Source organism: Gelidibacter japonicus (assembly GCF_010725055.1).
Lineage (GTDB): Bacteria > Bacteroidota > Bacteroidia > Flavobacteriales > Flavobacteriaceae > Gelidibacter > Gelidibacter japonicus.
This window is the reverse complement of record NZ_BJKB01000009.1, coordinates 115,343-173,013: the sequence shown is the minus strand read 5'-3', so window position 1 is coordinate 173,013 and position 57,671 is coordinate 115,343. Positions and strand designations below refer to the sequence as shown.

The 57,671-nt window shown below is 37.1% G+C and carries 46 protein-coding genes; 20 read left to right on the top strand and 26 right to left on the bottom strand.

Annotated elements, in window-relative coordinates; translation table 11 throughout:
- Nucleotides 1-34: 34 nt before the first annotated feature.
- Nucleotides 35-283 carry a hypothetical protein gene (locus G6N06_RS11025; RefSeq protein WP_163516797.1) on the bottom strand — a complete coding sequence of 83 codons (249 nt, stop codon included), beginning with the start codon at nt 281-283 and terminating at the stop codon, nt 35-37.
- Between the two features lie 35 nt (nt 284-318).
- On the opposite strand from G6N06_RS11025, the gene G6N06_RS11020 reads away from it, so the two are divergent.
- The 4 genes from G6N06_RS11020 to G6N06_RS11005 all read left to right on the top strand — a co-directional run bounded on the left by G6N06_RS11020 (nt 319) and on the right by G6N06_RS11005 (nt 8,162).
- Nucleotides 319-957, top strand: coding sequence for a carboxypeptidase-like regulatory domain-containing protein (locus G6N06_RS11020; protein ID WP_163516796.1), 639 nt, complete (start codon nt 319-321; stop codon nt 955-957).
- Between the two features lie 279 nt (nt 958-1,236).
- Nucleotides 1,237-4,254: a SusC/RagA family TonB-linked outer membrane protein gene (locus G6N06_RS11015; protein ID WP_163516795.1), complete on the top strand. Its 3,018-nt coding sequence runs from the start codon at nt 1,237-1,239 to the stop codon at nt 4,252-4,254.
- 10 nt (nt 4,255-4,264) lie between these two features.
- Entirely contained in the window at nt 4,265-5,653 is a 1,389-nt protein-coding gene (locus G6N06_RS11010) for a RagB/SusD family nutrient uptake outer membrane protein (RefSeq protein ID WP_163516794.1), read from the top strand.
- Nucleotides 5,640-8,162: an alpha/beta hydrolase family protein gene (locus tag G6N06_RS11005; protein WP_163516793.1), complete on the top strand. Its 2,523-nt coding sequence runs from the start codon at nt 5,640-5,642 to the stop codon at nt 8,160-8,162. The genes G6N06_RS11010 and G6N06_RS11005 overlap by 14 nt, the downstream gene beginning before the upstream one ends.
- 35 nt (nt 8,163-8,197) lie before the next feature.
- On the opposite strand, the gene G6N06_RS11000 is transcribed toward G6N06_RS11005, so the two are convergent.
- From G6N06_RS11000 to G6N06_RS10985, 4 genes are all read right to left on the bottom strand, one after another.
- Nucleotides 8,198-8,488 carry a DUF6520 family protein gene (locus G6N06_RS11000; protein WP_163516792.1) on the bottom strand — a complete coding sequence of 97 codons (291 nt, stop codon included), beginning with the start codon at nt 8,486-8,488 and terminating at the stop codon, nt 8,198-8,200.
- 32 nt (nt 8,489-8,520) lie between these two features.
- The gene (locus tag G6N06_RS10995; RefSeq protein WP_240338044.1) at nt 8,521-10,038 is read right to left on the bottom strand and encodes a MauE/DoxX family redox-associated membrane protein; all 1,518 of its coding nucleotides are present in this window, start codon (nt 10,036-10,038) and stop codon (nt 8,521-8,523) included.
- An 89-nt stretch (nt 10,039-10,127) separates the two neighbouring features.
- A complete protein-coding gene (locus tag G6N06_RS10990; protein ID WP_163516791.1) occupies nt 10,128-11,108 on the bottom strand; it encodes an AraC family transcriptional regulator in 981 nt (326 codons plus the stop codon).
- Nucleotides 11,109-11,146: 38 nt separating this feature from the next.
- A complete protein-coding gene (locus G6N06_RS10985; RefSeq protein WP_163516790.1) occupies nt 11,147-11,512 on the bottom strand; it encodes a DUF7793 family protein in 366 nt (121 codons plus the stop codon).
- Nucleotides 11,513-11,722: 210 nt separating this feature from the next.
- On the opposite strand from G6N06_RS10985, the gene G6N06_RS10980 reads away from it, so the two are divergent.
- From G6N06_RS10980 to G6N06_RS10960, 5 genes are all read left to right on the top strand, one after another.
- Nucleotides 11,723-14,125: an aminotransferase class I/II-fold pyridoxal phosphate-dependent enzyme gene (locus tag G6N06_RS10980; RefSeq protein WP_163516789.1), complete on the top strand. Its 2,403-nt coding sequence runs from the start codon at nt 11,723-11,725 to the stop codon at nt 14,123-14,125.
- A gap of 23 nt (nt 14,126-14,148) precedes the next feature.
- The gene (locus tag G6N06_RS10975; protein ID WP_163516788.1) at nt 14,149-14,988 is read left to right on the top strand and encodes an RteC domain-containing protein; all 840 of its coding nucleotides are present in this window, start codon (nt 14,149-14,151) and stop codon (nt 14,986-14,988) included.
- A gap of 324 nt (nt 14,989-15,312) precedes the next feature.
- Complete coding sequence (locus tag G6N06_RS10970) at nt 15,313-15,597, top strand: helix-turn-helix domain-containing protein (RefSeq protein WP_163516787.1); 285 nt, start codon at nt 15,313-15,315, stop codon at nt 15,595-15,597.
- Nucleotides 15,598-15,600: 3 nt separating this feature from the next.
- Nucleotides 15,601-16,386 carry a hypothetical protein gene (locus G6N06_RS10965; protein WP_163516786.1) on the top strand — a complete coding sequence of 262 codons (786 nt, stop codon included), beginning with the start codon at nt 15,601-15,603 and terminating at the stop codon, nt 16,384-16,386.
- On the top strand, nt 16,370-17,032 hold the full coding sequence (locus tag G6N06_RS10960; RefSeq protein WP_163516785.1) for a P-loop NTPase family protein: 663 nt from the start codon (nt 16,370-16,372) through the stop codon (nt 17,030-17,032). The genes G6N06_RS10965 and G6N06_RS10960 overlap by 17 nt, the downstream gene beginning before the upstream one ends.
- Before the next feature lie 102 nt (nt 17,033-17,134).
- Here the strand turns inward: G6N06_RS10960 and G6N06_RS10955 are convergent, their stop codons facing one another.
- Nucleotides 17,135-17,767 (bottom strand): N-acetylmuramoyl-L-alanine amidase family protein, encoded by a 633-nt coding sequence (locus G6N06_RS10955; RefSeq protein WP_163516816.1) that lies wholly within the window; start codon nt 17,765-17,767, stop codon nt 17,135-17,137.
- A gap of 188 nt (nt 17,768-17,955) precedes the next feature.
- On the opposite strand from G6N06_RS10955, the gene G6N06_RS10950 reads away from it, so the two are divergent.
- The 10 genes from G6N06_RS10950 (at nt 17,956) to G6N06_RS10905 (ending at nt 26,596) form a co-directional block, all read left to right on the top strand.
- Nucleotides 17,956-18,243, top strand: a complete 288-nt coding sequence (locus tag G6N06_RS10950) for a hypothetical protein (RefSeq protein ID WP_163516784.1) — start codon at nt 17,956-17,958, stop codon at nt 18,241-18,243.
- Nucleotides 18,244-18,275: 32 nt separating this feature from the next.
- Nucleotides 18,276-18,560 carry a hypothetical protein gene (locus G6N06_RS10945; protein ID WP_163516783.1) on the top strand — a complete coding sequence of 95 codons (285 nt, stop codon included), beginning with the start codon at nt 18,276-18,278 and terminating at the stop codon, nt 18,558-18,560.
- On the top strand, nt 18,547-20,952 hold the full coding sequence (locus G6N06_RS10940; protein ID WP_163516782.1) for a TraG family conjugative transposon ATPase: 2,406 nt from the start codon (nt 18,547-18,549) through the stop codon (nt 20,950-20,952). Before G6N06_RS10945 ends, G6N06_RS10940 begins: the two co-directional genes overlap by 14 nt.
- 1 nt (nt 20,953) lies before the next feature.
- The gene (locus tag G6N06_RS10935) at nt 20,954-21,523 is read left to right on the top strand and encodes a conjugal transfer protein (RefSeq protein ID WP_163516781.1); all 570 of its coding nucleotides are present in this window, start codon (nt 20,954-20,956) and stop codon (nt 21,521-21,523) included.
- 11 nt (nt 21,524-21,534) lie between these two features.
- On the top strand, nt 21,535-22,368 hold the full coding sequence (locus tag G6N06_RS10930) for a hypothetical protein (protein WP_163516780.1): 834 nt from the start codon (nt 21,535-21,537) through the stop codon (nt 22,366-22,368).
- Nucleotides 22,369-22,379: 11 nt separating this feature from the next.
- Nucleotides 22,380-23,003 carry a conjugal transfer protein TraK gene (locus G6N06_RS10925; RefSeq protein ID WP_163516779.1) on the top strand — a complete coding sequence of 208 codons (624 nt, stop codon included), beginning with the start codon at nt 22,380-22,382 and terminating at the stop codon, nt 23,001-23,003.
- Nucleotides 22,984-23,907: a conjugative transposon protein TraM gene (traM, locus tag G6N06_RS10920; RefSeq protein ID WP_163516778.1), complete on the top strand. Its 924-nt coding sequence runs from the start codon at nt 22,984-22,986 to the stop codon at nt 23,905-23,907. Before G6N06_RS10925 ends, traM begins: the two co-directional genes overlap by 20 nt.
- Before the next feature lie 4 nt (nt 23,908-23,911).
- The gene (locus G6N06_RS10915; protein WP_163516777.1) at nt 23,912-24,769 is read left to right on the top strand and encodes a DUF4138 domain-containing protein; all 858 of its coding nucleotides are present in this window, start codon (nt 23,912-23,914) and stop codon (nt 24,767-24,769) included.
- Between the two features lie 334 nt (nt 24,770-25,103).
- Nucleotides 25,104-25,742: a type IV toxin-antitoxin system AbiEi family antitoxin domain-containing protein gene (locus G6N06_RS10910; RefSeq protein WP_163516776.1), complete on the top strand. Its 639-nt coding sequence runs from the start codon at nt 25,104-25,106 to the stop codon at nt 25,740-25,742.
- On the top strand, nt 25,739-26,596 hold the full coding sequence (locus G6N06_RS10905; RefSeq protein ID WP_163516774.1) for a nucleotidyl transferase AbiEii/AbiGii toxin family protein: 858 nt from the start codon (nt 25,739-25,741) through the stop codon (nt 26,594-26,596). Before G6N06_RS10910 ends, G6N06_RS10905 begins: the two co-directional genes overlap by 4 nt.
- 111 nt (nt 26,597-26,707) lie before the next feature.
- Here the strand turns inward: G6N06_RS10905 and G6N06_RS10900 are convergent, their stop codons facing one another.
- The 19 genes from G6N06_RS10900 to G6N06_RS10810 all read right to left on the bottom strand — a co-directional run bounded on the left by G6N06_RS10900 (nt 26,708) and on the right by G6N06_RS10810 (nt 53,263).
- Nucleotides 26,708-28,288, bottom strand: a complete 1,581-nt coding sequence (locus G6N06_RS10900; RefSeq protein WP_163516772.1) for a type IV secretory system conjugative DNA transfer family protein — start codon at nt 28,286-28,288, stop codon at nt 26,708-26,710.
- A gap of 9 nt (nt 28,289-28,297) precedes the next feature.
- The gene (gene mobB / locus G6N06_RS10895; RefSeq protein ID WP_163516770.1) at nt 28,298-29,350 is read right to left on the bottom strand and encodes a MobB family relaxase; all 1,053 of its coding nucleotides are present in this window, start codon (nt 29,348-29,350) and stop codon (nt 28,298-28,300) included.
- 32 nt (nt 29,351-29,382) lie between these two features.
- Nucleotides 29,383-29,763: a BfmA/BtgA family mobilization protein gene (locus G6N06_RS10890; RefSeq protein ID WP_163516767.1), complete on the bottom strand. Its 381-nt coding sequence runs from the start codon at nt 29,761-29,763 to the stop codon at nt 29,383-29,385.
- 507 nt (nt 29,764-30,270) lie between these two features.
- Complete coding sequence (locus G6N06_RS10885) at nt 30,271-30,696, bottom strand: DUF6876 family protein (protein WP_240338043.1); 426 nt, start codon at nt 30,694-30,696, stop codon at nt 30,271-30,273.
- 78 nt (nt 30,697-30,774) lie between these two features.
- Nucleotides 30,775-31,119 (bottom strand): single-stranded DNA-binding protein, encoded by a 345-nt coding sequence (locus tag G6N06_RS10880; RefSeq protein WP_163516814.1) that lies wholly within the window; start codon nt 31,117-31,119, stop codon nt 30,775-30,777.
- Nucleotides 31,120-31,216: 97 nt separating this feature from the next.
- On the bottom strand, nt 31,217-31,453 hold the full coding sequence (locus G6N06_RS10875) for a hypothetical protein (RefSeq protein ID WP_163516562.1): 237 nt from the start codon (nt 31,451-31,453) through the stop codon (nt 31,217-31,219).
- Between the two features lie 822 nt (nt 31,454-32,275).
- On the bottom strand, nt 32,276-33,928 hold the full coding sequence (locus tag G6N06_RS10870) for an N-acyl-D-amino-acid deacylase family protein (RefSeq protein ID WP_163516765.1): 1,653 nt from the start codon (nt 33,926-33,928) through the stop codon (nt 32,276-32,278).
- A gap of 370 nt (nt 33,929-34,298) precedes the next feature.
- Nucleotides 34,299-35,372, bottom strand: coding sequence for a serine hydrolase domain-containing protein (locus G6N06_RS10865; protein ID WP_163516763.1), 1,074 nt, complete (start codon nt 35,370-35,372; stop codon nt 34,299-34,301).
- 98 nt (nt 35,373-35,470) lie between these two features.
- On the bottom strand, nt 35,471-36,892 hold the full coding sequence (locus tag G6N06_RS10860; RefSeq protein WP_163516761.1) for a RagB/SusD family nutrient uptake outer membrane protein: 1,422 nt from the start codon (nt 36,890-36,892) through the stop codon (nt 35,471-35,473).
- Nucleotides 36,893-36,925: 33 nt separating this feature from the next.
- Nucleotides 36,926-39,925, bottom strand: coding sequence for a SusC/RagA family TonB-linked outer membrane protein (locus tag G6N06_RS10855; RefSeq protein ID WP_163516759.1), 3,000 nt, complete (start codon nt 39,923-39,925; stop codon nt 36,926-36,928).
- A 530-nt stretch (nt 39,926-40,455) separates the two neighbouring features.
- Nucleotides 40,456-41,724 (bottom strand): dicarboxylate/amino acid:cation symporter, encoded by a 1,269-nt coding sequence (locus G6N06_RS10850; protein ID WP_163516758.1) that lies wholly within the window; start codon nt 41,722-41,724, stop codon nt 40,456-40,458.
- A 282-nt stretch (nt 41,725-42,006) separates the two neighbouring features.
- Nucleotides 42,007-43,647 carry a phosphoenolpyruvate carboxykinase (ATP) gene (gene pckA, locus G6N06_RS10845; protein WP_163516756.1) on the bottom strand — a complete coding sequence of 547 codons (1,641 nt, stop codon included), beginning with the start codon at nt 43,645-43,647 and terminating at the stop codon, nt 42,007-42,009.
- Nucleotides 43,648-44,282: 635 nt separating this feature from the next.
- Nucleotides 44,283-45,380 (bottom strand): isoaspartyl peptidase/L-asparaginase family protein, encoded by a 1,098-nt coding sequence (locus tag G6N06_RS10840; RefSeq protein ID WP_163516754.1) that lies wholly within the window; start codon nt 45,378-45,380, stop codon nt 44,283-44,285.
- 141 nt (nt 45,381-45,521) lie between these two features.
- Complete coding sequence (locus G6N06_RS10835; protein WP_163516752.1) at nt 45,522-46,814, bottom strand: M20/M25/M40 family metallo-hydrolase; 1,293 nt, start codon at nt 46,812-46,814, stop codon at nt 45,522-45,524.
- A 174-nt stretch (nt 46,815-46,988) separates the two neighbouring features.
- On the bottom strand, nt 46,989-48,002 hold the full coding sequence (locus G6N06_RS10830) for a DmpA family aminopeptidase (RefSeq protein ID WP_240338042.1): 1,014 nt from the start codon (nt 48,000-48,002) through the stop codon (nt 46,989-46,991).
- Nucleotide 48,003: 1 nt separating this feature from the next.
- Nucleotides 48,004-48,759 (bottom strand): aspartate/glutamate racemase family protein, encoded by a 756-nt coding sequence (locus G6N06_RS10825; protein WP_163516750.1) that lies wholly within the window; start codon nt 48,757-48,759, stop codon nt 48,004-48,006.
- Between the two features lie 91 nt (nt 48,760-48,850).
- Complete coding sequence (locus G6N06_RS10820; RefSeq protein WP_163516749.1) at nt 48,851-50,443, bottom strand: N-acyl-D-amino-acid deacylase family protein; 1,593 nt, start codon at nt 50,441-50,443, stop codon at nt 48,851-48,853.
- A 68-nt stretch (nt 50,444-50,511) separates the two neighbouring features.
- On the bottom strand, nt 50,512-52,185 hold the full coding sequence (locus tag G6N06_RS10815) for a serine hydrolase domain-containing protein (RefSeq protein ID WP_163516747.1): 1,674 nt from the start codon (nt 52,183-52,185) through the stop codon (nt 50,512-50,514).
- 4 nt (nt 52,186-52,189) lie between these two features.
- Nucleotides 52,190-53,263: a serine hydrolase domain-containing protein gene (locus G6N06_RS10810; protein WP_163516745.1), complete on the bottom strand. Its 1,074-nt coding sequence runs from the start codon at nt 53,261-53,263 to the stop codon at nt 52,190-52,192.
- A gap of 88 nt (nt 53,264-53,351) precedes the next feature.
- Between G6N06_RS10810 and pdxR the strand changes: the two genes are divergently transcribed.
- On the top strand, nt 53,352-54,860 hold the full coding sequence (gene pdxR / locus G6N06_RS10805) for a MocR-like pyridoxine biosynthesis transcription factor PdxR (protein ID WP_262890114.1): 1,509 nt from the start codon (nt 53,352-53,354) through the stop codon (nt 54,858-54,860).
- 927 nt (nt 54,861-55,787) lie between these two features.
- On the opposite strand, the gene G6N06_RS10800 is transcribed toward pdxR, so the two are convergent.
- Nucleotides 55,788-56,972 carry a pyridoxal phosphate-dependent aminotransferase gene (locus G6N06_RS10800; protein WP_163516741.1) on the bottom strand — a complete coding sequence of 395 codons (1,185 nt, stop codon included), beginning with the start codon at nt 56,970-56,972 and terminating at the stop codon, nt 55,788-55,790.
- Between the last annotated feature and the right edge of the window lie 699 nt (nt 56,973-57,671).

The following is a 57,671-nucleotide window of genomic DNA, read 5'->3' as shown; positions in this document are numbered from 1 at the left end:
CCCAGTTTTCCACGACATCGGAGCAGGCCAAAAGTTAAAATAATTGTATCACTTTAACCAACACAAAACTATGACAAAAAATCATAAAATAGTAAGGTGGCGGCGTGTTTTTGTCTGCAGTCTCTTCTTCCTTAGCATTTCCCTGACCCTTTCCGCCCAGGTCGTCTTGGTCACTGGCAAAGTTACTGACGGAAACCTGCCCATATCTGGCGCAAGTATAATAATTAAAAATACCACTATTGGAGCTGTCCCTGACCAATGGGATAAGTATCTCCCACTGCAAAGTATTTTTTTAACCAACTCATTTAAATTTTAATTATGAAACAATTATTTATTGCCCTTTTATGGGTAGGTATAGTTATACCTTTTAATGTACAAGCACAAGAAATCGTAACTGTAACTGGAAAAATCACGGATGCCGAGACAGGTGAAATACCACAAGCACTGATCGCTATCAATGAAATAGGAAACTGGGAAGCTTTCGGGGCAAATCATCACACACTTATGGATAAAAAGGGAGGATTTTCAATTAAAATTAAAAAGGGAGGTGATATAATAGTAAATCCAGGAATTCCATATAAATCATTCGAATACAAAAACATAACAACGGACGTCTTTATAAATATAAAACTTAAAATTATTCCGGGACAAAAAAGACTTTCAACTTCTAACCCCGAAATCGAAAAAGTTGAAACACAAACATATACCATAAAAGGAAAAATAACAGATGGCCAAACTGGTAAGCCGCTACAAATGGTAACTGTCAGTGAAAGATGGGTATATAATGAAGAAGGTTTAAACCGCCATACGGTTACTGATAAAGATGGCAACTACACTTTTACAATTCACAAAGGAAACACTATAAACTTTGACGGATTGGGTTATCAATCTCAATCAGTAAATAATATAACCTCCAATTGTACTATTGATATAGTTTTTAATAAAAAAATTCCGTAAAACGGAAAATGTGCTTTCTCCTTTCGACACATCGTTTTACAATAGTATCATTCGATTAGTGAGAGCCTCACCTTGGATAGGCAACCTGCCTACATACAGGTTTTGAAGGAAAGATAAGATTGGTAGGTTGATACAGGGTCAGCATGATAGTAAAGATGTGTTGCTACAAATTCCGAATCAAGTTCAAAATAATAAAAGAAAAGCCCTTAAAGAGTTACAGCATTTTAAGGGCCCGAATAGAAAAACAAATGTTTAACCAATCATTTCATTTACAAATTTATGAAAAATTATTTTCACCAAAGGCAGTATCTCTGCATAACCTTCGGGTTACTATTATATATGATGCCTTATGGCAGTATTTATGCCCAGACCATTATTACCCTGACCGGAACGGTTAAAGACACAGAAGCCCCCTTACCTGGAGTGACTGTTTGGGAAAAAGACAGTAGCAACGGCACGATGACCGACGAAAATGGAAACTATTCGTTAGAAATCGCCAAGGGGAGAACCGTAACATTTAGCTTTATTGGATACAAAACCCAAGCCCATATAGTCAGAGAAACCATGCTAAATATCACCTTCCAATCTGACCAAACCGTATTGGAAGAAGTTGTAATTAACGCAGGATATTATAATGTTAAGGACAGAGAGCGCACCGGGAGCATTGCACGGGTTACGGCAAAGGACATAGAGTTCCAGCCGGTCATTAACCCTCTTCAAGCTATCCAAGGACGCATGGCAGGCGTAAATATTACGCAATATTCTGGTATACCAGGTGGCGGATTTGATGTTCAGATACGGGGACAAAACAGCTTACGAAATAAGAGAAATAGCCTTATTGATGGAAACAGACTTTTATTTATAGTTGATGGCATACCTTTTTTATCGGACAGAATGACCAATAGTGGTTTCTCCGCCTCTGTCTTGCCATTAGCTGACAGTAATCCTTTAAACGCTATTGACCCTAATAATATTGAAAGCATAGAAATACTTAAAGATGCAGACGCTACGGCAATCTACGGTTCTCGCGGAGCAAACGGAGTGGTTCTTATTACTACTAAAAGGAGCAAAGCAGGCAAAACCAAATTTACGCTCTCTTCCTCTACAGCATTTAGTAAAGTAGCGTCTAAAATGAAGCTCATGAATACCGAACAGTATAATCAAATGAGAGATGAGGCCTTCGCTAAAGACGGAATTGTCGCATACTTACCCTATTTTCACGATTTAAACGGAAATTGGGACAGAAACCGCTATACCGATTGGCAAGAGGAATTGATTGGCGGAACCGCTATAAGTAAAAATATTCAGCTAGGCATCAATGGTGGAAACGAGCGAACTCATTTTTATATCAGCACTGGACATAGCGAAGAAACTACTGTATTTCCTACAGATAATAGTTATAAAAGAAATAATGTTTTACTTAATCTTAATCATACAAGCAGTAATGAAAAATTAAAAATAAGGACCTCTCTTCTTTATTCCGATCAGCAAAACAATCTCATACAAAAGGACTTGACTGCTACCGCCCTCACCTTGATTCCAAATGCTCCAGCTCTGTACCATAAAAACAAAACACTCAACTGGCAGGACGATACTTTTGAGAATCCTATGGCATATAATGAAGCTCTATACCAAAACAAAAATAGAGCATTGGTTCTTAATGCCAATATCAACTATCAGATTTTTCCTAATACTTATCTCAGGCTCAATGCTGGATTGAACAATAATTCTTTTAACGAAATAACTCTTACTCCTCATACCGTTTACAATCCTAAATTAAATTATACCAGTGCTAATTCTTCTTCCGAAAATGCCTCCTATAATACTGATTCTTATTTAGTAGAACCTCAGCTCAATTGGTTAAAAAAATATGGACCACATTCTTTTAATGCACTTGTTGGAGGAACTTTTCAAATCAAAAATCATAACAGCTTAGCTCTATCTGGAACAAATTTTAGTTCTGATGCCCTAATAACTAATATAGCTGCTGCAAAAACTAAAAGCATAAATCAAATTGGCAATTCTCAGTATAAATATGCGGCTTTGTTTGCCCGTCTAAACTATATTTATGACTATAGATATATCCTGAACCTGACAGGAAGAAGGGATGGATCCAGTCGTTTTGGTACTGCCAATCGCTTTGGAAATTTTGGAGCAGTCGGAGCTGCGTGGCTAATTACCGAAGAAAACTTTCTGAAAAATAATTCGTGGTTGAGTTTTGGAAAACTAAGAGCAAGCTATGGAACCTCTGGGAGCGATAATATAGGTGATTACCAATATTTAGACACATACACAGTTTCGTCAGCCAGGTATGATGAAATTGCAGGAATGATGCCTTCTCGTCTGTATAACCCCAACTTTAGCTGGGAAAAAACCACAAAATTAGAGATCGCGGCTGATCTGGGATTGTTTGATGACCGTATTAAAACCAGTATTGCATGGTATAAAAATCGCTCATCCAACCAATTAGTAGGCTATCCTTTACCAAGTACAACAGGTTTTAATTCCGTTCAGGCTAATCTGAATGCAACGGTCGAGAATTCCGGTTGGGAGTTTACACTAAACACTATTAACATGCAAAACAGAGATTGGAACTGGACAACCAATTTCAACATCTCGTTTCCCTCGAACAAATTAGTGTCATTCCCTAATTTGGAAGGTTCAACTTATGCTAGCCAGTTCGTTGTAGGTAAATCCACCAATATCCGAAAAGTATATCATTACCAAGGAATTGATCCTGAAACAGGACTATATCGGTTCACAGATTACAACAATGACGGAAAATTTACGTCTTCCGAAGACAAACAAATGCTAAAAGAAGTTGGCACAAAGTACTACGGTGGATTACAAAATACCATAAATTATAAAAACATTAGTCTGGATTTTTTGTTTCAGTTTGACCAACAACAAAATTATAATTACGATTACAACCTAACATTACCAGGAACTTTAGGTAATCAACCTGTTGAGGTCCTAGATCACTGGTCTGCTTCCAATCAAAATGCAAAATACAGTTTTTACAGTATAGGAACAGACTACGTGTTATATAACCTCACTCAAATGATATCGGAGAGTGACCGAGCAATAAGCGATGCTTCTTATATACGACTGAAAAACATTTCTCTTTCTTGTACTCTTAAAGTTCCCCAGTCAAAAATGGAATCACTGCGACTCTATTTTCAGGGGCAAAACTTATTGACAATCACCAATTATTATGGATTGGATCCTGAATTTGGGATAATGGGCTATCTGCCCCCTTTAAAAACGTATGCTTTTGGCATTCAATTAACTTTTTAATTTCTGCATCATGAAAAATAAAATTACTTCAACTATTATAAAATTTTGTTTGGTAATGCTGATTTTGCTCAGCATACAATCTTGTGAATCCTTTATTGAAATTGATTTACCAGACAATCAAATCAATACAGAAGATGTATTTAAAGACATTAATACAGCAAAAGCAGCATTGGCTAATTTATACTCAAACGTTAGAAATAATTCTCCATTTTCCGGAAACAGTAATGGAATAGGCTTATTATTAGGACTATATACGGACGAACTCGAAAGTGTAGTAGACGCAGGCAGTAACACCGAAATATTTTTTGTTTATAACAACACCCTGCTTCCAAGCAATAAAAATACTGTAAACTTATGGAACAATTCCTACAAGCATATATATTCAATCAATGCATTTATTGAAGGTTTGACTACTTCAAACTATATCGATGATAATAAAAATATTCATTTTTTGGCAGAAGCCTACGTTTTACGTGCATTATATTATCAATACCTCACACAAATATTTGGCAATATTCCATACACGACAACAACAGACTATAGATATAATACAACAATAACTAAAACTAAAGTTGAAGACATCTTAATTTATATCGAACAGGATTTAAAAACTGCTTTGGAAATACTTCCGCTAGAATACCGGAGTCCCGAACGCATCTATCCAAATAAATCAGTAGCAGAATTGTTACTTGCCAAAAATTATTTACTTCAAAAACAATATGCACAGGCAGAATTTTTTGCTCGTAAAGTACTTGAGAACACCTCATATACATTGGAAACAGATTTAAATAAAGTATTTAAAAAGACCGCAAAAAGTACAATATGGCAATTAGGATTAAATGCTTCAGGAAACAGCACTTTGGAAGCCGCCACATATATTTTCAACAATTATCCTAACAACCAAATTATAAACAACACTTTAATAAACCATTTCAACCCCACTGATAAGAGAAGAGAAGCTTGGGTTAAAGAAGTTACACAGAACGATGAACATTGGTTTCATCCTTTTAAGTATAAAAATAATGAAAATAATACAGATGAATACTCTATTGTGTTTAGAATCGAAGACGCCTATTTTATATTAATAGAAGCACTTGCAAACCAAAATCGCACAATAGAAGCCACCAAATATTTAAATACCATAAGACAGAGAGCAGGTTTAATAGAGCTGCACGATACGCTTTCTCAAAGTGCACTTGTTGATGAAATGCTTAATGAAAGCCAAAAGGAGTTTTTTTGCGAACACGGACATCGTTTTTTCGATTTAAAGCGCAACAATAGGCTACATACACTTAAAACTATAAAACTCAACTGGAAAGACAAACACAACCTATTTCCTATACCTGAAAATGAGATATTACTAAATCCAAAACTGTTACCTCAAAATGAAGGATATTAGAAATATTTATATCGCGATTGGATTGATTTGGACAATTATCCCTGGAATCTGTGCTCAAACGGATAGGGACAGCCTTTCTGTTTCTTCAGAATGGCATACTTTGAAAAATTATAAACTTTCAGCTAATGGACAATGGAGTGCGATCATCAAGTCCTATGAAAATAATAATGACACTATTGAAGTAGTGCATACAGTAACTAAAGAAAAAATAACCTTAACAGATAAAGGAAACATTGAATTTGCTGATAATCAACTCATATATAAATCAAAAGAAAATATCTTAGAAATAATAGAGTTGCCAAGTAAAAAATCATTTACGATTGATAATATATCAAAGTTTAGTGTTTTGCAAAACCATTGTGCCATAGTCTATATCAAAGACAATAAGAGTTTTCATGTCGGAAACATTAAGAATCCAGCAAATAAAACACTGTTTAATACCAAAAACATTACTGATTACTACATTAGTGATGATGAAAACTTTGCTTTACTCATAAGTAAAAATGAGTCTACAAATGTTTATCTCCTTGATATAAAAAAACTAAAATTGTCATTTGTAACTAAATTAAGTAATGATATTGAAAAAATTATCTGGAACAATGCTCAAACCAAAGCATTATTACAAACGTTGGATAAGAAAATCCTATTGGTTGATTTACTCCAATCATCGACAAAAGCAATCGCATTCCCTAAAGGTAATGATAAAATAATTTCGATTCAATCCGATTTTACTGTGGATGATAACATCTTCTTTAATTATACGTTAGAAACAAATGACAATAATGACCATAAAGAATATTTAGATATATGGAATGGTAATGACAGAAATTTAGAACAGAAAAAATTCGGTGATAAAGGAAATAAAAGATTTAGAAAGTGTTTAATTTACTATACCAATTCTGATAAGTGTGTAACAATAAATATAAAAAAAGAACAATCTCCTATATTTATTAGGAACTCAGAAAACTTAATACTATTTGATATTTTCAAACACAAGGACTACTCTTTGAATCACCCCAAAACAGATATTTATTTATACAATATTAAAAGTCAAAATTCTCATTTAATTGCTGATGCTGTTGAAAACACTGCAATTAACTTTTCATATTCGCCAAATAGTGAATTCATCGCATTTAACAAAAACAGTCAGTGGTATATATATGACATCAATGACAAGAAGAGTCATCAAATCAACATTAATAATCAGAGTGAACTCTTTTGGAATAACCACGAAAAAGCAGTTTACATTATCGGAGACAACAACTTGTGGAAAGTTGACTTAACAACTTATAAAACAATAAATATCACAAATTTTAAAAAAGACAATCTCAAGATAGATATTTTAAATTATCATGCCCTTGATCAAAAAATTAATATGCTATATGTCGGAATCCCAAAAGTTATTGATACTAATGCTCCCTTATTATTACACAATATTGAAATCAGAAATAATTCGAACTCAATCTATTCAGTAAATAAAAAGCTTCAATTAAACTTAATAACGAGTTCAGAAAACAAGCTGTCCAGTTTTCAATGGACAGAAGATTGCAGCGTATTTACTTTTTCCGAAGAAAACTTTAATATTCCTAAAAGTGTAATAGGATGGAAAAATAGAAAGGAAACGACATTATTAAAAGGTGATTTATCTGATAAATTATACCAGTGGCGCAAACAAAAAATCGTTACTTTTAAAAATAAAGAAGGTATCATCCTGAAAGGATTGTTATACTATCCAAAAGACTTCTCTCCTCTAAAGAAATATCCTATGGTTGTACACATTTATCAAAGCCAGAATCATCTGGCCAATACTTTTTTTATACCGGATTTTACAAACTATATGGGATTAAATATTCCATTATTAAATGAACTTGGGTATTTTGTTTTTTTGCCCGACATTATTATTTCGGATGAAGGCCCTGGGTTTGCGGCATTAGATTGTGTAACACAGAGCATAGAAGAAGCAACAAAAGAAGAACTGTCGATTGATAATCAAAGATTAGGCTTAATAGGGCAGTCTTTTGGTGGATACGAAACTAATTTCATCATTACGCAAACCAATTTATTTGCAGCTGCCGTAAGCGGCGCAGCCATTAACGATATTATATGGGACTATTATTCTTACAATTACAACTTTGCGAATCCACCTTTTTGGCGGTATGAATCTCATGGACAGGTTGAAATGAGAGGTTCATTAAAAGATGAAAAAGAGAAATACTTACAAAATTCTCCTATCCTTTTTGCGCACCAGATAAAAACTCCCTTACTATCCTGGACGGGTTTAAAAGATTATAACGTACATTGGGAGCATACAAGGCATTTTTTTATTGCCTTAAAAAAATACCAAATTCCTCATATAGCTTTATTTTATAAAGAAGAAGGACATTCTATGACTACCGCAAAAACACAAAGAGACCTTACCCTAAAAGTGATCGATTGGTTTGATTATTTTCTTAAAGATAAAAAAGATATCAAATGGATTAATCAAGGTACAGATTATGCAAATTATTAAAAAATGAATGCCCTAAAAAGGGCATTCATAGTTAATCATTGTATTCTATACAATCTTTTAGTACAAACGGTTTGACCGTTATTTTCTTCCATGCCAAATAATTCATGTGATATATTGGTAACAGGATCTTTCCATGTACAAACAGGTCCCAGTATATCGGTACACTCAGCTCTCTTTATACAGGTTACGCCTTCAGTGTCTAATGGCTGATAACCATCTTCAACGGCAAAGTTACTGTTTTTCATCGCATTGGTAGCAAATGCGGCTCCGATAGCAAGTGCAAATACTCCGATTCGCAATCCTGCATTTTTTAAAAACTTTTTCATTTCTCAATAATTTTAAATTAGTAAATATGCCTCTACTCTGTCACAAGTTTTCGGCTATCTTCAGATAAATCATACTTATTCCTTATCGCGCCGGCTAACCGATAACGAACAAGTTCAGTGTCAAACAAACCATACAGATAATGGTCTGTAACAAGCAAATCCGAAAGCTTGTGTTCCCCGCGGTGGTGCACGTAAAAGCTACCGATATAAGCTTGCTTCTCAAAGTCGTAAACATCTACAATCACTGCCTGTTTCCACATGCTTTTGGATTCTAATTTTCCAATGCTATTAGAGATATTAAACAGGAGGTTGCGATGAATCACAACATTTTTATTTATAGTCTGTGGCGGCACACTCATTTTGTACTCACCGTTTTTTAACTTGGTGACTTTTATTTGGGCAACACTTGTGGTATCAATGGTATTTCCTCGATGAAGCAGATCCATGTTGGCATCTGCAACAATATACTGATTGCGGTAAAAGTAAGTGTAAACCATCTTTTTTTGTTGCGGACTGTAGCTCAATATACCATCAGTATCAAATACGCCATCTACCTGTTTTTCCAGCAATTCGTGATATAATCCAACTTCTCCTTTTACAGGAGAATTGAGCAATCCCAAAACGTTTTCTTTGTTAACCGCACTTTGTCCTCTAAAACCGATTCTAATGCTGTCAATCGGTTGAAAGTCTGAAAAATAGGCTTGACCAAAACTAAGAGTTACTGCTTTCCATTGGTTTAGTTTTCCTCTGAAAACTACGGGTACATAACCATCTGCCAGATAGAAATAAGGATATAAAATTTTTAGCCTAATCGACCGAAAAGGGAGATTTTTTTGGTCAATTGACAAAGCGTAATCCGTTCTTTGTTCCATTGTGGAGTCCACCATCGCAATTCGCAAAGGCGCTGTGTGATTGCCTAGATAAACTGTTTGTCCATGAGCGCCCGCAAAGTAAAATGAGTTCACGCCTAAACCTAAGACCTTGTCTTCCAGTACCCCGTGAGGCAAAAACCTCCGAACAAACGGATTTTCCTTTTTGATAATATACTCAGAATTTAAAAATAAAGTGATTACCATTCCTAAACTCAAAACCAAGACTAATGGACCTATGATGATAAGCATCCGCTTTTTTGAAATATCCGTAAAGAAGAGTGCTAAAATGGTAAGTCCACAAACAATGATGTTAAACCAAAGATGTTGTGTCCAACCCATTTTTTCGAGAATACCGCCACAGGAACAAGGCACAAAATCGCTATAATTAAGGATAATATAAATATAAGCTGTAAACATTACCATTAAAGAAAAAGCAATATAGAGTCCCAAATGCCTTGTTTTGTCAAACATTAATAAACTAGCGGTCAGTAATTCAATTAATATTACTCCCCATGAAACCCAAGCTGCAAATGCACTTAAAAGTGGACTCTGCCCCAACTGTATCTCGAATGTTTCAAAATCTAACAGCTTACTCACCGCCGCATACACAAATAACAGAACGATCAGTAAACTGACCATTCGCGGTATTTTTCGTAATATGTATTTAGGAACTCCCATAGCATTTGATTTGATATGGTAAAGTTCCAAACTTAAATTATACGAAAACGTGAAAGTATTTGCCTAATCGGGATTAATTTCCAATAACCCTATAATTTACCCCTGGAGATGGTGTTCTTTCTCAATTCTTTTGGGGTGTATCCAAACCTTTGCTTAAATAATCTTGAAAAATGGGATTGGCTCTTAAACCCCACCTTGTTCGCGATAGTTTTAAAGGGGAGGTCTGTATACTGTATCATTACCTGTGCTTTACGGAGTCGCTCTTGTATGATGAATTTATGGATTGTGGTGCCATAGAGCTCTTTAAAACCGTACTTCAACTTGAACTCATTCGTTCCCAACTGAAGGGCAAAATCCTTCTGTGATGGAAAATCGGTTTGGGGATTGTTGAAAATGATATTATGTGCAGCTCTAATCTTTTGGATGTCCCCATAGGTCAACACCATTTTATTTTTTTTGGATAGTAAACTTGTATCATTTAACACCCGTTGGTATTTTCCGTTAATGACCTTTTTCTTTAATTCCGATTTCAACTTTTTCTGATAATAGGAATGTTGAACCACGGTGATCAATAGTTTCCTGCTTTCATTTGCCCTATCCTTAAAGGTGGTAAAATGCACAACTTTGGGAACCTCAAAATTATTTTTGCGCTTAAAGACCAAATGGACAGAACCTTCAAGCTTTGGTTTCCTGGTTTTACTTATCCATTTATTTTTCCACAGGGTCTTGGAATCATCTGTCAGAAAGTCTTCGAACAACTTCCCAACGATATTATCCACTGGTAGAGAGAGCATTTTGCCTGCTTGACCGTTGACCATTTCAACGACTCCATTCTCATCCAATATGAAACTCATCTTTATAATATCCATGATGGTTGTATTGGCATTAGCAAAACCCTGATGGACCATGTTAGCCTCAATTTCTTCAGCTAACATATTCAACCCCACAATGATTGATTCAAGGTCATCATCCTTTGAAGAACGCTCTATCTGATAATGAAAATTACCTGAGGCCATTTCCAAAATCATATTATGAATGTTCCTTACCCGTTGTTTTTCAAATTCTCCCATAATTAACTATTTACTTTTTAGATGTTTATGCCCAATTATCACTTATATTTTTTCAAAAAAATCAAAGCCTCACTTATCGTTTCAAAGACCATGGTAGGTATTGGTGGCTTACTCGTGCGTAAATAAAACTTTGAAAACATGTCTGAAACAGGCGCCTCCACTATAAATGCCACGGCTTTAACAAACGACGAACCTTCTATTGACAAATAGATACGCGCTGTTTTGTTGATCCCTCTTACTTTACGTATATCGCACAGTACAGGAATGCTTTGTCCTTCCTGTACAACGAATCTGTCCTCAACAATGCTGATGGCCGCCGCTAAATCCAATTTGACGTCTTTATATTCAACATACAGGATACCCTCCTTTATAACATACGTCGCATATTCATTTTCAGCAAACATGATCTCAACAATTTGAAAACTAGTTTCTTAAATATAAAGTTAAAAAATTTAATTAAGGAAGGTTTGACCAAAACGGAGTAGGAATTGTCATATAGGGATTAATCTTAGCCTAAAACGGATTAAAATTTGACTAAAACGGATTATGGCGCTCTTCGACCCTCCAATATCACACAAAAGACACTAAATTCTATGCCTAATAAATTCAATAACATGGCAAAGATTAAACAAAACAACTTTTTGGACACAGTAAATGACGTTTTTACGGACGCTATTGATGAAGGGGTACTTCATTTATATGCAGACGGGGAAACATTTACAGGCAGAACTATTGGTGTCAACAATAGAAAACTATTTCATTTTGGAACTACAGGATATTTAGGTTTGGAACAGGACTCTCGATTAAAAGAAGCGGCCATAAGCGCCATTCGGAGATATGGCACTCAATACCCTCTATCAAAGTCCTACATTTCCAATCCCCTTTATAGACAATTGGAGGAAAAGGTATCTGAGATGTACGGAAATCCAGTAGTCATCACAAAAAATAGTACGTTAGGTCATTTGGGAGTCATCCCCAGCGCAGTAAAAGATGAAGACGCTATTATTTTGGACCATCAAGTACATTGGAGCGTACAGAGCGCTGCTAAGGTACTGAAAACAAGAAGTGTCCCTATTGACATGGTTCGCCATAATGACTTGAACATGTTAGAGGATAAAATAAAAGCATATTCCAATAGCAGAAAGAAAATTTGGTATATGGCAGACGGGATCTATTCTATGTATGGTGACTATGCACCCGTTAAAGAATTAAAAGCGTTGAGTCTAAAATATCCCCAGTTGCATCTCTATTTTGATGATGTGCATGGGATGAGTTGGATTGGAAAAAATGGTACAGGCTATGTCATGAGTGAAATTAACGAACTTTCTGAAAATATGCTATTGTTTGGCACCTTGAGCAAGACGTTTGGAGCAAGTGGATCTGTTCTCGTCTGTTCCAATAAAAAAATGTATAATGAAATAAAAACCTTTGGAGGCCCTCTCACCTTCTCCGCTCAACTTGAACCTGCCTCTGTTGCTGCTGCAACGGCTTCAGCGGAAATCCATTTAACTCCTGAGATCTACGAACTCCAAAATGACTTAAAAAAAAGAATACAATATTTTAATGAACTCGTCCATCAAACAGATTTACCACTGATAGATAAAAACAATTCGCCAGTATTTTTTATAGGCACGGGAACCCCTACGACTGGATATAATTTTGTCAATCGCTTGATGAAGGAGGGGTTTTATGTCAACCTTGGACTTTTCCCAGCTGTACCGGTTAAAAACACTGGAGTTCGAATTACTATATCCCGTCATAATCAAATGCAGGAAATTAAAGCATTGGTTGATGCCATGCAATATCATTTGCCAAAAGCCCTTGAAGAAACACATACTGATTTGAACCGTGTCTATCAAGCATTCAAACTAGAATCAAAGTTCAAACCAGAAAATTTGACACATGAAAATCTAACCATACGTTTAGAAAATTCCATTTCAAATATAGATAAGCTGACATGGAACACCTCAGTCGGAAAAAATGGCATTCAAGATTGGGACGGAATGAACTTTCTTGAGGATACATTTAGTGACAATGAATTGAAAGAAAATAATTGGTCTTTTTGGTATTTACTTATCCATGATCAAAAAAACCAGCTTGTATTGGCAGTCCTAATATCCTCATCTTTGTGGAAAGACGATATGCTCGCAAATACAATCGCATCGAAAACTATTGAGGAAAAACGTCTAACGGACCCTTACTATATGACTTCAAAGGTTCTTAGTTTAGGATGTCTTTTCACTGAGGGAAATCATCTTTATTTAGATAACAAGCATCCCCTGAAGAACGATGCCTTAAATAAACTGATGGCAACCCTGGAACAACTAGAGAAGGATTCAAATTCGAAAATGGTTACACTGCGTGATTTTAATGAGGACGACAGATTACATAGCTATTTTCAAGGTCAAGGCTACTTTAGGGTTCAGATGCCAAACTCATGTAGCATCAGTTTAAGACGCAATGATTCTATTGAACACTACATATCTGAACTTTCATCGCGGAGCAGAAAACATTTTAGAAAAGACATATTGGCTCATGAATCTTCATTGGAAATATCCGTAATATCTGAACTGGATAAAGCTCAAATAATTCAGGTAAAGAAACTCTATGATAACGTCCGAAAAAACAATTTGGGCCTGAACACTTTTTCATATCCCGCAAAGTTGTTTGAAAACATGTCCAAGAATCCAAATTGGGAGTTTATAATCATTAAAGCCGCCATAAACAGTAAAGATATTATTGGGGTCATGTTCTGTTATAAGAATAAAAACCACATTTACGTCCCTTCTTTGGTAGGCCTTGATTATGACAATCTCCTCACTTACCATATCTACCGACAATTACTTTATCAAACTATCAAAAGGGCAATCAATTTAAATTTTGAACACATTGATTTGGGAATGACCGCAGCATTTGAAAAAAGAAAACTTGGTGCCATTGTGGAAGAAAAACATGCCTACATCCAGACATCTGATAATTACACGTTAGAACTTATGGGTTTATTAGAATGTAAATAAGCAAGGACATCAGTTTGCAGGACATGAAATACCAAGAATTAATATCGGAATACCAGATGCACTTAGATGCCTTGGAGTCCCGCACGGAAGATATTTTATATAAAGCAGAGCATGGCATTTCAAGAACTGAAAAATTCATTAAGCTATTACGTAAAAAGGTACTGGAATTGGGGTTTACTAATACAGAAGAAGAAATTTCTTTTTTTAAACATGTTAAACCCCAAATTTTTAGCAAACTCATCTATTTTGTAAAACTGTTTAATATTGAAAGCAAACGCCCCAGGAGCAGCTCCAAATTCCAGATCAAATATCTCAATGCCCACATCAATAAACTGCAGGTCTATTTTAATGACAATTTGGATTTCTACCATTATTACCGCAGAGGGGCCACAACACTTGATGAGGAATATTTCATTCGGGGCAAGGCCGATCTTCGGTCGCCCACTGAGTCGTACCATTTTTTCATAGATGATCAGTTTACTACTTCTCAGGACACTACCGTTGCGATGATCATGGCCTATGATATGCTCATCGTGTATTTACAACAGGAAATTGAAAAATTAGAAACAACTAACAATGTTTACCAAAATGCAATGAAAAATTCATCTTCAAAACTTTTTTGGACTGGAAACAAAACGGAACTGATTGAGTTGATCTACGCTCTGCATAGCAGTGGGGCAATTAACAGCGGCACCGCTGACATTAAGGAACTGGCATCCGTGTTTGAGCAATCGTTTAACGTTGACCTTGGCAATTACTACCACACTTTCATGGAAATCAGAGCGAGAAAATCAAGCAAAACCAAATTCATGGACAAACTGACCGATTCCCTAAACAAAAGGATTGATGATTCCGATGAATGATCCATAGTTCATCCCAACTTGGATGTTTCCATTCCATACCTTTCTCCATATACTTTAGTGTAATTTGAAGACAAAACTATTGTCTTTTCAATCTTTCCCGTATCAAAACAACTCAAATTCTATTACAGTAAAAATCTCCCACCTCTGGATGGACTATTGATGCTTTGACAATAAAAACTATCAAATTTGCATAACGAAAGTCAAATCGAAGATTCACGAACTCATATTTATTGAAATATTTAAGGTCGTGAGCTAAATCAGGTCAGGGGCTATCAATTTTGTTGACATCAATGTGATAGTCCCTTTCTCTAAAACCCTTTTATTATGCCAACAAGTATTATTACCACAGACGATCTTCGGGAATTCAAAATGGAATTGCTCGATGATATTAAAAAATTGCTATCCAAACAAGCCACCGGAAAGCTGAAAAAATACCTCAAATCTTCTGAGGTTATGGATTTGCTTCAGGTAAGTCCAGGAACATTACAAAATCTTCGCATCAATGGCACGCTCCCCTATACAAAAGTAGGTGGCATTATCTACTACGATGCCCAAGAAATACAAAATGTAATGACCGCCAACCGTGTACAACACGGTTCAAACTCGTAGAAGATGAATTACATAAAGCTTCTCAATGCGGCATTTGAAAAATTCTTTTTGGATGACCACCTGAAGCCCACCCATATCAGTCTGTACATGGCACTGTTTCAAGAATGGAACTGCAACCGATTTGCAGAAGTCTTCAGTGTGAACCGAAGAGATCTGATGACAGCGTCAAAAATAGGCTCAAAATCCTCATATCACCGGTGCCTTAGAGATCTCGATGATTGGAAATACCTCTCCTATTATCCGTCCAATAGTCCCTACAAGGGCAGTAAAATAAAGATGTCAATTTTCTGGACCGAGGATGAATCTTTGCAGGATCAAAACAGTTCCAATACAGGACAAGTTGATGATTGGCATCGTCCCGAAAATGAACCTCTTTCGGGACAGTGCAGTCCCCTATTGGAACAGATTGCGGAACGATACCGTCCCAAGACTGAACCTGGTTTGGGACGGTATGGTCCCACCAGCGGACTTACAATGGGATCTACTATAAACAGTAATAAACAAGTAAACATTAATAAACAACCAAAGGGCTGGCAGGTTGTTATTGATTTTTTTGTTGAAAAAGGTTGTCATGCTGATGAAGGAAAAAAATTCTTCGAGCATTACCTAAACCGGAACTGGAAAACAAGTGACGGCAACACCATTCGGGATTGGCGCGCTCTTGCCAAGCATTGGATGGACAGGGCCGAGTTATTCAAAAAAGAAAGCAAGGCAAACACAAAGCCACCGTCCCAATTTAAGGACAACTTAAAAACCACTAAATACAAAGATTATGGACAACCCCTCTAAAATTATTGAAGATGATGTGGAATACTGCATCGGCACCTTTGATGGCAAAATGGTGGTCTATGATTTTGATCTCATACTGACCTACCTGGATGCCAAGGGAAAATCACTGTTTGGCAACCACTTTAAAATTTACAACGAAGATCTTGCCGTCATCCGAAAGCTGTGCCATTATTTCATCAAGGACAGAGACTATTGCCAAAAGAACGACATTGATCCTAACAAGGGCATTCTCCTTTCCGGACCTGTAGGTTGCGGAAAGACCACCCTGATGAAACTCCTACGCTATATCGTACCGATACAACGGCCTTACGAAGTCATTCCTTCCCGTAATGTCACTTTTAGCTTTAATCATCTTGGCTTCAAAACGATTGAAGATTATGGGAACAGCAAGTCCTATTGTTTTGATGATCTGGGCGTAGAGCCCATGGGCCGATTCTATGGAAAAGACCTCAATGTGATGGGCGAGGTCTTATTGTCCAGATATGAACTTTTTCTGGACACCAAACAGAAAATTAAAACCCACGCTACTACCAATCTTGGTGCTAATGAGCTGGAAGAACACTATGGCCATCGGGTGCGGAGCAGAATGCGGGAATTGTTTAATTTGATTGCGTTTGATGAAAGGGCTATAGATAAGAGAAAATGACTTATTTATGCCATGATTTGTAGATGGATACTAACTCCATCACAAATTGCACCACTATTTCCCTTAAACGTTTGGTAAGCAAAAAATAAATCGCTTTCATCATCAATATTTCATTATTGTCATCAAAATTACTTGTGCAATGGCAATCGAGCTTCGATTGTTAGACAGATAGGCATGCTCATCTAAATTACTCAAAAATCCCAATTCCAAAAGTACCACAGGACGCTGACCATTAGTCTCCCGTAACACCTGAAAATCCGCAAACTTCACACCCCTACTCTCAAATCCCAATTTTTCCTTGAACGTCGCTTGCCATTCAAAAGCCAACCAGATGGCATCTCTCGCATATTGTGAAGTCTCCTTGGGCACATACACTTCAATTCCCCTGGCCTCCGAATTATTGGCATGGTTACAATGCAAGGAAACAAACAGGTCTGCTTTTAAAGAGTTGGCTAATTTTGTCCGATCCGATAACGAAATAAGCGTATCACTAGATCTCGTCAAGTAGATCTCCAGTGGATGTTCCAAATGGTTATTTAATCTCAAAATCTCCATAGCCATATTAAGCACGACATCTTTTTCCTTTATACCATTTATTCCGATGGCACCGGAGTCTTTTCCACCGTGTCCAACATCTATAATTATTATTTTTTGAGTTGCCGATTCCTGTCCAAAAATGAAACACATTTTTAGAAGCAAAAAGATAAAACTGACGTTTTTGAGCACTTTTTTCATTTTCATTTTTCAGGTTATCAACAAGCAGTATACAAAATCCCATAAAATTTGATACCAAATAACAGCAAAGGAATTCAAACAATATCAAATAATATTTTATTCACAATTATTTGATTTACAGTGTTTTAAATGCAAATTTATGTAAATTTCAATAGCAAAAACAACACGAAACCTTAAAACTTTCTGTTATGAAAAAATCAATCTATGTCACAGGATTTCTCTCGCTCATCTCCACAACGCTTTTTGCACAAATTGGCGGCATTGAAGATTCCGTAAATGATGTATCCAATACCATCAGAACCGTATTCCCCATCATTTTGGGCGTCATTTTTCTCGTAGGCTTTCTTTTCAATGCCGGGCACTTCTTTGGAGAGAACGCAGATTTAAAGAAAGGCATCACTCGCGTTTTGGTCTTTGTCTTGATCGCGGGTGCCGTAGTCGGCATATTTACCTATCTCATTGGCATCGTCGTCTAAGTGGTTAAGAGGCTTTTCATAAAATATGCGTTATGAAGAAATTCGAGGTCTATAGGAACATCAGGAAACAGGCAGTCATTTTCGGACTGCCTATTTCGCTATTTGCACTCATGATGGTGGCCATATTGGCTTCACTATTGATCATTATATTTTCATTCAGCTTTGGAATCATTATCGGGGTTTTCATTTTGAATGCCGCGCTCTACGTAGCACTGATTCGAATTACGAACCATCCTCAACTCTTTCAGATGACCAGGGTCTTCCCCAAAATTATCAGCAACAAACAAAATACAGGCTTCAACTATGGACAAGATTGATCTTTCGGCATATCATCCCATTGCAGATATCCAGGACCATATCATATTGGCCACCAATGGCAATGTCATCCTTTGCTATGAAGGGGACTTACCTGAAATCTACTCCCTTTCTGAAAAAGACTTTGAAGATATCCATGGGGTATGGTTTCAGGCCCTAAAGTCACTACCTGTTGGGACGGTGGTCCACAAGCAGGATGTTTATCTCAAAACATACTATACATCCGAGCAACTTCCAAACAACACGTTTTTGGCAAAGGCAACCCACAACCATTTTAAAGGTCGTGAGCATATTGATCATCGATGCTATTTGTTTTTCATTTTGACCAAGAACAAAGCATTAAACAACGCTAAATACATCAATCCATTTCGAAAAGTGTCCAAGGGCATTGTAGGTGAACTGGATGACACCATCAAAAGTTTCAGCAATTCGGTCAGTGATTCCATTTCATTCATCAACAACAGTAGAAAAATGGACTTTAGGCCCCTTATGGAAAATGACATTCTAAAACTTACAAGCAACTATTTTAACGGGTTCAATGAAGGTTTTGACACGGATATTCAACTCGATAAAAAAAGTGTTACTATTGGCGACAACCAATTTAACGCCCTAGCCATCAATAGCGAACTGTGCTTTGGCGAAAGTGTACAGAGCAGCAAGACCAATGATAAATTCACTTCTGACGATTTTGTGTTTCATCAAGGGTTTATTGATGGTTTAGGGCTTACGCTCAATGAAAACCATATTGTCAATCAAATCATCTATTTGGATGACAAACAAAAGTGGCGCAAACTGCTGGATAAAAAAATAGAGGAGCTGAACAAAAGCTCCGGTTTTGGTTCACAGAACAAGGTCGTACTCGGAAAAATCCAACACATTCTCGACCAGATTAATACCGATGACAGTTCACGGATCATTCGAGGCCATCTCAATATTGTCTATTGGGCCAAAACGGCTAAAGAGCTCGACAAGATTACCTCCAAGATAAAGACCGAGTTCAAGGAACTGGATATCCTCCCCTATTATCCGCGAGGTGAAGCACGCAAGAATTACATTCTCAACAGTTACTGTTGCTTCTCTTCCAATTTCTCCAATTCCGATCTCTATGTGACCGACCTGAAGCATGCCCTTTGCCTGCTCATAAACCATACGAACTACAAATCGGATGACACTGGAATTATCTTCAACGACCGCGAACATAATATTCCGGTTTTAAAGGATGTATGGGACGAACGCAAAAAACGCATCAAGGCAAGGAACTTCGCCATTTTTGCACCCACCGGAGAGGGTAAATCCTTTTTGGCCAATAATATCCTGCGCCAATATTTTGAAAGTAGTGTCCGGTTGGTCATTATCGATCTGGGTGGTTCCTATACAAAGTTTGCCAAGTTATATCCTGAACAATACACGGTGCTGCGCTACGAGAGTGGAAAAAACTTAGGCATCAATCCGTTCTACATCAGCCATCAAAATGACCTCACACCGGAACGATTAGAAGATTTATCCATGTTTCTTTTTGAGTTGTTTGCCTCAGATTTGAAAGTAACTAAAGCACAATCGGTTTCGGTCAAAAAGATATTGCGCCATTACTACAACAGCACATCAGAAAACCACTCTTTGGATGGTTTTTACAGCTTTATAGAAAGGAATCAGAAAGACCTTCTGAGCACCTTAAAAATCCATCCCGACTACTTCAATGTCACGAGCTTCTTGCACGTAATGTCAGAGTATGTCGGCGATGGTCTATATAGTTTTCTGTTCGAGGTCAGCGAAGACCAGACCTATAAAATTGAGGATAAAAGATTGATCGTCTTTGAACTGGATGAAGTAAGGGACAACAAGGAAATCCTGTCCGTAATGTTGAAGCTGATTAAGTCCGCCATTCAACGAACGATTTGGAAAAACAAGGCTGAAAAAGGCATTATCCTTTTTGATGAATTTGCCAAGCAGCTGAAGTTCGATAATGTCCTTGAAAGTGTAGAATTCTACTATCAAGCCATCCGTAAACAAAATGGTGCCATTGGCATTATTCTGCAATCCATCAACCAACTTCCGAGCAACGCTACTTCTGCCAGCATTTTGGAAAACACACAGGTCATTTACAGTCTAAACAATGAGAAAGGCTACGCCGAGCTGGTCAAAAGGCTCAACCTATCCAGTCACGACCTGAACCAATTGAAATCCATCAAGAACAATTTCTCGGGACCACGAAAGTATACGGAGATGTTCATCAAGATCGGGAAGGAAAGCAACATTTTCAGACTTGAAGTTCCAAAGGAGGTATATGCAGCCTATTTAACGGATGGACAGGAAAATGAAGAGATAATGAGTCTCTATGAGCATCATCGCGATATGAAAAAAGCAATCATTGAATTCACCTCTAAATCAAAATAAAATGAAAATTAAATTTCTCATCACAGGAATCGTCTTGGTATTAAGCATTAAAACCCATGCACAAGGCATGCCCGTTTACGACAATACCAACTTTATAAGTCTGACAAAATCACTCGTGGAATCGGCCAAACAGACCTCACAGCTTTTAAAGACCGTTGAATTTCTAAAACAGCAAAAGGAAAATCTCGAGACCGTCAACAATGTGGTCCGACAGATGAATGCCGTCAGGGAGATTGGGCGGAACAACCAACGGTTGATCCAGGTCATGCAGAATGATTTAAGGGCCATTCTCAATTCTCCCTATATAAAGCCAGATGAAATGACACGCATCTCCGAATCGTTCAATGCCATTGTCCAAAATTCATTGGAGACCATGGACTTCATTGATCAGATCCTTTCGAGTGATTATCTCAAAATGAGCGATGCCGAACGTGCCAACATACTGAAACAAAAAGAGGAAGAATCCAAAGAAATGGTTTCGAATATAAGCATTAGAACTCGGCGCTACAAAGACATCATTTCCTTTAGAAAAATGCAGGACAAAATCAATAATCGAAACACCACATATTAAATAAGATCAGTATGATTATTTTAGGAATCGGACTGGAATATATCGATACGATTTTCCAGACCATACAGAACAGCAGTTTTTCACAATATACCATTGCGGGTATGAAGACGCTCGCCGTACTGTTTTTTCTGGTCAATATTCTAAAAAAATACAATGAAGGTATTGTGGACAAGGATGGGTACACTTGGGGATTGAGCCCAAGTGAACTCGCCAAGAATTTTGCCGTGGTCCTATTAGTCATCTTTTCGACTCAGGTATTGGGGTTCTTTGATGCCATTCTCGTGGCGATCGAATCACAATATCGCGGGACCGCTCCTGCCCTGCTGCCTCTGCATTTGCAGGACATTGACATAGAAGCGGATATCAATCTCATGGATGCGATGAAAAGTGCCATGACATTACTCTATGAGGCCTTGGTAACCCCGCTGTATGGATTCAAGATTTTAGCCTTTATCCTGAGTGTCATTCTTTGGATTCTTGACCTGTTCATCTATCCCCTTTTTCTGGCGGAACGCTTCTTTCTATTGGGGATCATGCAGGCATTTTTTCCGTTGGTCATCAGTTTGGCGGTATTCGAGAAATTCAGATCGCTTGCCTATTCATTCTTCAAACTATACGCTGCGGTTTATATGTTGGTACCTGCATTCTTTTTGGTCAACATCTTTATCAACGCCATCTACACCGAAATAAACACCAATTTTTGGACAACCCTGTTCGGTACCGATTTCGGACAGGGATTCTTCGCGCCGGTGGTACAGTTAGGTTCTGTAGGTTTTATCGTGTTCCTAAAATTCAGACTATATGCGCGGGCCACCTCCTTCACTCTCAGATTATTCAACAATTAAAGTAGCATGTCATGAAAACACCTTATCAGAACATTTACAACCTCCTCAAATTGAATAGACTTATTGTTTTGGCAGTTGTTGTTTGTGCTTTTACGGCAAGTACATTCTCCGTTTGGATCGCCTTTACAACCCATAAAAATGCCCTCAACCATGCTTTCGCCATCAACACCGACGGCAGTGTTATTCCCCTAAAGCTCGTAACCCAAAAAGAGAACTTCATGGTAGAGGCCCTGGCACATTTGGAATTGTTCCATACCTATTTTTATAATATCGATGCGAGCAATTATGAGCGTCATCTACAAAAAGCACTGTGGTTGGGCGATAGTTCTGTGGACAATGTATACCGACAAAAAAAAGCCGATGGGGTGTACAATCGTTTACTGCAATATTCCTTGGTTCAAAAAGTGAAAAGCATCGATTCGAGAATTACCGAGTCCAACGGTAACCATAGATTTACGACCACCACCATTTTTGAAATCAACAGAGGGTCGATTACCGATTCCTATGAACTTGTGTCTACCGGCAGTTTGATTCTAGTTGATCGGAATTTCCCGAACAATCCGCACGGATTATTGATCACCGATTATTTTGAAAACACCTTAAAAAAAATCTCCAATGAAAATAGAAAAAAATAAAATGGTCTTCGCGACCGTAATGGCCGTGATTGTCTTATTCCTAGTGGCCTATACCCTGATGGTTATGGACGATGGCAAAAGTGAAAGTGAACATTTAAAGCAGACGTTGGTACCTCCCCTGGAAGAAACCCAGAAACAGTATAAATCCAAATTGGATGCCCTCAACGATCTGAAGGACGTTCGGGAATCCAATGCCCCAAGTATCTATGATGAAAAACTGATGGACTCCTTGGGCCATTATGATCGAGATTTACCCGAACGTGAAAAAGAGCGGATTGTGGATAGCATCTATTCCGCAGGGAAAATCAACTATTCTGAACGGTCCTATCAGGTTCTTGGAGAAAGAAAGCCAGAAACCAAAAAAGTACAAGAAATAGATTCTACAGAAATAAAAAGAGAACAGAAGATTGAAGCCAAGGAACTGGGCCTGGAACATCAATTGTTCTTTGCTGCGTCACCCAAACCTGATAACAATTCAGTGATTGGTACTACCGATGAAACCATCCATGTCGTTGTCGATGGCGATCAGGTCGTGAAAACCAATAGCCGATTGCGAATGCGGCTGACAAAAGCCGCGGTGATCAATAACCGGAAACTGCCAAAAAACACTCTGGTTTTTGGGTTCATTAGTTTCCAACCCAATCGCGCAATGATCAACATCGAAAATATCCAGCACCAACCCACCAAGCTCAAAGCCTACGATCTTCAGGATGGCAACGAGGGCATTTATATCGAAAATAATTTTCGTGCTGAAGCCACCGATGAAGTTGTGGACGACATTATCGGCGACATCAATATTCCAAGTATCCCCCAAGTTGGTGGCATCAGCAAAGTACTCAAACGCCATAACCGCAGTGTGAAAGTAACCGTGCTGAACAATTACCAACTTATTTTAAAACCTTAATCTTATGAAAACACATTCTTTAATTCCAATCATTTTTATGGCGTGCAGTTCAGTATCACTCTACTGTACAGCGCAAGCTAAAGACCAAAACATTACGGTCATGGACACGATTTATGCCAATGACACCATGAATGTCGCCCTCTTCTTCCCAGAACCCATTCGACAGGGCATTACCGGATCAGAAAATTTTGTTTTTACCTATAACCGAGAGAAGGAGCAATATTTTGGATTGCTGCAAGCGACTCCCGGAAAGGACAGCAATCTTCTGGTCATCAATAGAAACGGTTCAGTATTCTCATATATTGTTAGATATAAATCGGAGCTATCAAAATTGAATTATTTCATTCCAATGTCGAGCAGTATCGGAAACGAAAAACCAGTTACCAAAGACTCCATTCCAGCAACATCCAAAGAAATCAACAAGGAAAACAAGGAGTACTACCGCCAGGAACTAAGTTCCCATCTTCTTGAGCGGAAACCGCGCAGAGGCAAGACCAAAAAACGACGGCAGAACATTGTTTTAGGCGTGGAAGAAATTGTTTACAATCGAAATGAACTTTACTTTGTGATCAAGATCGATAACAAGTCAACACTCGATTACGATTTAAATTTCCTCACGTTATCTATAGAGACAAGACATAAAGGAAAACGGAAATCTGTACAACGCCTCCATAAAGAGGCTGTTTTCACAAAGAATTTACCCTCCAAAATTGTAAAAGGTGAATCGGTGCGGCTCGTATATGTGTTGCCAAAATTCTCACTCTCAAGGGACCGTAGAGCTATTTTAGAACTGAACGAAAAAGATGGTGAACGAAATATTGAGCTAAAAATATCTCACAGATATATCAATAATCCTAATTAGAATACCTTCAAATAGCCCAAATAGAGGTCGATTAAAGAAATGCCCAACTGGAGAACTTTTTTGCAAGAACACAAAAGTTTTTCATCCGATTTTTTTTATCTTCTCATAGTCACATCACTATATTCGGATCGCTTTTAATTATCCTAGCTTGTACAAAAATGATCTTATATTAAATCAACGAAGTAGATCTAACCAAACAACGACACCATTCCTGTAATTATATCAGTATTTAATCGGAAATAATCCGATCAAATACTCTCTAATTTACATATTGTTGCTATATTTGTATTAGTTAATCGGAAATTATCCGATTATCATTCATAAAAATCACATCATGGAGTTTAGAAAGAGAATAAAGAAATATGCAGAAACACCTATATCCAGGCACCTGATTTTGGATTTATTAAAAGATTATAAGCGTCCAAATGATAAAATCAGTGAGTTGCTTAAAAGTAAAAAGCTTATTTCTATCAGAAGAGGACTATATATAACAGGACCTAAATTGGACTTACCAACACCAGAGCCGTTTCTGATAGCCAATCACCTTAGGGGACCGAGTTACGTCTCCTTAGAATCCGCATTGTCCTATTGGAACATGATACCGGAAAGGGCCTATGAAATAAGTTCAGTAACTCTACAAACTTCAAAGATATATAAAACTGCTGTTGGACGATTTAGTTACCAACAATCAAAGGCTCCCTATTATTCCTATGGGATTAAAAACATAGAATATTCACCTAAACAAACCGTGTTAATTGCCTCCCCTGAAAAGGCATTGTGTGACAAAATAGTTCTAACACCCAAAATTCATCTTAGAAGCATCAAACAAACACGGGAATTTTTATCGGAAGATCTTCGAATGGACAATGATATATTAAGCACATTAAATACAAAAATCATGGACTTATGGATTGAGAGCGCCCCTAAAAAAAGTAGTCTAAAAATGCTTATTAAAACACTGATGGAATTATGATAAAAGAATGGATAGAGGAATATAACCCTCAGAATGAGGAAGAGATTTTATCTGCATTACGAGAAATAATGCAAGAAATTACTTTAGCAGGCTTATCAAGAACTGATTTTTTTGAGAAGGCAGCTTTTTATGGAGGAACCGCTCTCCGGATTTTCTATAGATTGGATAGATATTCAGAAGATCTGGATTTCTCATTACTTAAGCCCAATCCTAATTTTTCTATTGAGCCATATTTCAATGCCATTATAGATGAATTTAAGTCATTGGGCCTGACCATTAGTATCAAGGAAAAGAAAAAAACAAAACAAACGGCTATTGATTCTGCGTTTCTAAAAGCCGAAACCATATGGCAGGAAATTGTACTAGAAGACATCATCAAGGAAACTGGGGTGCGCTCCAACAAGACCTTAAAGATAAAAATAGAAGTTGATCGACAGCCTCCACTAGATTTCCAAACCGAAGAAAAGTTATTGCTCCGTCCATTTTCTTTTTACGTAAAATGCTTTACGAAACCTAGTTTATTTGCAGGAAAACTGCATGCTCTTCTATTTAGAAAGTGGCTAAATAGAGTTAAAGGAAGGGATTGGTATGATTTAGAATGGTATATCAAAAAGGGAATTCCTTTGGACCTAAATCATTTCTTAACGAGAGCGAAAGACACCAATGACTGGCCTGACGATACCATTTCCAAAGAACAGATCATCCAGCTATTGGACACCAAAATCGATTCTGTTTCATTCAGCAGGATCAAAGAGGACGTCGTTAAGTTTATCCCAAATGACGATGTTTTAAATATTTGGAGCCCGAAATATTTCAAGGATTTAATTCAAAAAATTAAATTTGAGACCACTTGATCCTAGTAAAAGGTCTATGTTTTAAGAATTCTTAGATATAAAACAAAAATATTTTCCCAACAACGTACAGGGTTAAGAACAAGACACCTCAAGCTGTACACTGTGATCATGCTATTCAAAAATTGACCTGGCTTCCTTATAAATCCTTTCAAAATTAGCTGCCAAATCCGCATCAGAAAATCCAATTGCTGATTCCGGCAATTGCCTCTTAATTGGCCGCAATTTAAACTGGACTCTTTTATCCTTACCATCCGCATACGTAATAAATTCACCTTGTTTCAATCTAAAGAAGACATCAGCCCTAATTTTAGGGATCTCTTTTTCACCTGTAGTGATGCGCGTATCAAAATCAAGACTGTAACCGCGGCTTACACTTTTGGTAGGGTCCTTAATGATCTCAAAGAAACGCTCATAATATTTGGCCGTATCTGGGTCGTTGACCTTTCCAAAGAACTGATAGGAAAGGTTGCTCAAAATCGCCTTGCTTGCCTTATCACCATACATCATGTCATTTTGAATCTTGTCCTGCATCACATAAATCGTAGAAATATTGTAACTCCGTAATGTTGCGGGAATGCGGTGCATATTCAATAAGCGAATGGTCGGTGCCTCCTCCATCAATAAAAATGAAGGTTCTTTGTTTCGAACACTCATTTGTTTAGTAATGGTATGGATGATCATAGCAATGACCGGTGAATACGACGTTTCAAATTTAGGATTGTTCACAATCGAAACCACAGAAGGATTTTCCGGACTATTGATATTGAGCGGCACCTCATCCGCTGATAAGGCCATGAAGATGCGCTGGGTACTGATTCGCTTCAACGCATTGGCCAAGGTGCTTTTTACGCCCGCCGTCTGCCGTTCCGAGTCCCTTCCGCTGATAAAGGCATCGGCCATGGCCCTTGAGGTGGCATTCGTCTCCAAAAACCTGATCAAGCTGTCCGTATCCAGATACTGGTAAACAGCAATCACATGCGGAAGCGTACACAACTCAGGATAGGTAGTTTTCAGTTTCCAGATCAGGCCACCGATCAAGCCTTCCGCAGCATCGTTAAAGAACTTGGTCGTTCCAGATGTAGCCGATTCCCGCTGTTCCAAAAGGTTCTCGACCAAGACCCTGGACACCTCATTGACACTCTCCTCGTTCTCCAAATAGCGGGGTGCGATGGGATTGACCCTATGGATGATCCTGTCGAAGGAAATTACCTTAAAGGGTACCGTACCTGTTCTGAAAAGCAGATAGGCCATTTCGGTCAATTCGAAATCCTTATAATCGTGGATGATGCCACAAAAGCCCTCTTTTCTAAAATGCTTCAAGAAGCCATAGACCACACTTTCGGTCTTTCCACTTCCCGCAGAGCCGATAACCGATGCCCCACGCTTGATGTTATCGAGTTTGAGGTTTCCTTTGGTGGTCTCAAAATTGACCTGGTACCTAAGGTCTCCCGTTTTGGATTCTTCCGTTTCATGTAAGAACACGTACATAACCACATTGATCAAGAGCAGAGGGCACACATAATAGAGCGCGATGATAACCCATGAAATCTCCGTAATGGAATAAACGACTAGAATACCAATCAAGAGCATATTAATGATGAATGCGCGCCTGGCGATCCGAAACAATCCATAGAAAACCGCACTGGCCAAACCAATTATTAAAAGCGTAGCTAAGAGATTTTCTGGTTGCATGCTTCCAAGTTATATTCCGATCGAACTTGATTTGATGGCCACTTCGGCGCCACGTCTTAACCTATTGAATAGCTTCAGGGCCAATTGGGTCTGGGTAATTGGAAGATTTGGCATCATGGGAACACCCGAATCCCCCATCATCCTGAATGCCAAGGCCCTTTCATTGGTAGGCAATTTCATAAGCGCTGCAAAATAGAGTTTTGGATTCTTGATGAAATCCTTTCGGGCCCTATAGGTCTCCGCAAAGTTTCTTTTATAACCGAATGTCCGATCGAACGTTTTCTCGGCATGTCCAAAGAATTTATCACGGTCAAAGCCACGCTTGACTGTCTTGCCGTGCATTTCAACCTCCGAAGCTTTGTGTTTGCTCCCGGGGGAAAGGCTGAAGCTATTTGACGCGTCTTTCCGGCTGACGATGATATGGATATGGCTTTGGTTTCCCGCTTTCGGCATCCCTTGCACGATTCGTTTACCATCCTGCTGATGCGGCGCCTCCTTTTCCAGTTTTTCAATTTCCAATCTCTTCTTTTCGACATCCCCTTCTGCCCTACCTTCACGTATATTTCGAATTTCCGTTTTTAACTGAAGGATCTTTGAGGCAAAAGGTTGGTTTTCCTTGATCTGTATATCTGTGCCTTTAAAGGTTCTTTGGTGTTCGATCTTTGCAAAGTATTTTATGTCATTGATGGTTATGGAGCGATCATTGATTTCCCGGTTAAAAGAGGCCACATAATCCTTCATCAGTTCACGGGTATATGTTTTTAGGTCACCGCTACAATTTTGCAATTGGCTCAGTTCATATTTGGAAGGACTTACCGTAATGGAATAAAATTTCGGTTCGTTCCTTTTTAATTTTGCCGTATTCCCATCAATCGCCTTAACGACTTCCTCCGCAGAAATTCCATCGTCATATTGATTGAAAAAATATTCGACACCTTTTGCTTGTTTGGTCTGGCCCGCTTCTTCCACACCCTGGTTTTCCTTCTCCAGATATTCTACAAAATCGGCAGCGCTTTGGGAGTAATTGCCTCCAAGCTTTTGGGGAGTGATTGTGATATACATGGTTCAACAGATTAAACTTTACTATTTTCATTTCATTTTTCCATAGGATCCAACTCGTCGCCAGTCGGGTGAACCTGTCTTCTTTCTTCCATAATTTTTTTTTCCAAAATCAGAGCTTTCTTAGGAGCCTCCTCAGTCTGGAAGAGCGATGCCAACATTGCAGCCGTCGGTTTGGTCTGGCTTTTTTCGACGTCCCTTAAAATAGCGATGACAGCATTGATCCGTTTCTTAATGGACGCTTCGATGGTCCTTCCCGTAGGGCCCAGTTTCTCTTTTGGAGAAATCTCGTTGTACAAGAAAAAGTCCAACATCGTGGCCATTGCCTCGGTGTGTGAGCTAAAGTGGGTTCTTGAGAATTCCTGAAAACGTTTGGCCGTTTCCTTTTTAAATCTAATTCCAATAAATGTGTCCATAAGTCGCCGTTTGTCGCAAATTCTTCCCTAAAAATGGGCGTTTAAAGGCCGTTTGTCGCAAATGACTAAAAGCTAAATACGCACAAAACCTTTAACTCATTGATTGTCAGGGTTTTGATGCCTAAAAGGAATTTTTAACATCGCGCAGCGTGTTACCCTCTTGCTATTCCTTTTCGTCCCGCGCAAGCGGGACAAAATTTCATACAATCTGGCTCATCACCGATAAATCGGGCGCCAATTGCCATTTAGGGAAATGAATTTCCGGTCTGTTATTTTTTGATATTACGGTTACCGGCGAAAGTAAACATAGGATAACCGCTTGAAACATCTGCATGTTGATTTGCAGCCCAATAAAGATACATTTTTTTATCGGTTTTTAAAATGGATTGCATAAAAAAGCACCCCTAAATTGGAGGTGCTTAAATAATGGATTTGAAATAAAATAACAATTGAGGTCGGTTTTGCGAATCTACAATTAGATCTCTAATATCTTGGTGATCCAAAACTTTAGTATTCGTTAGGCAACATAAGTGTCCCATGCACAAAGAACAGCCGTAGGTCATCGAGAGGAAAATCGGTTGCCCGGTAGCCCTGTCTTTCCAGAACAATATCGTTGCCATCGCTATACACTATTTCAGCTTCGTAACCTTCTACTTCCTGTTGTTCCTTGGACAATCTTTTAAAATCGATCGTTATAAATTCGCTTTTGGATCTTAGGCTTTTTGCAATTACCGAAGTATCGGTAATCAGCCAAAAGCACGCTGCCATATCGGCAAGATATTTTATGCCGTCCGTAAAATGCGTTCCCAATAACGGAATTTTATACAACATTTCCGTACCGTGAAAGTGTTGCAGTCCTTCTTTGATTTCGTCAATTTGTGTTTTACCCATTGGTTCATATTTGTTTTGGTGTTCGTGAATCTTCGATTTCATAATTTCCTAATTTAATTAATGAATACAATAAAAAAGGGGGCACCCTTCGAGAGAGACACCCTCTTTAACTTTTAATGATTAACTATCATTTTTACTTCCCAACAAAAGAATCTCCTTTGCTTCCACCTCCGTGGCAAAACGTTGACTGCCATCGTCCGTGGTATAGGTTCGAGTTGTGAGTTTACCGGTAACACCAACCATTTTTCCCTTATCGACATATTTTTCTATAAGGTCGGCAGTCTTACCCCAGGCCACGATCGTATGCCAATCTGTAGTTTGTGTTTTCTCACCTTTGTCATCCTTGTAATACTCGTTGGTGGCCAATGAAAATCGGGCTACTTTTTTTCCGCTTTCAAGAATTGCCATGATCGGTTCCTGACCAACATTTCCAATTAACTGTACATGATTTTTTAAAGTGCTCATAATAAAAGAATTATAGACCCGTCTGTTGACAGGTAGGTTAATAAAAATACCGTCTGAACCCTTCAGACCGTTTGTCTTAATATGTTTTTGAAATGATTTACTTATTATATCTTGAGCGTTTTCCTTCCTGCCTGCCGGCAGGCTGGTTGTTTTGTTTTGGTGCCGCTTTTCTTTTGATGTTTTTGTACGATTTCATAAGATTCATTTTAGATTTACTTCCCATAGCGCCCTCGCTGTTACCTTTTTTTGTTGCCAATACATTTTCAACATTTGGAATTGTAGAGGACTTATAAAAAAGTGCGAGGCACGAGCCTGGTTTATGCAGTCCGGTCAAGTTCCAAATGTTGGTATTTTGCCATCAAAAAAAAGAGAGGGACAGTGAGGGTGCGGATGTGAATCTAAAAGAGGTTTGGGAAGTGCCAAAACATGAAAAGCGGCACCAAATGAAAATTGGAAGTCCGATCTGGCGGACGCTATCCACAATTTCGGATGGGGAATGAAGTGTCCCGATCCTGCGCAGCGGACCGGGTTAGCGAAATGGAAAGTAGAAATTGGGGATAGGGTCCAAGATGTTAAGGGAAGCGCATTGCCCGTAATGGAGCTTTTGCGGAATGGAGTGGGAATGGGCTGAGCGATTATGACGTTAGATTACGGTTATGGAGCGGGATTGAAATGGTACAACAAGGCAAAAATTAAAATGGATGTAACCGTTATTTCCTTCGAGTAGAGTTTATTTCCGGGGTTTTTGTTACTATAAATATACAATAAAACCCTTGTAAATACAAGGGTTTTAAGGCTTTCTGAAAGTGCCTTTTAAGATTATCCATAAATTAATAGTTAGACCACAAGGCTTTCATGTGCCTTTATCCTGCCTTTATCCTGCCTTTATCCTGCCACTATCCTAATAGCACGTATGGAGCTATAATTGAAATAAATAAAAAAAGATCCATTCAAGATTTTGATAATATAAGCTAGTTAGAATTTATATTCGCATAATTTTAAAAAATGCCGCATTCAAGGACAGATTATTTAATTCGTTTATTTATTTTTATCACTTGTCCTGATAATTTAAGACATCTAGAGCGTTCTCTTTCTATAGTTTTAATTTTCAGATAGTCATCGACCGTATACATCATAGCCAACAACGATACTAATCTTATTCAACATATCCAGGGCCATGAACAACACGCCCCGGCATTTTTCCAGTATGCTCCCCATTTTTAAGAACTTCTGTACCGTTTACTATGACATGAACCATTCCGCTGGAGTATTGATGTGGGTCAGTAAATGTTGCATTGTCCTGAATCCTATCAAAATCGAAAATAGCAATATCCGCAAAATAGCCTTCTTGTAATTTGCCACGTTTTTTAATCCTCAGATTCGAGGCAGGTAAAGATGTTAATTTACGAACGGCCTCCTCCAAGGAAATCACATTTTCCTCTCTAACATACTTAGCAAAAACTCTTGCGAAGTTTCCGTAAGATCTTGGATGTGTACTACGTTTTATCCGATCACCTTCGGCAGCATACGATCCTCCATCAGATCCAAAGCTTACCCAGGGTAATGCTATTTGTTTTCTTACGTTTTCTTCATTCATTACAAAATATATAACCTGCACTCGACTACCGTCTTGAATAACTAAGTCTATTGCAGTCTCTTCCGGAGAGGACTTTCTCATGTCAGCCACTTCTTGTAGGGTTTTTCCAGACAGATATTTTAAACTGTCATTTTTAAATCCCACTAAAATCATGTTATCGGCAGAACCCGCGCCCTGCATTAAACTTTCCCAATCAAGAGCAGGTTCTCTCATGGCCTTCAATACTTCTTTACGTATTTTGGGATCTTGCAAACGTTTTGACCATTTCTTATAGCCTCCTTCTTGAACCCATGGTGGCATTGCGGCACTCAATCCCGTTGAAGCTGCAACATAGGTGTACATATTAGATGTTATAGATAACCCGGCATTTCGAGCAGAATCCACTTTCTTTATAAAAACCTCAAGCTTAGACCAATTGTCTTTTCCGCTTTGCTTTAAATGATGCACCTCCGCTCTAATACCAGCCTCATTTGCAATACGCATTAATTCATCTGTACTTTGTAAGAAATTTACTCCTTCGCTTCTCATGTGAGAGATATACAGACCGTCATACTCAGCTGCAACTTTACTTATTTCTATGAGCTCTTCAGTGGAAGAATAAAACGCTGGAGCATAGATGAGAGCAGATCCTATTCCTACCGCACCCTCTTCCATAGCTTGTTTAACCATAGCTTTCATAGAGTCTAACTCTTGTCCTGTAGCAGGTCGATCATCGTAGCCAACGGTGTTTTTACGTAGCGTTGTAGCCCCTATGAAAGAAGCGATATTAGTTGATACCCCTTTCTTAGCTAGAGCATCCATCTTCTGTTTTAATGTTGTTAGAGTTACTTGCCCAGTTTCCGGATCTTTATTTATTATGGGGCCCATTGAAGTACCTTCTCCAAAAACCTCAAGCGTCACGCCTTGCTTTATATCACTCATAGATCTGCCATCGGTCTCTAATGAAGAGGCTGCCCAGCTTAGCATATTAATAAATCCAGGAGCAACCACCAAGCCATTGGCATCAATTTCTACTTTCGCACTTTCGTCCTTGAGGTTACCTATAGCAACAATGGTATCTGCGTTTATGGCCACATCACCAACAAAAGAAGCTTCCCCACTCCCATTGACTATCCTACCATTTTTAATAAGAATATCATATTCAGGTTCGTTTTTACAACTGAAAGTCAGAATTGTGCACATAAAGATTAAAATGATATGATTTGCTTTCATACTATTGGTTTTGTGTTAAATATTAGTGTAATTATAATCCTTTTTAATTAAGGTTTGACAGACAGAATGAATTATAATATTTTTGATATTAAACGTCTAACTACTTTAACTATTGGGATGATCTCTTTAATAATATAACAGCGTTGAACTGACAGGCCCAACGCTGTTTTAGACTAACTCAAAAAAATATGGAGTCCTCAAAATAAAAAACCTACTGGATAGTCTAAATCAAGACCAACCGATTTATTAAATCCTACCTTTATTGATGGGCCGTATCCATTTGTGATAAGGTCATCCTTATATTTTTAGAATAGTATTCGATTGGTTAATGAATAATACTAATTTATGACAAAGTGGCTCATATTGAATATTATCGATGAAACGACCAAAACGTTTGATTCTCTAGTAGAAGTTTCGCAACTTTTTCTCTAAAAACTCCCCCGTTGATACTATTTGTAAGAACCACTAGACTTTCTTTCGTTTTAGGATAAGCAATAAATATTGCTAAATATCTTCCTGAATTACTTCCCGTATGAATTATCTGTTTGCCTAATTCGTTTTCTTGTAAAAGCACTCCCAACCCAAAAGATAAATGTTTGTTAGCTTCAATTGCAGTCGGGTTGTTTTTAGCCTTCATTTTGCTCGAGGTAGTAAGCATTAATTTAAGTGTTTTGGTATCCAAGCCCTTACCTTCAAGCAATCCTTTTTGAACGAACTTTGTATAGTCTGAAGCAGTGGTCAATAAAGTATATGCGGCATTTTCTCTAATAAACTTTCTTTTTTCTGATGGCTCTAAACCATCGGTGCCGTCATGACCATAGGCATATAATACATCCTTCTCATCATCGTACAAAAGACTGCTCTCTTTCATATCAAAAGGTATAAAGACCTCGTTTTTTACAATGTCTTCAAAAGACTTTCCGGTTAAGTGTTCCAATACCTGTTGTAGATAAAAAAATCCTTCGCCGGAATATTGATAGTCGGTTCCGGGTTTAAAACCGACTTTTAAAGGTTTGTTTCTTGCCCAATTGGGCAACCCGCTAGTGTGATTTAATACCATCCTAGCTGTTATTTCATTTAGATATGGGTCGTCCTTTAGTCTATCGTAAGTCCAATAATCTGATAAAGGCACGTCAAGTTCGAAAACACCTTGATCGAAGAGTCTTAACATTGCGAAAGCAGCAACAACTTTAGTCATGGACGCCGCTTGAAAAAGTGTTTCGGCAGTAACCATATCTCCCGAATTATATTTTTTTTCGCCTAAATTATAAGACGTAGACTTACCATTTTTAACGTGTACAATTTGGGTTCCAGGAACATTTTCCTCTTGCATTAACGTCCTTATCTTCTCTTCGGTAATTTCTTGCGCCTTTATCTCCAAAGTTGAAGATAACGCAAGAAAAATAATCAGACTTAATATACTATATGTTTTAAACGTTGTCATTTCAGTTATTTTAATCTTTCAAAAAGTTTTAGTAGATAAGAGAAGTCCCTTTCCTTCATAAAAACCTTAGTTACTAAATCTTCTTACCTATAAAGGAATTAATATCCCGGATTTTGAGTAACGTTAGGGTTAACATCTATCTCGGCTTGACCAATGGCCAACACAAACCTATCGCTGGGATAAGATACATCACATACACTTGATGTACAATCTGTTCTATGAACCCCTTTTTTATTACGTGTTAAATCATAAAGCCTATGTCCTTCAAAGGCCAACTCAACTCTTCTTTCCTTCAATATTTCATCTATGAGCTGCGAGCCAGTAGCTGTCACATCTGGAGCACTCGGCAATGCTCTTTGACGAATTTTATTTAAATCTTGTTGCGCCGCCATTTCAGCTCCAGGAATATGTGCATTGGCTTCAGCTCTATTTAGATAAACCTCAGACAATCTTATCACAGGAATATTATTCAATCCAAGTTTGCTATCGTATTTATTTACTCTTTTTGAGGCGTAATCGCCTGCAAGACCGGCGTCAGTGATATAGAGAGAATTTCTGACATCATTGGGAGGAAGCAGATTAAGAACATCTTTACTAGGTAAATAATCGCCATATCCAGTAGCCAGATACATACCCCCTAATGCATCCGTTCCCCTATTGTCAGTCTCATGCATATCAATCTCAAAAATGGTTTCTGAACTATGATCAGTATTGAATATAGCCTGGTAGTTTTCATTAGGTACTAAAGAAAATAGATTGCTATCAATTACTTGATCAGCGGCATCTACTGCATTAACCCAGTCTTCTTTGTAAAGATATACTCTCGACAATAATCCATATACTCCACTTTGAGTAAGAAAAAAAGAATTTTTCTTTTTATCTACCAGCTCTAATGCCGTTTGTAAATCAGATATTATTTGGTCATATACTTCTTTAACACTATTTCGAGCAGGTTTGGTAAAAGGATCAATTGATGTAACGATTGGAATACCCATATGAGATGCATCATTAGTATAAGTATAATGTTGTGCATAGAGACGTACCAAATCAAAGTGTGCTAATGCGCGTACAGCATAAGCCTGCCCTTTTATATTATCGAACTCGTCCTGTACAGATGGAGGAAGAGTCGTTTCACTCAAAATAATGCGATTACTCCGATCAATAACCGAATAGATGCGTGACCAGATATTATTTGCTAAATTATTATTATCAGTCGAGGATCCAGCGTAGGCCGCCCAATCAGAAGCTCTATTTGCGCTGGCGTTCTGCTTTACATCATCGCTCATAATGTCCGATACAAGAACAAAATATCGACCATAATAATTTGAACTTGATAAACCATCGTACATACCTACATTGGCAGCTTGAAAATCGCCAATTGATTGTAATGCCATATCTGTATCAATTGATTGATGGGGCTGTAAATCAAGAAAATCATTTGAACACGATGATGCGAAAATGCTAAGCATTACTACCGCAATACTCTTTCTTAAATTATCTAAATTTTTATATTTTATCATGACTGTTATTTTAAACATAATTACTATTTATTTTTAAAAACCAATATTTAAACCAACTGTAACTGTTTTTGCCATTGGAATAAAAGCATCAACCATACCATTAGTACCAGATTCTGGATCTAAACGCAAGTCTTTATTTCTTACCCAGGTTAATAAATTAGACCCCTTAAGATAGATTTTCATCGAAACTATGTTAATTTTTTCTGCAACTGAGTTATTCAAATCATATGAAAAGGTTACATCTCTTAACCTAACATAGGTTGCATCATATAAAGCTCTTGTCGAGTTTTTTGAATTACTTAAGGAGGTATTACCCCAAACCCACTTCGGATTTAATGCTTCTTGCCCAGGTGTAGTCCAGCGATTATCAAAATTCCATTGTGTCGTCGATCTCGGTGTATATCGGCCATCACTATCCATAACAAAAGCTGGATAATCATATAAATACTTGTTCCAAACAAAAGAGAATTGCCCGCTCAATTCAAAGTTTTTATAACGAACAGAAGTATTGAGTCCACCAAAGAAATCTGGTAATGCAGATTTTCCAACATATACTCTTTCCGCCTCGTTATAATCGGATGTTTTTACACTTTTCGTTTCGTCAGTATACCATAACCCTTGTCCCGTTTGAGGATCTACACCTGCCCATTGGGTCAAATAATAATCGTAAAAATTACGGCCTTCTTCCTTTCTGAAAAGATTCTCAGTAATTGGCTCATCGAGTTTGGTTATTTTATTATTAACAAATGACACGTTGGCCCCTAATTGCCAATTGAAGTCTTCAGAATCAATGATTCCAATATTCACATCTAACTCGAAACCAGTGTTCTGCATATCCCCAACATTTTGGAGGTTCGCTGAAAAGCCAGTAGTTCTTGAAAGAGGTCGTTCTAATAATAAGTCTTCGTTTTTTCTAATGAAATAAGTCATATTTGAAGTGATACGATTATTTAAAAACGCTAAACTCAGACCTATATCCATAGAATGTTGATTTTCCCAAGTAAGTAATGAGTTACCTACGTTTGATGGCGCGGAACCAGGCATAGTTGCATAATCATTACCAAAACCATAGAGGCTTAATGAATCATAATTGCCAATACCTGCATTTCCAGTTACCCCGTAAGAAGCTCTAAGTTTTAAATTGTTCAACCAAGTCAGATCAGTCATAAATTTTTCTTGAGTTAAGACCCACGATGCTCCCACTGACCAAAAATTTCCCCACCTGTTATCACTTCCAAATCTAGAGGACCCGTCGCGCCTGTAGCTAAGTGTGGCATAGTATTTTCTATCAAAATTATATGACAATCTTGAAAACATAGAAAGGAAACTATATTCCGACTTGGCACTCGTCGCCAAGGTCGGATTAGCCGCATTAGCTAAAGTTCGTAGATTTGGGTTAGGATATCCTTCTGCCCTAGCTCTTAGACTTCTTCTTTCGGATTTTTGAGCTTCATAACCTAAAAGCACATCGATTTGATGTCTGTCTTGGAACAACTTATTATAATTTAAGGTTTGGGTTCCGATCCAGCTAATATTTTCTATGGTTGCTTCATCAGCTCTACCCCCTACTCTACGACCATCTCCATATCTCCCATTATCGAATTCGAATTCATGAATGTTTAACAAATCAAAACTCCAAGCTGTTTTGAAATTTAAATTTTGAGTTATTTTATAATCAGCAGAAATGTTATCAATTATACGGGTTTGCTTCATCCATCTTTCATCTTCTGTATATTTACCTACAGGGTTTGCTCCGCCCATCATAAACCCAACATGACCATTGTAAAACTGTCCTTCCTCATTATAAATTGGAACTGCGGCGGGTACTAGATAAGCACCATACATTGGACTGTCAAATGAAGTACCTTCTGTTGCTCCGTGAGCAGTTGTTCTACCAACCGAAATATTATTTGTAATTGTTAATTTATCAGTCACTTTTGCAGTTAGATTTAAGCGTGATGATAACCGTTCAAAATCAGATCCAAGCATTATACCTTCTTGATCAAAATAAGAAGCTGAAGCAAAATAAGTGATTTTATCTCCCCCACCGCTAGCATCAATATTGTATTGCTTGGTGACTCCATTTCTCATAATAGCATCTAACCAATTAGTGTCTGCCGGGTCAGGATAATAATTGTCATATAAGTTTTGAGCATATTCAACGGTTTTCCCGTCGTTAACATACCCCTCAATAAATAAGGTGTGATAATCCTTTTCGTTTATGGGTTCATTCAGATTGTTGTATGCAGGACTGGAAAATCCAACCTGCGTACTAAAGTTTATCTTCATTTTTCCAGACCTACCGCTCTTAGTAGTAATTATTATCACACCATTCGCTCCACGAGATCCATAAATTGCAGTTGCCGAGGCATCTTTTAAAACTGAGACACTTTCAATATCATTAGGATTTATTGTGGACATGACATTAGAAGCATGTCCATCGTTTCCAAAATCGGTTTCTGATTGTGAGCCTGTGATCACTGGAATTCCATCAATAACATATAAAGGCGAACTATCCGCATTAAATGAACCAATACCACGTATTCTAATATCCACATTCGATCCTGGTTGACCTCCTGAGGAACTCATCTGAAGACCCGCAACATTTCCTTGGAGGGAATTTTCGAGCGAAGTAGATGTTGCCATTTCAAACTTATCACCGCTCAAAACTTCGACAGAACCAGTTAGTGACTCTTTACTGACAGAACCGTAACCAATTACTACTATTTCATCTAACTCAGAAAGATCTTCTTTCAAAACAACATTAATTTCAGTTTGATTTTTAACAGCAACCTCTTGAGTAACCATTCCTATGTAAGAGAAAACCAAAATATCTCCAACATTAGCAGTTATTGAATAATTGCCATCGAAATCTGAGGTCACACCTGTCGACGAATTTTTAATCATGATTGTGGCTGCCGGTAGAGGACCAATTCCGTCGGCAGCGCTAACGTTACCTTTAATGATCCTTTGTGGAAACACAAAACTGCTCACCAGCATAGTTAAAATACAAAAAATAATTTTTCTTTTCATAATGACTCGGTTAATTTTAGTTTCTATTGAAGTGAATTTATATATTATGTCTGTCAATAAATTATATTGAGCGAATTAATGACAGAGTTTAAAAGATTAAAGTAAGGATAAATATTTTAATAGTTAATATACCAATAGTTTTTTGTTTAGTGTACCAATGCTTATCAAGTATATTTTTTAAAAACCAAATAAAGAGCTTAATTTTTAAAATTAATTATAATAGCATTATGCTAAAATGTAATGTGAATCCACAACTTAAACTATTTTAAGTTATATAAATATTTAATAAATTGAATTTCAAAACACAGCCCAATTTAAAACTCAAAGCAGCTATTTCGAATATTAGTAAATATTATCTAACCCTCGTTAATGCAACTAACCTGTTAAGATATAAACTTATCTTCCTAAGCTTTTAGAAAATAACAAAAGAACATAACAATAGAAATGTAAAGAGTTTTAGAAGGTTAAGGATCTAACTGAGCTATTTTCAATTTTATTTTTACAGCCCGAATCAATAGACATTCTGAATTCTAAGACTTCTTTAGCTTATTCATTAATTTTCCAACGATCATAGCAACGGCAGAATCTCCTGTAACATTTACAACCGTTCTACACATATCCAACGGACGATCAACAGCAAATATCAATGCTAATCCAGCCTCAGGTATACCAGCTTGGTTCAAAACGATAACCAACATCACCATTCCTGCTCCTGGCACCGCTGCACTTCCTATTGATGCCAATGTGGCTGTAGCTATGATACCCAATTGTGCCGCTAAATCAAGGTTCATTCCAAAGGCTTGCGCAATGAAAACTGCCGCTATGGCTTGGTATAGGCTTGTGCCATCCATATTAATTGTAGCTCCAATCGGTAAAACAAAACTACTGACCTCCTCTTCAACCCCTAAATTATCTTCCACACACTCCATGGTAACAGGAAGAGTTGCTGCACTGGAACTAGTAGAAAATGCCAATAATTGTGCAGGTGATATACCTGAAATAAAGAATGAAGGACTGCGTTTAGTAAAAATCCAAACGAATAAAATATACACGCCTATCATTAAGAGGAGGCCAATAACGACACAAAAGCTGTACCAAGCCAGTGCCTTGAATAAATCTAAACTTGGGGACTCCGCAATTAATGCTGCTAAAAGAGCAAAAACCCCATAAGGTGCAGCCAACATGATTAAATCTATAAGCTTTAAGATAACCTCGTTAAAAGAATCAAAAAAATTCTTTACGGGGGCTGCCGTTTTCTCTGGAATTAAGATCAGACCTATGCCGAAGAAAATGGCAAAGAATATGACTTGCAACATATTGCCATTGCTACTTGCCGCATTAAATATATTGCTAGGAACCAAATCTTCCAATGCTTGCAAAGGTCCATCCTCCTTTTGTCTTTTGGCCTGCTGAATCTTGGAGTCGGTATCTGCTTTATAATTCTCCACCATTTCATTACGTGTTTCTTGACTTATAGAAGCACCCGGTTTTACAAAATTTACTATAGTAAGTCCTATAGAAACAGCTATTACAGTTGTTACTATATAAATTCCGATAGTCCTTCCGCCCATTTTGGAAAGTTTAGAAATATCCTTGAGGTCGGAAACTCCCTTAATCAAGGAGGCTAAAATTAAAGGAACAGCGATAAGTTTTAGTACATTAATAAAAATATTACCAAAAGGTTTAATCCAGTCAGAAACTACTTTAGGTCCCCCATCAAATTGTATCATCGCAATGGCAAAAAGCACTCCGCTGACCATTCCTATTAAAATTCGCCAATGTAATTTCATTTTACTCATTCCACATTTTATTTATAATGCTAATTTGTATTACAATTAAAAAATTAAAGTTTATATCTTTTTCAAGATAATTTGCACCCGTAAGAGGACTTTACCTGTGACCATCTTAGCTCACAACTTATTATCTTTATAAGATTAATTGGATATGACGGCATTACAAAGTGCAGCAAAGTAACTTGGATAGCTTTTCTAAAAAAATAATGAATTACCCACTTAATAGGTTCTGACCTTCAAATGGAATCGTTTTACCATTTAAAATTGCCAGAAGGGGCAATAATAGACCTATGATTTTTCGCTAAATTTTGTTTCAATATGAAAACTGAAGGGTCCGCCCTGTCTTATTTCTTCATTGGCATGAGCTTCAAATTTTTCAAAGTTCTCACGAAATGCTTCGGTCAACTTAAATGCCATTTTATAGTAGGCATCATCATCTTTCCATGTTGCCTTAGCACTAAGAACCTCATCAGGCACCCCTGGACATTTTTTGGGCTGGGCCACACCGAATACTGAATGGGTGCTATAATTATCAGAATTAGATGCCCCCAAATCACCATTGATGGCTGCCCGAATCATCGCTCGTGTATATTCTAATTTCATTCTCTCTCCGACACCGTAAGGACCACCAGTCCAACCTGTATTCACAAGCCAAACATTGACATCCGAGTCTTTAATCCTCTTACATAACATCTCTGCATATTTTGTAGGGTGTAGTGGCATAAATGGTGCCCCAAAACAAGCTGAAAACGATGGTACGGGCTCTTCAACACCTGCTTCAGTGCCCGCTACCTTTGCCGTGTACCCAGAAATAAAATGATAGGCTGCTTGACCAGGAGACAGTTTAGAAATGGGAGGAATGACTCCAAACGCATCAGCTGTTAAAAAGAAAACGTTTTTAGGGTTTTTGCCAATGGAAGGTTCCATATGATTGTCTATATGAAAAATGGGATAACTTACGCGCGTATTTTGGGTAATGGATGAATCACTAAAATCAACGTTGTTGTTCTTATCTAATATTACATTTTCCAAAAGCGCTCCTTTTTTAATCGCACCATAAATCTCAGGTTCATTATCTTCACAAAGGTCAATCACCTTAGCATAGCAGCCACCTTCAAAATTAAACACAGTATTTTCAGTGGTCCATCCATGTTCGTCATCACCAATGAGTTTGCGTCGAGCATCTGCTGACAAAGTCGTCTTACCAGTTCCTGAAAGACCAAAAAATATTGCAGTATCCCCAGCTTCTCCTACATTAGCAGAACAATGCATTGGTAAAGTTTTTTTGTAGACGGGAAGAATAAAATTAAGAGCGGAAAAAACGCTCTTTTTTATTTCCCCCGTGTAACCAGTTCCACCGATCAATACGATCTTTTTTGTAAAGTTAAGAATGGCAAAATTATGCTGTCGGGTCCCGTCCAGCTGGGGATCTGCCATAAAACCTGGTGCATTGATGATGGTCCATTCCGGATTAAAATTTACCAGCTCAGCTTCCGTAGGTCGAAGAAACATATTATGCGCAAATAGATTAGACCACGGAAATTCTGTTATCACTCGTAAATTAATCCGATAATCTTGATCTGCACAGACGTAAGAGTCTCGAACGTATAATTCTTTTTCATTGAGATAAGCAATCTCTTTATCATAAAGTCTATCAAACTTAACCGGCTCAAATGGCAGATTTATATCTCCCCACCAAACTTCGTGGCTGGTGATATCATCCTTTACTATATATCTATCTTGAGGTGCTCTTCCCGTAAATTCTCCGGTATTAATAGCTAAAGCACCAGAAACTGCTTCTTTGCCCATACCTTTTTTTAAGGTGATACTGTGTAGTTCGTCTGAAGTTAATTGATAGTGAGTAAGTACATTATCAATTCCATAATTAGTTAATAAAATTTTTTTCAACATCTGCTTTGATAAACTCATTATATATTTATTTTTAGTAACACAAAAAAATTATTTATTCGATAAAACATCTCTCATTATAAGCCATAGACAGGATAGATCCTGATTTGAATGATCAAAAAAGAATGGTATGTTTTGACATAACGCCTGTTAAGAAACATCCATCTATTAGAATTTTGTTTCCAAGAGCATCGCCATAAAGTCCTTGCAATTCAAACATAATTTGAGATGATAACAAGAGAAGTTCATTCATCCACCTGCTGCATTTTTGAAATGAAGAGGTGGGAGGGAATTCAAATCATTGAAGCTCAAGAGAATAGCGATTCCAAGACATGTAAGAAAGGAACGTTTTTCTAAGAATATTTGTCAACCTTCAAGGTTCTCACTATTGTTTCTCTGGGCATATATTTCGGATTCCAATCTCACAATCTTTTATTCACTAGCATCCTTCCTCAATTCAATTACCGATCACAATTGATTTATCCATCCTTGCCACAGAAGGAATAAAAATTAATTTGCGACGATTTACAGTTTCCAACTTCTGTGTCACAGCTAATCTATGTCACTGGGAGTGGCCGAAGAATGTTATATGGACTCATGAGTTAATTTTCGTTCACATTTGCAATCAAATTCCCAATTAAATCGAGGTCATCCTATTAGTTTCCATACATGCCAACATAAAGACCATTCTTCTTGTTCATGGAAGCTCTATACATGCCTTTTGTATTGAATTCCATGGACATATTCCCCTCATTATCTATGGCTATTACACCACCGGACCCTCCCATAGCGGCCAATTTATTTTGAACCACCTCATCGGTCGCCGCCTTTAAACTCAGTCCCTTATACTCCATTAAAGCTGAAATATCATAAGCTACTACGCCTCTGATAAAAAACTCTCCCCAACCAGTGGAGGATACTGCACAGGTTTTATTATTGGCATAGGTTCCAGCCCCAATAATTGGAGAATCTCCAATACGCCCCCATTTTTTATTGTTTCTTCCTCCTGTAGATGTACCGGCAGCCAAGTTTCCATTTTTATCTAAAGCAACACAGCCTACAGTACCAAACTTCTCATCAATGCTTGGAGGAGTATAAGTAGCCGCCTGTGGATTATCACCACCTGAGGCTTTTTCACGTTCCAAAATACGTTCGATCGCTTTCAATCTTCTTTCAGTTTGAAAATAGGATGGCGACACTAGTTCAAAACCTTGCTCAACCGCGAAAGTCTCGGCTCCTTTTCCAGCCAACATGACATGTTCTGATTTTTGCATCACAGCACTTGCTAAGGTAATTGGATTTTTAATGGTTGTAACGGAGGCTATAGCTCCTGAGTTTAATGTTTTACCATCCATAATTGAAGCATCTAACTCGTTCCTTTTATCATTGGTAAAAACAGCTCCCTTTCCAGCGTTGAACAATGGGGAATCCTCCAGTATGTTTATAGTTTTTTCTATCGCTTCTAAGCTACTCCCTCCTTTTTCAAGAATATCGTAACCCGTTTTTATTGCCTCACTTAATTTGGCGGTGTATTCTGCCTCAAGCTCCGGACTCATCTTACCTTTCTCCATACTACCAGATCCGCCGTGCAAAACAATACCGAAGTTTTGAGAGGGTGTGTTCAAATTCGCATCAGATGCACTATTTTGGAGATCATTGGTAGCATTGGGCGAGTTATCTTTACATCCAGTAGCTATAGTCAATATAAGAAATAAGATAAATAATTGTTCAATAATGTTATATTTTATGTTCATTTTAAAGAATATTTAATAGTTTTTACTGTTATCTACTTCTCGGGTTTTTCTCCCATTTTAAAAGTACTTTATCTATTTAATTTGAAAGCTCTCATAAACTTTAGGTTTAAATCAAAGGCTACTTTAAATTTTTCTTCTCCATCAATTGGCGAATTCAGCCTCTGACAACGTAATTAAAAATGCAAGTTTTATGGCTTCAGCTCCATTTTCATTAATAAACCATTCATCTAAAGAATGGGCGCCACCACCTTTACCTCCTCTTCCGATACATATCGCAGGAATATTTAAAGCTATTGGAATACTCGCATTTGTCGACCCAATTGTAAGTCTCGGTTTGGCTCCAAAAAATTCAGTTGCTGCCATCGCCCGTTGAATTAAGGGTGTACTCGGTGAGATTTCTCCTGAAGGTCTATCCCCGATTTTTTTAAATTCTATCGTAACTTTATCTTTGATGTCCGTAGCATTATAATCATTCACTGCTTTATTAATGGATGTTTTAAAAAGCAGTTCTATGCTGTCAAGCCGTTGAGCAGAAACAGAGCGCATATCAACTTCCATCCAGGATTCAAAAGGAATGGAGTTTACAGAAGTACCGCCACCAATAACACCAATGTTAAAACTTGTCCTTGCTCCTTTTTTGGTAAACTCAGAAGCTACTGCACTAAATTCATCAATTGCTTTTCCCAAAGCATGATGTGGGTTTGCCAAACCAAAACTACCCCAAGAGTGTCCTCCTTTACTTGTTAGAATAACTTTATATCTCTTAGAGCCTAATGCAGCATTATTGATTCGACCTAGACTTCCGCCATCTATGGATATCCAAGAGTCTATTTTCAGATCTGATTCGTTAAAAAGATATTTCATTCCTCGCAGATCTCCCAATCCTTCTTCCCCCACAGAACCCACAAAAAGAATATCGTTATTAGTGACAATTTCTGCCTTATTAAAAGCTTTCAATACTGCAATTACCATGGACAAACCTCTCGTATCGTCACCAATTCCAGGCGCTTTTAAGGTGTCACCCACTTTTCTGACATTTACATCCGTACCTTCAGGAAAAACAACATCCAGATGTGCATCTAAGCCTATTAGTTTCTTTCCTGTCTTCCCTTTTCTCAATGCCAATACATTCCCAATCTCATCAATCCAAACTTTATCAGCTCCAGCAGCCTCAATCATCTTTTTAAAAACCAAGGCTCTTTCTGCTTCTTTAAAGGGAGGTGCTATAACTTCAGTAAGCTCAATCATATCCTCTATAGTTTGATCATCAATGGCATCAATTATCTCAAAAGCACGTTTTACTTTTTTCTTATTCGCAATTTTCTTCAATTCTTTGGTATAAATTGGTGCGATATCATTTTTTCTGTCTTGCGCATAGCCTTGTAAATAAACAAACAGGCAAAGCATTGATAAAATAAATTTTGAATTTTTCATTTCTCCTATTTTTGTGGGTTATTGGATCCTTGATTGATATTAAGCTTATTCATCAAGACGTGCTTTATTTTTAGTCAATATTTCTAATGTTTCTTTAATTGGAAGAGCTTCCATTTTCCTCCCTTTTTGACCTACCATATCTTCCGCCATAAACAATGAATTATAAATAGCTTCTTATGTGGCTTCTAATGTTGCTAAAAATAAAGGAGACATAAAATCATTTAGAACTCGAGACGTCTTGTGTGTTATCGATTTAGATTTGCGAAGAACTCTGCTCTCCTTATAAGTGCTAAAAGCAATACTATAATCTCCACTCCCATTGGAGGAAAATGAGCCGACGGTTCCAAAAGTTAAAAAAGAGCGATTCGCCAAGCGTTGCAAATTTCTACTCGAAAGTGGTGCATCCGTCGCAATAATGATCATGCATGACCCATCAACCACATAGGGAACGTCATTTGCCATGTAATAATTATTCAGTTCTTTGCCAACTGGAGCACCGTTAATCCTTAATATTCCACCAAAATTGGTCTGCACCAAAACGCCAACTGTATATCCTCCTTTATTCTTGGGCAGAATACGTGAAGAAGTTCCTATACCACCTTTGAAGCCGAATGCTCTTGTTCCGGTGCCCGCACCAACGTTTCCTTCCAACACTTCTTTATAGGAGGCATTATTTATTGCCTCCAACACATCGGCGATACTTACGTGTTGACCTCTAATATCATTTAACCATCCATCATTTGTTTCTCCTACTACCGGGTTGACAGACCTTATTCCTGAATTTTCTGGAACACTTAATGTATAATCAATAAGGGCATTTGATACTGTAAAGGCACTTAGTGTGTTTGTCAATGCAATTGGGGTTTCAATCTTTCCCAACTCTTCTATTTGAGTGGTTCCTACGGATTTCCCAAAGCCGTTACCAACAAAGATTCCAGCAGGCACTTTTTTCTGAAATATATTTTCTTGATGAGGAAGTATCACTGTTACGCCAGTAAGAATGGAATCCCCAATGTTCAAAGTTTTATGCCCCACAGAAACCCCAACCACATCGGTTATAGCATTATATTTTCCAGGAGTCAAAATCCCGGGTTTAATACCTAGTTCACGAGCCCTGTATCGCTCTTGTGCCACACTTTGGAGAGACAGACCAAAGATTAAAGTCAAAATCAATATTCTTTTTGTCATCTCATTTAAAGGGTTTTAATTTTTCAGGATTGAGGTATTGGATTAATCGTCTTGCCAAAACGTTTGTAGGATTTATAACGGTCAGACCTTTGATATTTTCTGTTGTAATAACTAGCGGTATTTCAGAACAGCCCAAAATAACTGCCTCAGCACCTTTATCTTTAAGATAACTAATGGCAAAATCCAAGTTTTCCTTTACTTTTTGGTGAAAAGGGTTAGTATTCATCTTTATCCCGTAATTAGGGTCATAAATGGCAGGGTGCACAAATTTCTCTTGTATCTCCAAACTTGGTTCAATAGCGATAAATCCATTATTCTCTAATTCTTTGGAATAAATTCCATATTTGTACGTTCCAGTTGTTGAAAGTACTCCTATTTTAGAAAAATGAGAATATTGAACCTTTATAAAGTCAATGGTTTCATAAATCATATTAAGTATTTTAATTTGACTTCTTCCCTTTTTAAGCTCGTTCAAAATCAAAGAGAAAATCTCATCCGAATGAGCAGTATTACAAGGAATCCCTGCAACCACCGCTCCTAAAGCCTCTAGTCTTAGAATAATCTTTGCGATACTATAACCAGGGTTTTTTGTAACTTCTCCCAAAAGAAATTCAGTTCTATCCTCAATACTTGAAGGTAATGACAATAATATGACACTGAGATAATCTTGATCCTTTTCGGCCAAGGTGTTACTATAAATTTTATTTAATAGGTCTATTCCCGCATAAGGCCCTATCCCTCCAACAATTCCAATCATAATATATTTTTTAACCTCAAAAAAGGTGTTCTTATTACAAGTAAGCTTCGTGATTGAATTCTAATTATTTTTTCTTATGAAAAATATTCTTCTACTCTTTACTGTAAGCCGCACCTCGAAGTACTTTCCCTGCTCTATTTGAAGTAAACTCACCTTTATCTATAGTTAAAACCCCATTTACCATGACGTATTCAATTCCTACTGAATATTGGTGCGGATTTAAAAATGTAGATTTATCCATAATTGTTTCAGGATTAAAAACTACTATATCTGCATAATTTCCAACCTTTAATCGTCCTCGTTTCGCTAGGTTTAATCTGTCGGCAGGCATAGAAGTCATTTTTTTGATTGCAGTAGGCAAATCTATAACTTTCAAGTCTCTAACATATCGTCCCAAAACTCTCGGAAAAGTGCCATACCAGCGTGGATGAGGCCAGGCTTCTCCTGGAGCAGTTAGACGTCCGTCAGACCCAATCATTGTTTGCGGATGTTTTAAAATTCGTTTCAAATCTTCTTCATTCATCGCATGAAAAATGGCCGACGCACCTCCGTTAACCTGTGCTGTTAAAACTAACTTTGCGCCATTACTCGGGGTAGGTTCCAAACCTTCTCTTTCAGCCCAAAACTTTAAGGTTTTACCTAATAAGGTTGTGTCCCACTCCACTTTTGCAAATTGCACCCGCTCAATATCTCCACCACCTCGGTCATTCAAAATATTATACTCGATGCCTTTTAATATGCTGTCTTTCAGCTTTTTATTACCGACTCTTTTAAGGAACTCGTTTTGTCCACCCGCACGACACCAAGCTGGAATCAATATAGAGATACTGGTATAGCTGGCGTCATAAGGATATTGGTCCAACATTACATCGATGCCATTTTCTCGAGCAGCATCAACCAACGCTAGTGTTTTAACGCTAGAACCCCACATGGGTTTTCCAACCACTTTATGATGGGTTAATACAATGGGAATATTTGCTTCCTTTCCAATTTTGATAGCCTCTTCCACCCCTTCGATCAAACCCAAGCCCTCCTCCCGTAAATGAGAAGTATAAATTCCACCATATTTACTTGCAGACTTAGACAAAGCAATTACCTCATCTACATTCGAAAATGCTCCAGGCAAGTATTTTAATCCAGTTGAAATTCCAAATGCGCCATCTTTCATAGCCTCTTCCACCATAGCTTTCATTTTGCCGAGCTCCTGTTGGGTAGGTGCACGATTGTCCATTCCCATAACATTTTTTCTAACAGTGTTATGTCCTACCAAATAAGCGACGTTAATTCCCAAATCTTCCTTCGAAATTGAATCTAAATATTTATCAAACGGCCAAAACCCACCACCATCAGGACCCCCAAGTGCTGTAGTTATTCCTTGGGTTATATTACTTTTTGCATCTGGATGTTTAAAAATTGGATCTAAATGGGCATGCATATCTATAAAACCAGGAGTAATCACAAGATCTTTAGCATCAATTATTTTATGAGAATTGCTTCCATTTATTTGGCCTATGTAAGCGATAGTATCTGCATTAATTCCTATGTCAGCTTGAATCGAAGGTGATCCGTCACCAATATTAACTAACCCTCCTTTGATAACAAGATCAAAACTTTGTCTTTTCCCCGAATTACATGAAATGAAACCTACTCCTATAAAAGTGATAATCAAATATTTTATTTTCATTCTTATCATTATGTTTATAAATTTAATTGTTATTTGGCCAGTAGAATAATATTTTTCTAAATAAATATTTAATTTAATTTTTTAAACCAAGCATGTTTTACTCGACCATTGCTGACTTTTAATCCAATAATAAGATTCTTGTCATTTCTCTGTATTTCAAGGAAACTAAAAGGATATTGCCCTTTAAGGACGTCTTCCTTAATCCATTCAACATAAGCATCCCCATGACGTGATTGATGGCTAAATAAACTACCCTCCTTATAATAGATATCATAAAAAGTCTCCAATTCATCACTGTAATATTTTCCTACAAATTCCTTTAACTCTTCTACAGTTGGTGTAATTTTGTTATACTTCTCAAATCTAATCGTATCCTTCAGCGGTTCTATAATTTGTACACTAGCGATTTCCTTACCGATTTTTTTAAACCTATATGAAATATTGGGCGATGTTTCATTTCTATAAACATTAGCATTTATAAAAATTAAACTCTCTTCTACTTTATTGTCTCGTACAACCTTTAGAGAATCATTCTTCATTTTTATATTTAAATTCGATAAATCTCTTGAGGACCAATAATTACCCTGAATAAGGTCAACATTCTCTTTTGTCCAATCTCTTTTTATCGGTATTGTTTGTAATGATTCTGGAGTAGACATACTCCTTTCCTGAAATGGCATAATTATTTCAGAAATAGCATCTCCAATTTTCTTTGGATTGGAGTTAGAGAAATTAGTTAAGATGGCAACACTCAGTTCAGATTTGGGATAAGTTGCTGAAAACGCTCTAAATCCACCAATAGAACCTCCGTGTTGTATCCTTTCATGATTTTGAAAACTATCAATGTTTACACCAAAAGCATAATTATTTGGTAAACCGTTGTTTAGAAAATCCACGGTTTGCATCATTTTAAAAGCATTTTCCCATCCAATTTGTGGTTTGCTGAAATTTGAAAGCCATTTGAGTAGGTCAACCGCTGTTGTATGAACATTTCCAGAGCCTACATATCCCCAATACTCAACGGCTTTTTCAAACGTGTCTTCATTTCTATAATAAGAAGTAGCATTGTTTAATACGACTCTATTGTATTTATCTTCCACATAGGTATCCACCATTCCCAGTGGGTCAAAAATGTTTTTTTTCATCCAAATAGAAAATTTTTCACCGGTAAGGCTCTCTATAATCTGAGACATCAACATATAACCAGTATTACAATACAAATACTCATCGTTTGGCTTAAAATTTAAATCATTTTGTTTTTCCATAAAACGATATAAATCTTCATTAGTCCTCAAATCATTCTTACGCCACCCTGCTAATTCCAGCATTGCATGCAGACTCCTCAAGCCACTGGTATGGTGCAACATTTGTCGGAGAGTAACAGGAAATTCAAATTCCGGCATATTTGGAAGATAAGTGTTAATATTTTCATCAATATCTATTTTTCCTTCAAGGCACAATAGGACAATCCCCATTGCCGTAAATTGTTTCGACACAGATGCCACGTTAAATAGGGTTGTGGAATTATTTGGAATCTGATATTCTAAACTAGCGAGGCCGTATGCTTTTAAATAAACTATTTGCTCATTTTGCATTATTCCTATTGATCCTCCAGGATGATTTGGCGCTTGCCAATCCTCAAAAAGCTTATCAATTTGAGCTATTTGATCTCGACTCAATTGACCCCAACAATTTGTACAAGTGTATAAGACAAGAAAAGTAGTAAATAAAAATATTCTCATCTTATCAATTTTTCACAGGTCCGATATAATAGCTTGGTACCCTGTTCACAATATCTATGCGAACTTGTCGTGAGTTTCTTCTTCTATAATCTGATTTGGTCTTAAAGGCAACAACGACATCGATTGCCGGAAAAACAGTGATGTTCTGACCCATTGCCCCTTTAGCGGAATACGCATCTTTGTAGCGACTGTCTTTTACATTTTGATATAACCACCACATATATCCATAGCCGTAATCCACGCCAGAATCCCTGTAAACAGGTACATTTGAATTTAACTCCTTATAACTGGTTCTTTCTTTCAACATTTCATCAACCCAACTTTCAGATATTATTTGTTTGCCATTCCACTTTCCTTTGTTTAACATTAACAGTCCCACTCTTGCCATATCCCTTGTAGAGAACCAAATTGGATATGCCAAATATTTCGAAATGGTGGTATCTCCCTGTTTTTTCTGCAGATCCCTGCTCCAATCTTGCATATTCAGTGGTTTTGCGAGTTGAGACTCTACTTCATCATATATATTTTTGCCAGTTTCAGTCTCAAAAATATATCCTGCCACGTTAAAATCCCAATTACTATACAACCAATAGCTGCCATGTTTAACGCTACCTCTTTTGGGCGCATACTGCTGCATCCCTCCAGGATAGCCTTCTTTGTGATAAACACCTGATCGCGCAGATATAATTTCCTGAACTGTGGCCTTTTTTTCTTCTGGTAAGAGACCATCAACATCATCAAGACCCAATTGTTCAATCGTCTTGTTAAGATCTATTGATCCATTCTCTACATATTTACCATAAAGCATAGCTAAAACACTTTTCCTACAAGATGCTATGTAGCTATTCTCTGTAATATCTCCGTACTGGAAAATGATTTCACCTTTGTGCACAACAACCAATCCAGTTACTTTTGTACTATCTATAATGTAATCCCTATATGTTTTGAGACCTTCTGAGTCCCAATTTTCATTTTTTGAATCATTATTGATTTTCCATGACGTCTCAGGAAAAGTCTGACAGTACATCGCGGTCGACACCATTAAATTTAAAACTATCAAAACAACTTTTAATTTCATGTCTCTTAATATTTAAGCTTCCAAACAAAGTAATCTAATATTTAACTATATTTGATGTTCCAATATTTATTTTTAACGTGTACCACTTATGCATTATAATTTTAAAAATCTTTTATTTAAAGGTAGTTTTTTACAAAAAGAAGGAAACGAGAGTGTCTATTACAAGCTTTTTGATTCATTAAAAAGTGTTATATTGGCTAAAGAAATACCGGATAATTTTAAACTACCACCTTCTCGAGTCTTAGCCAGTGATTTAAATTTGTCTCGAGGCACGGTGATTAAAGCCTATGAGTTATTATTAATTGAAAAACTTATCGTATCCAGACAGGGCTCGGGGTACTTTACAAACAAAATAGAGAACACCTCCAAAGTTCCTAATAAAGAGCTAGCTACAAAAAAACATCCTGGGATTTATCCGAAAATTTCAAAACTTGGAAAATCATTTATACAAAACTCAGAATATTATGTTGGGGAAAATTATTTAGGAACAGTTTGTTTTAGACCTGGCTTACCACCTTTGGATATTTTTCCCGCCGCAGTTTGGCAGAAACTCTCTAATCAATACTGGAAGTCTATAAAATACTCTGAGTTATCTTATTCGGATTCACTAGGCATCAAATTCCTAAGAAAAAATATTTCAAATTATTTAAAAATATATAGGAATATTGACTGTGACCCAGATCAAATTGTTGTTACTTCAGGCTCTCTACACTCTTTATCTTTGGTTGCTACAGCAATTTTAAATCCAAGGAACTCTGTTATTCTTGAAAATCCAACATACAAAAAAGCATATAATCTATTTAAAAGCCTTAAGGCGGAAATTCATATGGCTGACCTCAATGACGATGAGTTTAACATCGCTACTTTGGAGGATATTGAGACTAAATTACTGTATGTAATTCCGTCAAACCAATACCCTTCTGGGAAAAGAATGTCACTGAAAAGACGGCAAGAACTATTGGATTATGCTACAAGCAAGAACATTTTAATTGTAGAAGATGACTATGACCATGAGTTTAGCAATTGGGAAGAACCAATTTCATCGATGTTTAGTTTAGACATTAACGATAGCGTAGTTTATTTAGGCACCTTTAACAAGCTTTTACATCCATCTTTGAGATTGGGCTATATGATTATTCCAAAATTCATGATAAGTCCAATAACCGCGATCAGCAAACAAACCTTTAGATTTATTTCCCCAAATCTTCAGAGCATCATGGCCATGTTCATATCTCAGGATTACCTGAACAAGCACTTAAGACAAGTCATGAAAGTCTCCAACCTTCGAAAAGATGCTTTCATTGAACATTTTGAATCCCTATTTAAGGGTGAAATTGACTTGGAAATTAACAATTCAGGGTTACATATTATAGGAATTTTAAAAGATCATGTTAAAGATTTTCAACTCTGTAATTATCTTTTAGAAAACGATATCCATGTACATCCTTTAAGCAGTTATTATATCGAAGACAAGTCAAGAAATGGTCTGGTTATGGGGTATTGTTCCGTGAATAAAACTCTAATAAGGAAAAATCTAAACAGAATGCATAAACTTTATTTAAATTATTTGAAAGAGACTACGGCTATTGAAAGTTAAAAAATCAATTGCCTTTTTAAACAACAGATCTTTAGTATCAAATATACTCAATATAGATGATGAAACTCAAATTCTCCTACTTGAGACCTACGAAATAATGAACAGAATAACTTAAGCGACTCATTTAAATATGACGACTCTTAGAATTAAAGTTTGGTTTGTTTACTCATTTTTTAGAATCTTTGACTATGTGGCATTTCGAATAAAACCCTTTAAAATAGAGCCTATTTTAACAAGAGACAATAATTTCTACAACTCCTTCTTTCTTCATTTTTAGCAAGATTAATTTCAACTTTCATTATTGAATGAAATGTCTTCTCTTTTATAATTACAATACTTTATCTTTAAATAAAGTGAAAGATTCATCCTTAATCTTTTTGATTCAATAAAACTTAATTGTATTAGGATTCAACATTAACAGCCGAATACAGTTTGTCTTTTATTTAAAATTTAACGTTCGATTAATAAAAATGAAAGGAAGACTTTAGGACTGCCCATTACACCTTTTCTATCACATATTTCCTTCTGGAACCTTTCCAGTATCTTTGAAGGCCAGAGATTGGAAATAAAGATTGTTGGCATATTGATAAGTCCTAATGTAAGCTTAAGTGTAAAATGCTGAACCTGCTCAAGTTCTAACACCACAGTTTAATGGTAAGCATCGATCTTTTGGTATTTACTTACTTCTAAACATATCACTACAGTAGGTATCGATAGATGAGCGGTTACGCTTCAGTTTTTTCGTACATCCATTACTTGTTTGATGTTTTATTTTACTTAAAAGACTCCATAAAATATATTTCGTTTTGGAAAAACATACAAGATTTTAGGACTTTTTTTATTCTGAAATATGGATTGGTAATGAGTTGAAAATAAACTAATTAATTGCAGTTTGACTCCTTCAATTTATTACAAAACATATAATATTTATCTAATTGCAGTTGCTATACGTGCCATTGCTTCAATAATCTGTTCTTGCGAGGCCGCATACGATAGCCGAATACAATTAGGATTTCCAAAAGCATCGCCATCCACAGTAGCAACAAGTGCTTCTTCAAGTAAATATAATGAAAAATCAGAGGCGTTATTGATAGTTTTCCCTCTCAATGTCTTTCCAAAATAATAAGACACATTTGGAAATACATAAAACGCTCCTTCGGGGATGTTGGTTTTAAAGCCTTCAATATCTCTAAGGAGATCAAGAACCAAATCACGACGAATTTTAAATTCATCAATCATGAACTGGACCCTAGTAGGGGATTCATTCAGTGCTGTAATAACAGCACGCTGTGCGATGGAATTGGCACCACTCGTTATTTGTCCTTGCATTTTATTGCATGCTCTGGCAATTTTTTCAGGGCCACCAATGTAACCAATACGCCATCCGGTCATCGCGAAAGCCTTTGAAACACCATTAACTGTAATTACACGGTCGTACATGTCTTCGAATTGTGCCATGCTTGCATGGCCACCAGTAAAATTAATGTGTTCGTAAATTTCGTCTGAAACTACAATAATTCTGGGATATTTTTGTAATACATCTGCTAAGGCGCGCAATTCTTCTTTACTATAAACAGAGCCACTTGGGTTGCACGGAGAACTATACCAAAGCATTTTTGTTTTTGGCGTGATAGCTGCTTCCAGCTGTTCTGGGGTCATCTTAAAATCAGTAGCAATGGTAGTTGGCACTTCCACGGGAACTCCGTCGTTGAGCTTCACCAAATCGACGTAACTTACCCAATAAGGACATGGTATGATAACCTCATCACCTTTATTGATTAATACCGCAGCAAGATTGGCAAGTGACTGCTTGGCACCCGTAGATACAACAATTTGATTATGGTTAAAGGTCAATCCATTGTCGCGCTTAAATTTTGTGACAATGGCATCTTTTAGTTCGATATAACCATCTACTGGGGCATAGGAACTGTAGTTGTCATTGATGGCTTGTATGGCAGCATCTTTGATATATTCTGGCGTTTTAAAGTCTGGTTCTCCCAGACTTAATCCAATAATATCTTTTCCTTCGGCGCGTAATTCCCTGGCTTTTGCGGCCATAGCTAAAGTAACAGAGGTAGATATGTTTAAAATTCTCTTTGAAAGTAAGTCCATATTATAAATTTAATGTAAAGTTTAATCCATAATTTAATTTCGTTCCATTTCGTTTAAATAACTAAAATGGTATAGATTTTTCTTAATTATCATTGTAGATGATTTGGAAAGTCAAATCATATTGATGGATCCAATAATTTCCAAAACTGTATCTGCTTAATAGTATCAGAAAAACAATTAGTATTCCAAAATTTATAAACATGAATCCTCAATAATCTTTGTTTTACTCTCCACCATTACCAACTAAATCACACTCAGTCTTTATGGTACAGTCTGTCCGATCCACTAAGTGAAAGGAACTTTACCTTGCCAATAGTTTCTTAAGCAAAGGAAAGGTTTATCTTACCATCAATAATATACCAATAATTTTTTTTGGCATATACCATTTTTTTAATAACATCTAAATTTGAGTCGAACTCTCTCCTTACCTTAAAATGAAAAATCCGTTAGAGTTAACAATAGATGAGAACAACATATTAGACATGAACTGACTACCTTAGCAATCATGAGAGTGCTAAAATAAAACAGTCACATTCGAAGGTAATAAGTAAAGTAATTTAGAATCTAAATTCGACACCTTGTTCAGTCAAAGTAATAACATATATTCTATTCACTACTTATTCAAAAGAATCTTAAAATAGTTAACGACAATGATCAATTATTATTAAATTTAAGGCAATCACCTTATTGTCTTATATG

Excerpts from the sequence above, each read along its gene's own strand:
- G6N06_RS11020 (WP_163516796.1), top strand. The coding sequence starts at position 319 with ATGAAACAATTATTTATTGCCCTTTTATGGGTAGGTATAGTTATACCT.
- G6N06_RS11015 (WP_163516795.1), top strand. The coding sequence starts at position 1,237 with ATGAAAAATTATTTTCACCAAAGGCAGTATCTCTGCATAACCTTCGGG.
- G6N06_RS11010 (WP_163516794.1), top strand. The coding sequence starts at position 4,265 with ATGAAAAATAAAATTACTTCAACTATTATAAAATTTTGTTTGGTAATG.
- G6N06_RS11005 (WP_163516793.1), top strand. The coding sequence starts at position 5,640 with ATGAAGGATATTAGAAATATTTATATCGCGATTGGATTGATTTGGACA.
- G6N06_RS11000 (WP_163516792.1), bottom strand. The coding sequence starts at position 8,488 with ATGAAAAAGTTTTTAAAAAATGCAGGATTGCGAATCGGAGTATTTGCA.
- G6N06_RS10995 (WP_240338044.1), bottom strand. The coding sequence starts at position 10,038 with ATGGGAGTTCCTAAATACATATTACGAAAAATACCGCGAATGGTCAGT.
- G6N06_RS10990 (WP_163516791.1), bottom strand. The coding sequence starts at position 11,108 with ATGGGAGAATTTGAAAAACAACGGGTAAGGAACATTCATAATATGATT.
- G6N06_RS10985 (WP_163516790.1), bottom strand. The coding sequence starts at position 11,512 with ATGTTTGCTGAAAATGAATATGCGACGTATGTTATAAAGGAGGGTATC.
- G6N06_RS10980 (WP_163516789.1), top strand. The coding sequence starts at position 11,723 with ATGGCAAAGATTAAACAAAACAACTTTTTGGACACAGTAAATGACGTT.
- G6N06_RS10975 (WP_163516788.1), top strand. The coding sequence starts at position 14,149 with ATGAAATACCAAGAATTAATATCGGAATACCAGATGCACTTAGATGCC.
- G6N06_RS10970 (WP_163516787.1), top strand. The coding sequence starts at position 15,313 with ATGCCAACAAGTATTATTACCACAGACGATCTTCGGGAATTCAAAATG.
- G6N06_RS10965 (WP_163516786.1), top strand. The coding sequence starts at position 15,601 with ATGAATTACATAAAGCTTCTCAATGCGGCATTTGAAAAATTCTTTTTG.
- G6N06_RS10960 (WP_163516785.1), top strand. The coding sequence starts at position 16,370 with ATGGACAACCCCTCTAAAATTATTGAAGATGATGTGGAATACTGCATC.
- G6N06_RS10955 (WP_163516816.1), bottom strand. The coding sequence starts at position 17,767 with ATGAAAAAAGTGCTCAAAAACGTCAGTTTTATCTTTTTGCTTCTAAAA.
- G6N06_RS10950 (WP_163516784.1), top strand. The coding sequence starts at position 17,956 with ATGAAAAAATCAATCTATGTCACAGGATTTCTCTCGCTCATCTCCACA.
- G6N06_RS10945 (WP_163516783.1), top strand. The coding sequence starts at position 18,276 with ATGAAGAAATTCGAGGTCTATAGGAACATCAGGAAACAGGCAGTCATT.
- G6N06_RS10940 (WP_163516782.1), top strand. The coding sequence starts at position 18,547 with ATGGACAAGATTGATCTTTCGGCATATCATCCCATTGCAGATATCCAG.
- G6N06_RS10935 (WP_163516781.1), top strand. The coding sequence starts at position 20,954 with ATGAAAATTAAATTTCTCATCACAGGAATCGTCTTGGTATTAAGCATT.
- G6N06_RS10930 (WP_163516780.1), top strand. The coding sequence starts at position 21,535 with ATGATTATTTTAGGAATCGGACTGGAATATATCGATACGATTTTCCAG.
- G6N06_RS10925 (WP_163516779.1), top strand. The coding sequence starts at position 22,380 with ATGAAAACACCTTATCAGAACATTTACAACCTCCTCAAATTGAATAGA.
- traM (WP_163516778.1), top strand. The coding sequence starts at position 22,984 with ATGAAAATAGAAAAAAATAAAATGGTCTTCGCGACCGTAATGGCCGTG.
- G6N06_RS10915 (WP_163516777.1), top strand. The coding sequence starts at position 23,912 with ATGAAAACACATTCTTTAATTCCAATCATTTTTATGGCGTGCAGTTCA.
- G6N06_RS10910 (WP_163516776.1), top strand. The coding sequence starts at position 25,104 with ATGGAGTTTAGAAAGAGAATAAAGAAATATGCAGAAACACCTATATCC.
- G6N06_RS10905 (WP_163516774.1), top strand. The coding sequence starts at position 25,739 with ATGATAAAAGAATGGATAGAGGAATATAACCCTCAGAATGAGGAAGAG.
- G6N06_RS10900 (WP_163516772.1), bottom strand. The coding sequence starts at position 28,288 with ATGCAACCAGAAAATCTCTTAGCTACGCTTTTAATAATTGGTTTGGCC.
- mobB (WP_163516770.1), bottom strand. The coding sequence starts at position 29,350 with ATGTATATCACAATCACTCCCCAAAAGCTTGGAGGCAATTACTCCCAA.
- G6N06_RS10890 (WP_163516767.1), bottom strand. The coding sequence starts at position 29,763 with ATGGACACATTTATTGGAATTAGATTTAAAAAGGAAACGGCCAAACGT.
- G6N06_RS10885 (WP_240338043.1), bottom strand. The coding sequence starts at position 30,696 with ATGAAATCGAAGATTCACGAACACCAAAACAAATATGAACCAATGGGT.
- G6N06_RS10880 (WP_163516814.1), bottom strand. The coding sequence starts at position 31,119 with ATGAGCACTTTAAAAAATCATGTACAGTTAATTGGAAATGTTGGTCAG.
- G6N06_RS10870 (WP_163516765.1), bottom strand. The coding sequence starts at position 33,928 with ATGAAAGCAAATCATATCATTTTAATCTTTATGTGCACAATTCTGACT.
- G6N06_RS10865 (WP_163516763.1), bottom strand. The coding sequence starts at position 35,372 with ATGACAACGTTTAAAACATATAGTATATTAAGTCTGATTATTTTTCTT.
- G6N06_RS10860 (WP_163516761.1), bottom strand. The coding sequence starts at position 36,892 with ATGATAAAATATAAAAATTTAGATAATTTAAGAAAGAGTATTGCGGTA.
- G6N06_RS10855 (WP_163516759.1), bottom strand. The coding sequence starts at position 39,925 with ATGAAAAGAAAAATTATTTTTTGTATTTTAACTATGCTGGTGAGCAGT.
- G6N06_RS10850 (WP_163516758.1), bottom strand. The coding sequence starts at position 41,724 with ATGAGTAAAATGAAATTACATTGGCGAATTTTAATAGGAATGGTCAGC.
- pckA (WP_163516756.1), bottom strand. The coding sequence starts at position 43,647 with ATGAGTTTATCAAAGCAGATGTTGAAAAAAATTTTATTAACTAATTAT.
- G6N06_RS10840 (WP_163516754.1), bottom strand. The coding sequence starts at position 45,380 with ATGAACATAAAATATAACATTATTGAACAATTATTTATCTTATTTCTT.
- G6N06_RS10835 (WP_163516752.1), bottom strand. The coding sequence starts at position 46,814 with ATGAAAAATTCAAAATTTATTTTATCAATGCTTTGCCTGTTTGTTTAT.
- G6N06_RS10830 (WP_240338042.1), bottom strand. The coding sequence starts at position 48,002 with ATGACAAAAAGAATATTGATTTTGACTTTAATCTTTGGTCTGTCTCTC.
- G6N06_RS10825 (WP_163516750.1), bottom strand. The coding sequence starts at position 48,759 with ATGATTGGAATTGTTGGAGGGATAGGGCCTTATGCGGGAATAGACCTA.
- G6N06_RS10820 (WP_163516749.1), bottom strand. The coding sequence starts at position 50,443 with ATGAAAATAAAATATTTGATTATCACTTTTATAGGAGTAGGTTTCATT.
- G6N06_RS10815 (WP_163516747.1), bottom strand. The coding sequence starts at position 52,185 with ATGAGAATATTTTTATTTACTACTTTTCTTGTCTTATACACTTGTACA.
- G6N06_RS10810 (WP_163516745.1), bottom strand. The coding sequence starts at position 53,263 with ATGAAATTAAAAGTTGTTTTGATAGTTTTAAATTTAATGGTGTCGACC.
- pdxR (WP_262890114.1), top strand. The coding sequence starts at position 53,352 with ATGCATTATAATTTTAAAAATCTTTTATTTAAAGGTAGTTTTTTACAA.
- G6N06_RS10800 (WP_163516741.1), bottom strand. The coding sequence starts at position 56,972 with ATGGACTTACTTTCAAAGAGAATTTTAAACATATCTACCTCTGTTACT.